Raw genomic sequence first — 42217 nt, 5'->3', positions numbered from 1 at the left:
CTTTTCTCAACGTTGGTCGTGGTGAGAGCGTTGTGGAAAGTGATCTGATCCACGCGTTGACTCAAGAACAATTTGCCTTCGCTTCGCTTGATGTCACTGCTACAGAACCACTAGCACAAGATGATCCACTGTGGACGACCCCAAATTTAATGATCACTCCCCACATCTCTGGATATACGCCGCATTTTGAAACGAAATTTATGGAGATTTTTTTATCCAATCTAGTTGAATTTAAAAAGTCAAAACAGCTAGTAAAAAATCAAGTCGATCTCCAACAAGGATATTAAAATAAGGCTGTGACAACTGTCACAGCCTTTTTTATTTGCTTTCGTTAAAACGATACATTGGTTCATCCAATGATTCATCGTAATCGACAGTCAAATCATAACCTTTAAAGAACCAATCATCGCCCTTATCGATGAAAAATAGATACTCATCGTTTATAACTTGGATCATAGTTTCTTCAGGAGTCGCAACTGAAAGTCCAACAGAGAAGCCTTCATGTACATCTGTTTTCCCATAAACCTTTCCAAAAAATTGAATCCCCATTCCATTTTCTAAAACGATCTCACGCTTAAACCAATCCATTGCCTTGGGTGTAATTGTTAATTTCATCTTTTCACCTGTACTTTCTATTCATTCAATTTACGATCTAGTAGATCCACGTCATCGGCATTTCCGATCACGAGTAAATTATCATTTTCTAAAACGACCTCATCTGCAGCAGGAGAAACAATGATTTTTGCATTTGGACGTCTGATCGCAACGACCGTCAATCCATATTTTTGCCGGAAATTTAATTTTACCAAACTACAATTGAAAAATTTCGGATTGGTTACACGAATTTCTGCTAATGAAAACTCATCGGATAACTCAATAAAGTCCAAAATATTTTTTGAGACTAGATTATGCGCGATCCGTGTTCCCATATCTCGTTCTGGATGGACAACGCGATCAGCACCGACTTTTTCCAACACTCGAGCATGGTATTCATTTTGTGCTTTCGCTACGACATGAGGCACGCCCATTTCTTTGATCATTAGCGTCACTAAAATACTAGCTTGAATATCTTCTCCAATCGCGATAATCACATAGTCGAAATTCCGAATCCCTAATGAGCGCAAGACCGTTTCATCTTGTGCATTGCCCACTACAGCATATGTCGCGATGTTCATATACTCATTCACACGATCTTCGTTGGCATCGATCGCTAATACTTCTTGACCAGCTTCTGCTAATGTGCGGCAGATACTCCCGCCAAAACGTCCTAATCCAATAATGGCATAATTTTGTTTCACTTGACTATCTCCTCTACTCAAGATCCTTGTTTTATTATAACAAAGGTCATACTAACTTCCTACTAAGAAAACTCACACTTATTTTGCATAGCCATGCTTCAATGCATAAATAGCTGCTTGTGTGCGGTCTTCCACTTCTAATTTAGACAAAATGTTGGATACATGCGTTTTCACCGTTTTTAGTGTAATAAACAGTTCATCGGCGATCTCTTGGTTACTCTTACCTTCTGCAATCAATTGTAAGACTTCGCGTTCTCTAGTTGTCAATTCATCATGTAAATGAAAGGTTCGATTGGACAGTGCATTACTTAATTTTTCAGAGACTTCTGCTTCTAAAACCTTTTCTCCACGATTTGCCGCTCTAATTGCATCTGCTATTTCATGAGCAGCCGATGTCTTCAACAAGTACCCACTCGCACCTGCTTCGATTGCGGGATAAACTTTTTCATCATCGATAAAACTCGTTACAATCAAAATTTTGGCACTTGGCCATTGTGCCAGAATCTCTTTGGTTGCGGTGATCCCATCCATCTCTTCCATGACCAGATCCATCAAAATAACATCTGGGCGTAATTGAAGTGCTTTTTCTACTCCAATTGTACCATCTTCTGCTTCCGCAATCACTTCAATATCTTCTTGAATTGATAAGTAAGCCGAAACTCCTAAACGAACCATTTCATGATCATCAACTAACAACACCTGAATCATTTTCTTCCACTCCTTTTGTAAAAATTGGAATTTTAATCTCAACACTCGTTCCTTGATTTTTAAAACTAATAATTTTTAGCGTCCCACCAATGCTATGCACGCGTTCACGGATATTCATCAAGCCATAACTACCACTTTTGACCTCAGAAACATCAAATCCGATCCCATCATCGATAAATCGGAAAAGCAATAACTGATCCACTTGATGCAAATAGACCTCGACTTCTTTTGCTTTGGCATGGCGCAACGTATTTGAAAGCAATTCTTGGACGATGCGAAATACTTGATCTTCAACATTGCTTGCTACACTGACTTCTTGAATTTGCCAAGTAATTTGGATATTGACTTTTGTTTTTAATTCTACTAATAATTGCTCGATTCCTTTTTTTAATGTCTTTCCCTCAAGATTGATCGGACGTAAATGTAAAAGCAATGCACGCATTTCTGATTGTGCTTTATTGATGATATCTGTGATCATCGCGACCTGTTTTTGTTGAGTTTGAGGAACGTCATTCTTTTTTGCGACCTCGTTCATCGCCGAAAGCATCATCATCGCCGCAAAGAGCTCTTGTGAAACTGAATCATGTAACTCTCGCGCTAAGCGATGGCGTTCTGTTTCTAAAATTTCTTCTTTCGTTTGACCGTCTAGATGTAGCGGCTGAGCAGTGAGTCGTTGGATCTCAATTGAGATCGTACGCAATTGTTGTGTGATCGTTTGTAAATCGTAAAAAGGATCTTTTAAATAAGGATAGCGTTCCAAGTGCACTTGCATTCCTTGCTCTTCGATATCTCCACCAGCGACACGATGCAACGCTGTAGCTAGAGGTTTTAATAAGCGTTTTTGCCAATATCCCAAAATAAAAAACAGCATACTACCTCCAATAATGGCAATGATCAGTAAATATAAAATCACAGGCATAAATAAAATACGCCATTGGAAAAAATCAAATAACCATTCTTTTTGCATGCGACTTTGAAAAATACTGTTGGCTAAAAACATTGACATCGTAAACAAAAACAAAGTAAATAAAATCGAAATTAGCCACCTAACTGTACGTAGACTCATATTCGTATCACCTCAAGATCGCCAATCGCACTTTGCGATAAGATTTTGATACGGCGAATTCCTTCGTCATATGCTTTACTGTATGCTCTGTATTCTTCATTATGAAGCTCTACGATTTGATCCTCAAACGATACCGTGCCGAGTAACGCTTGATGTTGCAACATGACTTCGATTCCTGTTGGTACTAAGATGCGCGTCTTGCCAAAAAATTTCCGAACGATAATCACATTGTCTTTTTTAGGAAGTAAGGTATTTCCTAAATCGATGATCGTATCTCCTGAAAAAAGTGACAGTGAGATATCGTCCCATTCATAGATCGTTGTACCGATTCGTTGATCGCCAATAAACGGCTTTTTACTCACTGTTTGATTATGTGCAGTCGGTGGCTGCGTCTCAATAATCTTGATTTCTTTTTTCCCAAACCACTGCTTTGTAAAAAAAGCTGCTTGAGTTAGTTCAAACCCTTTCAACCCTAAAAAAATGACGACAAAAAGCAATAAAAAAACGACTGACGACGTATTGAGTAACCCATTTAGCACAAATAAGCCCCCAATGATCTGCCAAAGCCGTTTGTGTCTGCGTTTACTTCCCATATAGATGAGCGCGCCACCTAATACTAATAACAACAATAGATCCATTCGTTGTACTAACTGCCATAGAGAGGCTATGACTAAAATGGACGACACGATCCAAAAAAATTTCCACGAATTCCTCATGCCTTTTCCTCCTTTAGCTATCGATAGTATTATAGCAAAAAAAAAGACTTTTGCCGTCCTACCTAAGAATGAAAAAAGCAAGCTGTCTATATCGCCATGAGTGACACTTGCGATGATAGCCAACTTGCTTTATCCAAAGGTTTAATTTACTGCAATGGCAGTGATTTTAACGAGCATATCGCCACCAGGTGTTGAGATAGTGACTTCGTCATTGATTTTTTTCCCAATCAACGCTTGTGCGATTGGAGAATCATTTGAGATTTTCCCTGAAAACGGATCTGCTTCAGCACTTCCAACGATCGTGTAAACTTCTTCTTCGCCATCTGGCAATTCGATAAAGGTAACAGTTTTCCCGATCGATACTTCATCATTGTCTACACCGTCATTATCAATGATTTCAGCAAAACGAATCATTGTTTCTAATGTCGTGATTCTACCTTCCATAAATGCTTGTTCATCTTTTGCTGATTCATATTCAGAGTTTTCAGAAAGGTCCCCAAAACTACGAGCAATCTTGATACGCTCAATGATTTCGCCACGTTTGACCGTTTTTAATTCTTCTAATTCTTGTTCTAATTTTGCTTTACCTTCCAAAGTCATTGGATATACTTTTTCTACCATACTCATAGTTCTCCTTTGTGTTATTCTTTTTGATGTTACTGATTATCAACATATTTTGCTTGATTGACTAAATGTTCTTCGTACGTTTCTGCAAAATAAACTTTTCCAGTCGTAATATCAGCGACGAAATAATAATCATTATTCGCGTCAGGATTTAAGACTGCTTGAATCGCTTGTTCACTTGGATTATCAAATGGTCCTGGACCATACCCTTGATTGACATATAAATTGTACGGAGAATCCGTTTTGGTATCCTCGATCGTCACCAACTCTTTATGTTCACCTAATGCATACAAGATCGAAATATCTGACTGTAAAGGCATTCCCGCGTTTAAACGGTTGAAAAAGACTTGCGCAATCTTACGACGATCACTATCCGTCACACCTTCTTTTTCAACTAACGAAGCAAGCGTTAAGACTTCTTGAACAGTTAGATTTTTTTGACTGATCGTATCATAATAGGCAGACATGACTTCATTGGTTTTGGCAACCATATTTGTCACAAGCTCTTCTAGCGTCATCCCCGCATAAAAATCATAAGTCGCTGGGAATAGATACCCTTCTAAACGATAGCGTACGTCTGTAGCTTCTTTGGCACTATTCAATAAATCAGGATATTTTTCAACAAGTGCATCAAAAAATTCTTGATTACTCATCAGTGTTAAAAAGTCTGTTTTTTTGTACGTTGTTTTCTCCGCAATCACATCTCCGATTTGGTCGATATCGTATCCTTCTGGAATTGTTAGCTTGGCATCTGCTTGTTGCCCACTAGCGCCACCATTTTTCAACTCTTTTCCAATTTCTTCTAATGTCATACTTGGTGAAAAATCATACGTTCCTGCTTGAAAGCCAGTCAAGTTATTGAATTTCGTATAATAATTGAATACTGTACCACTTTTGATCACTTTTTTTTCTTCTAAAATTTCACCGATTGATTTATTTGAAGATCCAGTTGGGATCACCACTTCAATTTTTTGGTTACTTTTTTTATCTAACGGCTGCAAGCTCGTTGAGATGTAGCGATAGATGTTATACGTTAAAATCCCGCCTACGACCAATACGATCAACAATACGGTCAACGTGATCTTACGGACGATTTTATCCTCTTTTTTACGAAGTAAACGTTTGTCGTCTCTAGGAGTTGTCGCATTCTCTTCTGATATCAAGTGATTGTCATTGATTTCTTCTAGGTTATCCTTAGGTTTTTTCATTGATTATCTTCCTTATATTATATAGAATTTCTTGTACGCCTTGCTTTGCATGCGTTCTCACTAACTTGTACCATTATACATGAAAATAATTCAAATAAAAACAGCAATCAAGAAAAAGAGAGAAGAAACAAGGAATTCTTCAGATTTGGCACTCCTCTTAGACTTAAAAAAAACAGTGAAAGAGGATAGAATACTCTACCCTCTTTCACTCGATCGATCTTAAAAGATCAATACTTATTTTACTGCGTCTTTTAAAGCTTTACCTGGTTTGAATGCAGGAACTTTGCTTGCAGGAATTTTGATTTCTTCACCAGTTTGTGGGTTACGACCTTTACGTTCTGCACGAGTGCGGACTTCAAAGTTACCAAAACCGATTAATTGAACCTTTTCACCGTTAGCTAAAGCTTCTTGAATAGTAGAGAAGACTGCATCAACAGCTGCTGTTGCATCTTTCTTTGTTAGATCAGTTGCAGCTGCAACTTTTTCGATTAATTCTGCTTTGTTTGCCATGAGAGTTATTTCACCTCCTGAATAGGTTTTCTTTCATTTTTCTTGATCCTTTGAGTGGTCCAAAGAATCAAAATAATATTGACGAATAGGATCAATATTCTGATAATACGTTACCATAAGAATACTGTAATATCAAGGATTTCAGCGATTTTGTCGAAAAAAAGGAAAAAAACATCGAAAAATAAATATTCTTAAAAATTTTCTTTGTAAATTCACTTTTTTTATGCTAAAATCTACTATTTTCGGCGACGAGCAATGATTCTGATAGGTGTTCCTTCAAAAACAAAGGCTTTTCTGATTTGGTTTTCCAAGAAACGTGCATAAGAAAAATGCATCAATTCTTCTTCGTTTACAAAAATCACAAAGGTCGGTGGTTTCACTGCAACTTGTGTCGCATAGAAAATCTTCAATCGTTTGCCTTTATCTGTTGGTGTTGGATTGATCGCTACAGCATCCATAATGATATCGTTTAAGACAGCCGATGGAATACGTAGATTTTGATTCATACTGACTAATTCGATCAATTCTGGTAATTGGTGCAATCGTTGTTTGGTTTTTGCAGATACAAAAACGATCGGCGCATAATCTAAATATTGGAATTCTTCACGAATCTCTTTTTCAAAATCGCGCATCGTGTTGGTTTCTTTTTCAACAAGGTCCCATTTGTTGACGACGATCACTAAGCCTCGGCCTGCTTCATGCGCATACCCAGCTACACGTTTGTCTTGTTCACGAATACCTTCTTCAGCATTCAAGACCATCAAGACGACATCTGAACGTTCGATCGCACGCATCGCACGCATTACACTATATTTTTCAGTAGATTCATAGACTTTCCCACGTTTACGCATACCGGCTGTATCGATCATCGTAAATTCTTGACCAGACTCACTAACAAAGTTTGTATCGATAGCGTCACGTGTCGTTCCTTCGATATCCGATACGATCACACGGTCCTCACCTAAAATCGCATTGATCAAAGAAGATTTTCCAACATTTGGACGGCCAATCAAACTAAATTTAATAATACTATCGTCGACTTCTTCTACTTCAGTACTAAAATGTTTCACGGCTTCATCTAATACATCTCCTAGACCCAAACCATGACTTCCTGAAATCGGATAAGGTTCACCTAGCCCTAAAGCGTAAAATTCATAAATATCATTGCGCATTTCTGGGTTATCGACTTTATTGACCGCTAAAATCACTGGTTTTTTACTACGATATAAAATACGAGCAACCATTTCATCGGCATCCGTCACGCCTTCACGCGCGCTAGCTACTAAAATGATCACATCTGCTTCGTCGATTGCGATCTCTGCTTGATGTTTGATTTGATCCATAAATGGTTCATCACCAAGATCGATCCCACCAGTATCAATAATGCTAAATTCACGACCTAACCATTCGCCAGTCGCATAAATCCGGTCACGTGTCACACCGGGTGTATCTTCCACGATCGAAATACGTTCGCCTGCAATTCGGTTAAATACTGTTGATTTACCGACATTTGGACGACCTACGATCGCTATTGTTGGATTTGCCATATCTAATTTCCTCCATCTCACTTGAATCTTTTCTAGTTTACCCAATGATGCTTGAACTTGCAAGCTTTCTGTTAAGCTACTGAGAAAAAAGAGGATGTGACAGAAGTCTGTCACATCCTCTAAAAATCGAATAAATGGTGTTCCAAAATCAATCAGCTAGTGAATTACCAAAAATGATTGAGCTAATTTTTTGGAGCTGTCCATTTTCGTTACAGCATCGCGCATTAAATTTTTAAGAAACGACGCATTGAAATCACAGAACCGATCGAACCAATCAAAATCCCGATCACTACTACTCCCAGTGCTGCAGGTAAAATAAAACTTCCTGGTGATACAAGTTCGTAATTTGACCGCATCATCACGGGATTGGCAACGTAATAAAATTGTTGATACCCAAAAACGATAATCGCTACCGGTACGATCGCACCTAATAGACCGATCCATCCGCCCTCTAAAAAGAACGGCCAGCGAATGTATCCATTTTTAGCTCCAACTAATCGCATGATTTGAATCTCGCGTTGACGCGAAATGATGGTAATCCGGATCGTATTGGAGATCAAAAACATTGCAATAAATAACAACATCAAAGATCCAATTAACCCCCAAGTTCGTACGCCTTTTGCGATACTAAAGATCTTATCGGAAAGGTCATCTCCGTAACGTGCATCTTGGACATATTTCGTTAAACTTTTTGCCTCATTAGTAATCCCTTTAACGTATTGTGGATCAACGGCGCTGACGATATACACATCATGCAGTGGATTATCTTGTTCAAACAAGTCCCACGCTTTTCCGTAGCTGCCTTTAATTTTGGCTAATTGTTCATCTTTACTAGAAAATGTCACTTTATCTACGTGATCGATCGCATTTAATTCTTTTTCTAATTCTTTACGATCCGCTTCATTTGCTCCAGTAACGACAAAGACAGACACATCTACGTTTTTTTCCATGTCATCAGCTAATTTTACTGCATTCATGATAATCGCAGCAAATACAGCTAAGAGTGCTAACGTGATCGTCACTGCACTGATAGCAGAAATCGACATCCATCCATTACGACGTAAACTCTTGATACTTTCTGTTAAATGACGAAAGAATGTTCTAATCATCGTATCCATATTCTCCTTCCGCTTGATCTCGAATGATCCGACCATTTTCAATCGCGATCACTCGATGGCGAATCGTATTTACGATCGTACTATTATGTGTTGCCATCACAACGGTTGTTCCTTGTGAGTTGATCCGATCTAATAAACGCATGATTTCCCATGAATTTTCAGGATCAAGGTTTCCGGTTGGTTCATCTGCAATCAACACTTTCGGTTTATTGACGATTGCACGTGCAATACTAACCCGTTGTTGCTCTCCCCCAGATAACTCACTTGGAAAAACGCGGACTTTATGCTTTAATCCCACTAAGTCCAACACTTCCATTACCCGTTTTTTGATTTCACGCTGTTTTTTGCCTGTTACTTGCATCGCATAGGCTACATTTTCATAAACAGTTTTTTTCGATAGCAGTTTATAATCTTGAAACACCACGCCGATTTCACGTCGTAGATAAGGAATATCACGATTTTTAATTTTTAATAAATTGTAACCAGCAACAGTCAACATTCCTTTTGTTGCTTTCTCTTCTCGATACATTAATTTGATAAACGTCGATTTACCAGCTCCTGAAGGGCCAACTACGTAAACGAACTCACCTTGATCAATTGTAATCGAAATATTGCGGATGGCGGTTGTACCATTAGAGTACTTTTTTAAAACATCCTTCATTTCAATCATGCTTTTCAATCCTTTCCCATACCGAATCAGTGTATCACAGCAGTATTGCAAGCTATTTGCAGTAAATTACAAATAGATTGCAATTTTATAACTTTTTATTTTTTATTCATTGGTTAGTTTACGTTTTAGATAAGCATCGATGAACCCATCTAGATCGCCATCCATCACAGCTTGAACATTTCCTGTTTCATAGTTGGTACGATGATCTTTTACCATCGAATAGGGATGAAAAACGTACGAACGGATCTGAGAACCCCAACCGATCTCCATTTGTTCACCGCGAAGTGCTGCGGCTTCTTGTTCTTGTTTTTCTACTTCCAACTGATACAACTTTGCTTTTAACATGCTCATCGCTTGTTCTCTATTTTTCAATTGTGAGCGTTGTGCTTGACTAGCCACAACCGTATTCGTAGGAAGATGGGTGATACGAACAGCTGACTCTGTTTTATTGATATGCTGACCTCCAGCACCACTTGCGCGATAGGTATCGATTTTTAGATCATCTGTATTGATCGCAATATCAATCGTAGCATCGAGTTCTGGCATCACATCGACTGAACAAAAAGAAGTATGACGACGACTAGCAGAATCAAATGGTGAAATCCGAACGAGACGATGTACGCCTTTTTCTGATTTCAAATACCCATACGCATTGTGTCCTTTGATCAATAACGTCACACTTTTGATTCCTGCTTCATCGCCAGCTAGATAATCTAAAGTTTCGACTTGGAATCCTTCCTTATCCGCCCAACGTTGATACATGCGCAACAACATACTTCCCCAGTCTTGTGACTCCGTTCCACCTGCACCTGGATGCAATTCCAAAATGGCATGGTTATGGTCATAAGGTTCATCTAGTAGCATCGCTAGTTCGTAAGTATTCATTTTTTCAGTTAATTGATCCAGTCCTGCGATCAATTCTGCCTCGATACTTTCATCTGGCTCTTCTTGTAGCATCTCTAACATCACTTCTAATTCCTCTAAAGCTTCTGCTAGTGCATGGAATTGATCGTATGCTTCTTTATTGACATTGTTCTCATTGATGACTTTTTGTGCGGCCATCGTGTCATCCCAAAATCCAGGTTCAGCCATTCTTTGTTCTGCAATCGAGATCGCTTCTTCTAATTGATCTAAGTCAAAGAGACCCCCTAAAGCTATTGATTTTTGTTTGCATTTCTGCGATTTGATTACGCATTTCACTGATTTCCATGTGGTTCCTCCTTATAAATAAACGAATAAAAAGCTGGTCCTAAATATGCGGCCAGCTTTTTATCTACTATAATCCTTTTCCGTGGCAGTTTTTAAATTTTTTGCCGCTACCGCAAGGGCAAGGATCGTTACGACCAACTTTATCAAAGGCTGTCGGTTGCGCTTCATTGACAGGTTCTGTATCCCCTTGAGCTACTTGTTCACGTTGAACGTTTTGACGAATTTCCGCCTTCATAAACAGACGTGTCACTTCGTATTCTATGGCTCCAACCATCGCTTCAAACATGGAATATCCTTCTGTTTGATATTCGACTAATGGATTGTTTTGACCATAGGCACGTAACCCGATCGACTGACGCAATTGATCCATCGCATCGATATGATCGGTCCATTTTGAATCGACTACGCGTAGAATAACGACTTTCTCAAATTCAAGTAGTTGTTCAGGACTATTCAATTGATCGACTTTTTCATCAAATACCGTTTTCGCACGATCAAATAGATAAGTTTTGATTTCTTCAGCAGATTTTCCTTTTAGATCTTCGATTGCGATCGAATCTTCATGAACCAAAACACTACCAGCAAAATCAACCATACCTTCATAGTTCCACTGTGCTTCTTCTAGTTGCGTGTGGCTATCTACAACGCGCGCAATCGTACGTTTGACCATATTTAGTAATGGTTCAGATAAAGAGACTTCTTCCATAATCACTTGTTGGCGTTGTTTGTAGATGACTTCACGTTGTTCACGCATCACATCATCGTATTGCAAGACATTTTTACGCGTATCATAGTTATTTCCTTCAACACGTTTTTGTGCTGATTCGACTTGTTTTGACAACATTTTACTTTGGATCACAGCATCTTCTTCATCGATTCGTAAACGTTCTAAGAACATTTTGATTCGTTCAGAACCAAAACGTTTCATCAAGTCATCTTCCAAGGATAGATAAAATTGTGAAACACCTGGATCTCCTTGTCGTCCCGCACGTCCACGTAATTGATTATCGATACGACGTGATTCATGACGCTCTGTTCCGATTACAGCTAGTCCGCCAACTTCTTCTACACCTAAACCTAGCTTGATATCGGTCCCACGACCAGCCATATTGGTTGCGATCGTAACCGCACCTTTTTGACCCGCGTTTAAAACGATTTCTGCTTCTTTAAAGTGGTTTTTCGCATTTAAGACTTCATGAGGTACTTTTTCTTTTGTTAGCAATTGCGACAATAACTCAGATGTCTCAACGGCTACGGTTCCGACTAAGACAGGTTGGCCTTTGCGGTAACGTTCTTTGATGTCTTGAACAACTGCTTGAAATTTCGTTTGCAGTGTTGGATAAAGTAGATCCGCACGGTCATCACGAACGACTGGGCGGTTTGTTGGGATTTGGACAACTTGGATATTATAGATTTCTCTAAATTCTTCTTCTTCTGTTTTAGCAGTCCCGGTCATTCCAGATAATTTTTCATACATTCTAAAGAAATTTTGGAATGTGATCGACGCCATTGTTTTGGTCTCATCTTCGATCTCTACGCCTTCTTTGGCCTCGATCGCTTGGTGCAACCCATCTGAATAACGACGACCATCCATGATACGACCTGTAAATTGGTCAACGATCATGACTTTATTCTCTTGTACCACATAATCGATATCTAAAATCATAATGTAATTGGCACGCAATGCTTGGTCTAAATGATGCGTCAACGCTGTGTTTTCTAAATCATATAAATTGTTTAAATTAAAGGCTTTTTCCGCTTTTTCGATCCCTTGCTCTGTGAAGCTGATTGTTTTTGATTGTAAATCGATTTTATAATCTTCTTCTTCTTTCAATCGTTTTACAAAACTATCTGCTCGTGTATAAAGCGCGGTTGATTTTTCTGCTTGTCCAGAAATAATCAACGGTGTTCTTGCTTCATCGATTAAGATTGAATCGACTTCATCTACGATCGCATAGTTTAATGGTCGTTGCACCATTTGATTACGATACACGACCATATTGTCTCGTAAATAATCAAAACCTAGTTCATTATTTGTACTATATGTGATATCACACGCATAAGCGGCGCGTTTTTCTTCTGAAGATTTTGAGTTGATATTTAGCCCAACTGTCATTCCTAAGAAATTGTACAACTCACCCATTTCCGTTGAATCACGTGTTGCTAAATATTCATTTACAGTAACTACATGTACCCCTTTACCAGACAGAGCATTTAAATATACTGGCATCGTAGCAGTCAATGTTTTCCCTTCACCCGTACGCATTTCTGGGATATTTCCATCGTGCAACACGATTCCTCCCATTAACTGTACTTTATAAGGATAAAGACCTAAAACACGTTTTGCTGCTTCACGAACAACAGCAAAAGCTTCAGGTAATAAGTCATCTAAAGTCTCACCTTTTTGATAACGATTGCGAAACTCATCTGTTTTTGCTTGTAACGCTGCATCATCTAGATTTGCCATTTGATCCGCGTAGCTATCGATTTTTTTTGCAATTTGTTCTAAACGTTTGATTTCTTTTTTATCATTTTCAATTAATGTTTTCAAAAAATTTGCCATTCGTATATATATCTCCTTCGCGTCAATTTCATGTAAAACGACAGTCTTCAAGTTATTTTATCATTACTTGCACAGAAAAGGAACATTTTCTACTGATTCTCTACTATTGTTTAACGTTTTATCACAAAAAATACCGAGCAACACTGTTGTAAAAAACAGTGTTGCTCGGTAAATAGGAATTTTCCTATTTTAATCGGTTTCGATTAATCCATATTTTCCATCTTTACGACGGTAGACGATGCTCGTTCCGTTGGTTTCAGCATCTTCAAAAATAAAGAAATTGTGTCCAAGCATGTTCATTTGTAAAACAGCTTCTTCACTATCCATAGGTTTTAATGAAAGACGTTTTGTGCGAACGATGTCTAACTCAGCAATTTCATCATCTAGATCTTTAGTTGCTAAAAAGATGTCTTCTGGAGAGACTTTTTCGCGTGATTTACGGTTAATTTTTGTTTTGAATTTACGAATTTGACGTTCTAGTTTATCCACAACTAGATCGACACTTGCATATAAATCAGGTGATGTTTCTTCTGCACGCAATACTAGATAAGGTAGAGGAATTGTCACCTCAACTTTTGCGGTTTTGTCAGAATATACTTTTAAATTTACATGGGCTGTTGCTTCTGGTGAATCGCTGAAATAACGTTCTAATTTACCAACTTTTTTTTCAACGTATTCTCGAATTGCTTCAGTAACCTCAATATTTTCTCCACGAACATTAAACTTAAACATACAAAGGACCCCTTTCATCTACCGATTAAAAAGAAATATAGGACCACTCTTATTTCTTTTTACAAGTATATTATAACTAAGATTGAGCTAAAAGTAAAAAGAAATCGTTTCCTTCATTTTACTTATCGTGCAAATGAGAAAGTGTGCACTTCCTTAATCGGCATTGTACGCAAACACATTGCTGCATGAAAAAGCGTCCTTCCAGTCGTATAGACATCATCTACAAGTAAAATCGAACGACCTTTCAGTTCATCTGCTGCTATTGGACAACGAAACGGTTGAGGAATCTCAAGTCGTTCATGACGCGTCTGTTTGCTTTGAGGCAATAAATGCAGTTCTTTTTTTAATAACGGATAATGTTTGATGTGGCATTGATCTAGGACAAAACTGACTTGATTGAATCCTCTTTCGCTCAGTCGTTCTGTTGAGATTGGAATCGCACAGATCAACCAATTTTTAAATGGGCGTAATGCGTGGACTAATTCTAAAGAAAACGTAGTTGCTAGTAACGTTTCTCGATTAAATTTGTAGCGTTGTAGCCATTCTTTCATCCCATCTTCATAGCAATAAAGCGCATGATGCTGAAAATCGTAGTCTGGGTAAAGTTGGTGCCACTTTTGACAATCGAAACAAGTACTTGAAATAAGAGGTTTACGACAAGTCGGACAACTAGATGTGGGAATGGGTCGAAACCGTGATCGACAAGAAGCACACAATTCAACGGGTCTATACTGCATTGTCAATATTTCAGTAAACGTAAGATTGCGAATGATCTCTCGTTGACAATAGCTACACTTCATCGTCTTTTGCCAATTGGTTCATTCGTTTAATTTCCGTACATGCCTTTTTGATTGCTGCTGTTTTACGACGATGCAAAAACCATACTTCTCCACACGCAATATTACCTTTGCGATCAACTCTACCAGCAATTTGAACGAGAGCTGATTTTGAGTAAACGCTATGATCTGCTGCCAACACGACAACAGATACTGCATCAAACGTGACACCTCGTTCTAAAATAGTCGTGGTCACTAAAATATGATATGCTTTTTGTCGTGCTTTTGTGACGATTTCTTGACGTAACGATTCATTAGCATGTACCCGTTCAATCTGAAAATTTGGGAGTGCTTGATGCAACACTTGAAAGACTTGCTCTACCAATGCAATACTCGGACAAAATACTAATGTAAATTGTTTTTTGGCTAAATGATCAAGTAATCGGATTAGTTTACGACGTGTCATTCCCTTTATTTGTTGCCAATCACGATCAAAGTACAATCGTGGTACTGGAAGTTTTCTTCCATGGAAACGTCTAGGTAACGTAAGGATCTGTGTTGTTTTAGAAAGTTCACTTAACAATAGTTTGGACGGAGTTGCGCTTAAAAAAATACGAACACCTCCTGGTTTTATCGCTTGCTGTTGTGCAAAAAGTAGCAGTGGATCCCCTTCATATGGAAACGCATCGGCTTCATCTAAAATCAATAAATCAAAGGCATGATAAAAATGGATCAATTGATGGGTCGTACAGATTGTTAAATTCGTATACCGGTATTTTTCTGTCGCTTTTCCATAAAGCAATAAACTATCGGCTTGCGGAAAAGCCGTTGATAGCCGTGGGAATAACTCTAAACAGACATCGATACGAGGCGAAGCGATCACGACTCGCCCTCCTTGGTTTAAACTATACTCAATAATCGGAAACATCATTTCCGTTTTGCCTGCCCCTGTCACTGCCCAAACCAACTGATCTTGCTTTTGCTTTACTCCGATCAAAAGTGCGTCGGCTACTTGCTCTTGAGCCTTTGTCAACGTTCCTTCCCATTGACAAGTTAATGATTGGAATGACTGATCGGATGGTGTAACCATTAATCCATCTTGTATCGTGACTTTGCCATAGCGCGCGCAGTTCGGACAATAAATCATAGGATGGTCTTTGGGAAATTTAAATAGAAAATTGCATCGTTGACAATGAAAGTTCCCTTGAATCTCTTGTAATGCTCGGCGCATTTCACATGCTTTATCAAATGGTACAACGTGTACTTTCCCTTCTTGCATAAGCTTCACCTCAACTAAAGATACGCAAAAAAAAGCAGCTGAATCGCTCAGCTACTTTTTTCTTCAAGAAGTTTACAAGCAGAATCTAAAATCCGTACTTCATCCATCATGCCATATGCGGCCATATTGATAACTTCATATGGAATTTGTTTTGGATTGATTAAACGTTCCACAATTGGTCGCAAATATCGGACTTGCGGACTCAGTAAGATTGCATCAGCAGGATGATGGGTAAATTCTGCCTCCAGTTGCGATGCAGGAACGGCAATCAGCTCCAAAGGTAAGTCTTTTGCAAAAATCAGTTTTTGCATTTTGGCTACTAAAATATTGGTCGTAAGTCCTGTCGTACAAATCAGCAAAATCGTTTTTTTCATGGGTATTGTTCCTCACTTTAATCAGTTATGTAATCTTTAAAATTGAAAAATTGCACAGCAAACACTTTTTTTATATACTTTCATGGGAGGGATAGTTATGTTAGATCGTTACATTACCATCACCAAGGATGATCAAGCCGAATTGGAGATCAAAAAATCACGTTTTATTTGTGCATTGCATCGTATCGATACGGAAGAAGAAGCTAAAGCGCTTATTCAAGCGTATAAAAAAAAACATCCAAAAGCCAATCACCATTGTTCGGCATTTATTTTAGGTAAAAAGGCCGAAATTAAGCGTTCTAGCGATGATGGCGAACCGAGCGGTACTGCTGGAGCCCCTATTTTAGACGTATTGGTTCAAAATCAGGTAGTCAATGTATTGGCAGTGGTGATCCGCTATTTTGGAGGAACAAAACTAGGTGCAGGTGGATTGATCCGTGCTTATTCTAGTGCTACCTCACATGCGTTACAACAAATCGGTCGCGTCGAAGTGAGACAAGAACGACAACTCGTACTCACGATCGACTATCATCAAGTCGACAAATTGACGCACTACCTCGAAACGATCGATCAACCGATCGTAGCGACTGAGTATGCTGATACAGTAAAAATCACTTTATGTACTTCCAAACAAGAAAGTTTGATTGCAGCAATCACTGATTTTTTAAATGGGCAGTTACACATTGAGATCAAAGATATCGTCGAAGCTTCGTATCCACTTCAAGACAATAGCTAGGTTAAAAAAGTAGACACTAGGTGTCTACTTTTTTATTTTTCCAAATAAAATTCAAAACGCGATGCCACATATTGCGTACGCACATATTCAAATGGTCGACCTGTATCTAAAAACGATACTTGTCGTAAACGTAAAATCGCATCCCCTTTTTTTACATCTAAAAAATCTGCTACGTGTTCTGTAGCCACGGTAGCTGAAATCGTTTGATTGGCACGACTAATCGTTTTGCCTTCACTAGATAAAGCAGCATATAATGAACGCGTAATTTCTTCTTTAGATAAATGTTGAAACATATCTAGTGGAATCGTCGCTACTTCAAAACAAATGGGTACTTGATCTGCATAACGAATCCGTTCCATGCGAATGACTTGATCATGCTCTTCTAACTGCAATTGTTCCCGCTCACTAGAAGTCGGATTTGTTGTAAAATAAGCTGTTACTTTACTTGAAGGCACACGACCTTGCGCTTCCATAATTTGGGTAAAACTAGTCGTACCGGTCATTTTTTCTTGAACTTTTTGATTGGCTACATAGGTTCCAGAACCAATTTTACGTTCCAAGATCCCTTCATCTGACAATAACTGGATAGCTTGTCGTAACGTCATCCGGCTTACGTCAAAATATTGGGCTAACTCTCGTTCAGACGGTAAACGATCCCCGATCTGCCATTCATTGCGCTCGATTTTTGCTTTTAAAGCATCATGAATTTTGATATAGATAGGTATCTCTGCCATCTAATTCCTCCTTACATCACCAGTGATCAGTGATTTTTCGCTTTCCATTTGATACGATTTTGTGTTAAACGTTTTCCTTTAGGAGCTTCGCGTTTGACCTCTTCATGCTGTTGCTGTGCTTTCGTCAGATCATATACTTCTAATGCTTTTTCTTCGATTGTTTCTTTTAATTTTTTTGTCCATTTCATGTTCAAATTCCTCCTTTTGATTACAATAAAAAAAGAGTATCGAATGCAATATTCGATACTCTTTGCTAAAAGACTGGGGTAGCTGGATTCGAACCAACGCATGAGGGAGTCAAAGTCCCTTGCCTTACCGCTTGGCTATACCCCAATTAAAATGGAGGAGAGTGGATTCGAACCACTGAACCAAAAGGAACGGATTTACAGTCCGCCGCGTTTAGCCACTTCGCTACTCCTCCAAAAGTTGTCTAGAACAACTCGACCTATTTATAATACACTAGTCTTTTCTTTTATGCAAGTAAGTTATCGAATTTTTTTATTCTTGTAAATTCCATTGACGAATAAATAATTCTACAGCATCGTCCATTGTTTTGGCACTGCCGATATGTTCTTCACGTACAAACACTTGAAATTCTTTTGGTGCATATACTAAAATCTCACCAATTGTTTTTTTTCCTAGCATTAGTGTTGCCACTTCATAAGTGTTTCCTTGAATGACTTTTGTTGATTCTTCCATACGAATTTCAGTTTCTTTATTTTTTTTCATTTCGTCACCTCTATTAGAGTTTAGCATAAAAGTATAAAAAAATATAGAATCTTTAAAGCAAGAAACTGTGGCAAAAGTCTATCGTTCCTTCTTAACTTTCAAGAGACCGATATCCTAGGAATAGTTCTCTTGAAAATAAACCGAACCCTTGCTGAAATAGGTGCACCTATTATCGGCAACGATTCGGTTTATTCCGTTTACTGCTCACTTCTCGCGCAGCCCGTTTGACTATGGTTGCACTAGCACTGCATGTGCCTCATATCCTGCATTAGTCAATAATGTTTCGACTGCTTGTGTGTCTGTCGTATCGACTTGTACTTCAATAATCGTTTTTGTCGTTTGGTGATCGACGACGACGGTCACGATACTTAACTGATGATCCGCTAATAATTGTGCAACTTTCGCGATTATTCCTAATTGATCGTCGACGATGGTGATCGCAACTCTCGTCCCACCTTGAGTATAGCCTGTGATTTTTAAAAAAGCATCGAAAATATCATTATTGGTGATGATCCCTACCAAGGTCGTTTCATCCAAAACTGGTAATACAGCAATATTTTTTTGTCGCATTTTTGCAATTGCTTGTTCTAACAATGCATCAGGTGCAATCGTTTCAACTTGTTTTAACATCACATCCCCTACTTTGGTTTTTGTGATTAAATAATTCAATTCATAAACACTTAATGAGGTTGCCTTTGAAGGTAGCGACTCGTGAATGATTCCTTCTGTAATTAATCCAACCAGTTTTTGTTCTTGCATGACAGGTAAGCGATGGATCTCATGTTGCTTCATTAAATCAATTGCATCAAATACAGGTGTATCCGGTGTTACCGTTACAACTGTTTTCGTCATAAAATCTTGAACACTCATCTCTTATCCTCCTAGATACGCTTTTTTGACTTCTTCACTGCTTAATAATTCCTGACCCGTCCCTTCTAATACGATCTTTCCGGTTTCAAGTACATATCCACGATCGGCAATCGATAAGGCCATATTTGCGTTTTGCTCGATCAACAAGACAGTAGTTCCTTGTGCTTTGATTTCCTCGATGATTGAAAAGATTTCGCGAATAAAAATCGGCGCGAGTCCCATCGAAGGTTCATCTAGTAATAGTAATTTGGGTTTAGACATCAAGGCTCGTCCCATCGCCAGCATTTGTTGTTCCCCACCTGATAAGGTCGCTGCATCTTGGTGCTTTCGTTCTTCTAATACTGGAAATTTGCTAAAGACCTGAGCATAGTCTTCTTTGACTTGTTTGTCCTTACGCAAAAATGCGCCCATCTCTAAATTTTCTTGAACCGTTAACCCTGCAAAAACGTGACGCCCTTCTGGGACTTGTGATAGTCCTGAAGAAACGATTTTTTGTGGAGCCATTTTTTGAATCGACTGGTCCTTAAATGTAATCGATCCATTAGAAGGACGGATCAATCCAGAAATCGTTCTTAAAATGGTTGTCTTCCCAGCTCCATTAGCGCCAATTAAAGAGACGATTTCTCCTTCGTTTACACGAAAAGAGACATCATGAACAGCTTGGATCATTCCATAATGGACCGATAAATTTTCTACGGTTAACATCACAACTCTCCTCCCAAATACGCTTGGATCACACGTGGATTATTTTTGATCTCGACTGGTGTTCCATGCGCGATCACTTGGCCGTACTCCAATACATAGATTCGTTCGCACACGTCCATTACAAGATTCATATCGTGTTCGATCAACACGATCGTTAACCCAAACTCGCGTTGGATCTTACGGATCAATTTTGTTAATTCTGCAGTTTCTTGTGGATTCATGCCCGCTGCTGGCTCATCTAAAAAGAGTACTTTTGGCTTTGTCGCCAAGGCACGTACGATTTCTAATCGACGTTGCTCACCATAAGGCAAGTTTTTTGCTAGCGTATCGATTTTTGATGCCATATCAAAAATATTTAATAATGATAGCACTTCTTCACGCATTCGTGCTTCAGTTTGATAAAATTTAGGCAAGCGAAAGACGCTCGTTAAAAAGCCTTCTTTATTCTTAGCGTTCATGGCGATCAATACATTATCCATTACGGTCAACTCTTTAAATAAGCGAATGTTTTGAAATGTGCGGGACAAACCTAGATCGGCTACTTTGTATGGCTTCATGCCATTTAATCGCTGGTCTTTACCATCAGTATGCAATAACACATCGCCTTCACTTGGCTCATACACACCCGTTAATAAATTGAATAATGTCGTTTTTCCAGCTCCATTTGGTCCGATCAGACCAATCAACTCATTTTCATTTGCTTCAAGGTTGACACGAGAGACCGCCGTCAATCCACCAAAATGTTTGGTTAAATTATTTACCGTTAATAGGGGCATTCGTGTCCTCTCCTTTCTTCGTAAACCGATCAAATATCCGTTTTACTGAAAATTCCCAAGTACCCAAAAGTCCACTTGGTTTAAAGATCATAATAATAATTAAAGCCAATGCATAGATGATCATCCGTAAACTTCCGAAATCTTGTAAGTACATATTGATAATCCCTAAAACCACAGCTGCAACAATGGCACCCGTTGTGCTGCCCAAACCACCGAAGACAACGATGATCAAGATATCAATTGATTTGTTAAAGGTGTAGTCGCTTGGGAATACGGATTGTTGGTAACTTGCATAAAGTGATCCGGCAAGACTTGCAATCATCGCGCCAAAGACAAATGCGATTACTTTAAATTTAGTAGTGTTTACTCCCATCGATTCTGCTGCAATTTCATCTTCACGAACAGCTAAAGTTGCACGACCAGAACCACTATTGATAAAGTTTGACACAAATAAGATACTAATAAATGCAAAGATGAATACAATCTGCCAATTACTAAATTCTGGAATACCAAAGATCCCAGAAGGCCCATTGGTTAACCATCCCATATTAACGATCAAGATACGGATAATTTCAGAGATCCCTAGAGTCGCAATCGCTAAATAGTCTCCTTTTAGTCGTAGCGTAGGAATACCAACTACTAATGCTACAACTCCCGTTACGATCATCCCTACGATCAAGGCAAGTACAAATCCACCAGCTGTAGGCATTTGACTTGTAATGATCGCACTCGCATATGCACCGATCGCCATAAATCCAGCATGTCCTAATGAAAATTGACCAGAAAATCCAATGATCAAATTCAAACTGACAGCTAACATGATATTGATCCCGATATTGACAATGATAGCATCGGTAAAGATATTGATTGCACCACCGTTATACAAGCCGAATAATGCAAAATAGAACACCAAGGCAATCAGCAGCCAAACGAGATTGTATTTTAAATTTTTTTTCATTTAAGCTACCTACACTTTCTCTTTAATATTTTTACCTAAGATACCTGCTGGACGAATCAATAAGATTAAAATCAAGATCGCATATACTAATGCATCTTTATAAGCAGACAATCCTAATGCCGTTGAGATCGTTTCAACTAGCCCAATCACAAATCCACCCACTGCAGCTCCTGGAATCACACCGATTCCACCTAAAACAGCCGCTACGAATGATTTCAATCCAGGCACAACACCCATCATTGGATCGATCGAATTATAATACAATCCAATCAGCATTCCACCAGCCGCAGCAAGTGCTGAACCTAGTGCAAACGTAAATGAGATCGTCCGATTAACATTGATTCCCATCAACTGGGCAGCATCAGGATCGACACTCACTGCACGCATCGCTTTTCCCATGCGTGTTTTTTTGATGATCAATTGAAGCAAGATCATCAAGATCAAGGAAACACCTAAAATCAATAATTGGATATTGCTTACCGATAAAAAGCCGAGATTGTACGTTTGACGTTCAATTGCTTGTGGGAACGAACGTTTATCTGGAGTAAAAAAGTAGATCATCACATTTTGCAATAAATAAGATACTCCAATTGCCGTAATCAAGGCTGAGATACGTGTCGATTTACGTAGCGGACGGTATGCCAAAATTTCAATCATCACACCTAACGCCGCACAGCCGATCATCGATAAAATCATCGCTGGGAAAAAGCCTAACCCTAATTGTTTGATTAAAAAATACCCAATAAAACTTCCGATCATATAGACTTCACCGTGTGCGAAGTTGATCAATTTTATAATTCCATATACCATTGTGTATCCTAGTGCCATTAAGGCATAAATACTTCCTAAAAATAGTCCGTTGACTAATTGTTGGATAAGCATTTCCATATTATCTATCCTTTCTTAAAAAGAAACTGGAACAAAACCATCTGACGATTTTGCTCCAGTCTACCTTTTTATTTATGGTTCAACTGTTACGGCAGAACTTTCTTTACCGTCTTTGTATTCGATCACGACTACTGATTTTTCAGGATTATGATCTTTGTCTACTGTAATATTTCCTGTTACTCCAACAAAATCTTTCAAGTTTGCTAATCCTTTTGTAATAGCTTCAGAATCCGCAGACTTTTCATCTTCGATTGCTTTTTTCACCATGTTCATCGCATCATAGGCTAAAGCATTAAATGTTGAAGGTTCTTTACCATATTTTTCTTTAAAAGCATCGATAAATGGTTGGACTGTATCATTTGCAGGAGCTAACGTAGAAAAGTGGCCGGTATAATACACATTCGTTACGTTTTTTGCTCCAGCTAATTCAATCATTTTCTCATCACCAAAACCATCCGCCCCTAAAATCGGTTGTTCGATCCCCAATTCGCGCGCTTGTTTGATGATCAAACCAGCCTCTTCATAGTAACCTGGGATATATAAAACATCAAAATCCGTATTTTTTAGTTTCGTTAAGACTGCTTGGAAATCTTTATCTCCTTTAGTAAAGTTTTCTTCTAAGACGACATCACCTTTATAAGTTTCTTTAAAGGCTTTTGTTAACCCAATAGCGTAATCACTTGAGTTATCGCCTAAAATCGCAACTTTTTTAGCATCTAGATTTTTTTGTGCAAATTCCGCTAACACTTTCCCTTGGAAACTATCTTGGAAACTAGAACGAAATACGTAAGGTTGTACTTTACCATTAGTCATCGTTACCGAATCATCTGTTCCTGAAGGTGTGATCATTGGTACTTTAGCTTTTGTGATATTTGGTGTGGCTGCTTTGGTTGCTCCAGAAGTTGCTGGCCCAATGATTGCTACCACTTTATCATTCGTTGCTAGGTTTGCCGCAACAGTAGCTGCTTCATTATTATCTGATTTATTGTCTTTGACGATCAATTCGACTTTTTTACCTAAAATTCCACCATCTTTATTGATTTGATCAACGGCTAATTCAATTCCTTCTTTTTCTTGCGTACCGTATCCAGCAACGTCACCAGATAACTCTAAATTAGCCCCGATTTTAATCGTATCACCAGATGGTTTATTGCCACCATCGCTACTATCTTTTCCAGTAGGACCCGCACTACATGCGCTTAACAAAACAAGACCCGCAAACAAAAACGCAAATTTTTTCTTCATTTAGATGTTCCTCCCTTATTTTCCGTTTGAATATGATTCATAATATACCGAAAATTAAAACGAAAGTCAACGAATTTTCAGAATATTTTCTTTATTCTGTCACTATTTGGCAAAGATAATAAAATAACAAAAAAGAAGGAAACGATATTACTCGTTTCCTTCTTTATTTTCGTATTTTGGTTCCACTTTATCTACTCTATTGCGTCCTAGCGAAAACTGTTCTGGCACATAATCTAGTCCACCTTGGACAAATGGATGGCAACGCGCAATTCGAGCGCTTCCCATCGCAACACCTTTGATTGCTCCGTGGACTTCAATTGCTTTGATCATGTAGCTAGAACACGTAGGATAATAACGACAACTCGGTGGAAATAAAGGAGAAATCCCTTTTTGATACCCTCTTACAAGCGTAATCAATGCTTTTTTCATGTATTTACCTTCTTTGTTAAATAAAAAACGTAAAAATATGTTGCCATAACTTATCGCTAAACACACCAAATGGCGACCCGTCACCAAACACACCATAGCCGATCATCAGCCCGATGAAAAAAAGTAAAAAGGCGATGATCATCACGATCAACACTTTGAATAAAGCCAATAAAACTGGTTGTGTCGTTCTCAATGGATTCACACTCCTAAGCGTTTACTGTAGCGTTTACTGCGTTAGTATCTGAAACTCGTTCAACGTCTGCACCTAATCCTTGTAGCTTTTTATGGAACTCATAATAGCCACGATCTAGATATTTCAAATTACGCACACGAGTGATTCCATTGGCACGTAAACCTACTAAGATCAAAGCAGCAGCGGCACGCAAATCTGTTGCGTTTACGATTGCCCCTTGCAAGTCTGCAGTACCTTCGATCAAGGCAACATTACCGTCGATTTTCACATCTAAATTCATACGGCGCATTTCTTCTAAATGTTGGAAACGATTTTCAAATACTGTCTCCGTCACTACACTACGACCGTTTGCTACTGCTTGGATAGCAGTCATTTGTGCTTGCATGTCTGTAGGGAAACCTGGATGTGGCATCGTTTTAACTGTCGTAGCGTTTAATGTTTTAGGTCCAACGATACGGATTCCTTCTTCAGTCTCGATTACTTTTGCACCCATTTCACTCAATTTTGATAGTAATGGACGGTTATGTTCAGCGATCGCATCTTCGATCAATACATCTCCTTGTGTCATCGCAGCGGCTACCATAAAGGTTCCAGCCTCGATACGATCTTGAACGATTGCATGTTTGACTGCGTGTAATGCTGTTACACCTTCGATTCGCATTGTTTCTGTTCCAACACCATAGATTTTTGCGCCCATTTTATTTAAAATATTCGCTAGATCCACAATCTCAGGTTCGCGCGCGACATTGCTGATGATAGTAGTTCCTTTTGCTTTGACAGCAGCCATCATAATGTTTTGTGTTGCCCCAACACTTGGAAAATCTAAGTAGATCTCTGCTCCAGTCAATTCATCTGCAATCGCTTCGATATACCCATCTTTTTGGATGATTTTTGCTCCTAGTGCTTGGAATCCTTTTAAATGTAAATCGATAGGGCGTTTTCCAATCGCACACCCCCCTGGCATCGCCACTTTTGCATGACCGTTACGCGCTAAAAGAGGACCCATCACAACAATTGATGCGCGCATTTGGCTCACATATTCATATGGAGCTTCGATATGTAATTCTTTTGTTGCATCGATGATCACTTCATTTTGCTCTTGATTGAACGTTACACTAGTATTTAACTGGCGAATCACTTCATTCATTGTAAATACATCGGATAAAATCGGTACATTATGTAAAGTTGTAATCCCTTCTTCTGCTAATAACGTTGCTGCTAAAATGGGTAAAACGGCATTTTTTGCACCTTCAATTTTTACCGTTCCCTTTAATTGTTGACCACCTTTAACGATGATTTCTTCCATAGTTGTTCCCTCCAAAGGAATCAAAAACATAGCTTTGATTCTTTTTCCTATTTTTTAAAAACCGACTGTGACTAAATTTTTACTTAAGATGATTATTTCTAAAAAGAATTGGCTTGCTAAATACCCTAAGCCGATTGCCATAAGTAATAGCAAAATTTTAAGTTGAGTGGTTTTTTGTTTTTGAAATAATGTCTCAAAACGTAAGGCTTGCAAACTCCAAAAGGCAAGATAAATAAACGTCAAATGACTACAAAAACGAATGATAATATCGACTCCATAAACTTGCATCTTTCATTGCTCCTTTAACAAAAAACTCATGAGTCCATAATATCACAAAACGAAGGGTAAAAAAATAAATTATGCTTGAAAAAAGAAAGAGCCTCCATTTTGGAGACTCTTACTGGTGTTTAGATACATTGATTCGATTGACGGCACGATGAAGCGCGACCGTTGCGCGTCTTACTTCATCGATATCTTCACGCTGCTTTGCTTCTTCGATCAAACGTTCTGCACGCATTTTCGCACGTTCAGCACGTGAAACATCGATATCGCGTTCACGCTCGGCGCTATCCGCTACGATCGATACTAGATTATCACGCATTTCTAAAATCCCACCGTTGACCGCGATCCAATCCACATGCGTATCCGAGTCCACACGTCTTACTTTCACTTCATCGATCATTAAAGGAGCAATAATCGGTGCATGGCGTGGTAGGATCCCTAGTTCACCGCTGATCGTTTTCGCGACGACCATTGTAGCATGGTGATCATAGACAATCCCATTTGGTGTAACGACATTGACCGTTAATTGTTGTTCCATGAGACACCTCTCCTTTAATAGCCTAGCGTTTTCGCTTTTTCTACAACTTCTTCGATCCGTCCAACACTACGGAAAGCTTCTTCAGGAAGATCATCGTACTTCCCGTCAAGGATTCCTTTAAAGCCATTGATCGTTTCTTGAACCGGAACATAAGACCCTGGTTGGCCCGTAAATTGTTCCGCTACGTGGAAGTTTTGCGATAAGAAGAATTGGATTCTACGTGCACGCGCAACCAAGACTTTTTCATCTTCAGATAGCTCATCCATCCCTAAAATAGCAATGATATCTTGCAATTCCCGGTAACGTTGCAAGGTGTGTTGCACTTCAGTTGCAATATGATAATGCTCTTCACCAACGATTTCCGGTGCTAATGCACTAGAAGAAGACGCTAATGGATCAACTGCGGGATAAATCCCTTGTTCTGTCAACTTACGTTCTAAGTTCGTTGTCGCATCTAAATGGGCGAAAGCTGTTGCAGGAGCCGGGTCAGTATAGTCATCGGCAGGTACATAGATTGCTTGGATCGATGTGATCGATCCTTTTTTCGTCGATGTGATCCGTTCTTGCAATTGACCCATTTCTGTAGCCAATGTTGGCTGATACCCTACTGCTGAAGGCATACGACCTAATAACGCTGATACTTCAGAACCTGCTTGAGTAAAGCGGAAAATATTGTCGATAAACAACAACACATCTTGTCCTTCAACATCGCGGAAATACTCGGCAATCGTTAATCCTGTTAAGGCAACACGCATCCGTGCACCAGGCGGTTCATTCATTTGACCAAATACCATGGCTGTTTTTTCGATAACACCTGAGTCTTTCATTTCATAATATAAGTCATTTCCTTCACGTGTTCGTTCGCCTACCCCTGTGAAGACGGAAATCCCACCATGCTCTTGTGCGATATTGTGGATCAACTCTTGAATCAAGACCGTTTTTCCTACACCGGCTCCACCGAATAATCCAACTTTCCCACCTTTAAGATAAGGCGCTAGTAAATCGATTACCTTGATCCCAGTTTCTAAGATCTCAGTACTTGTACTCAATTCATCAAAATTAGGCGCTTTTTTGTGGATTCCACTACGCGGTGCATCTTTAGGAAAAGGAGTTTCTAAATCGATTGTATCTCCCAACACGTTGAATACACGACCTAGCGTTTCCGTTCCTACAGGTACAGAAATCGATTCGCCCATATCGACAACTTCCATCCCACGTTGCAATCCATCTGTTGATTCCATTGCAATTGCACGAATAATTCCATCGCCTAATTCTAATGCTGCTTCTAAAACGACTTTTGTTTTATTCGCATCATTTTTATAAACAACCAATGCATTGTTGATATCTGGTAGTGAGTGATCTAATGAAAACTCTACGTCAACAACTGGTCCGATAACTTGAACAATTTTGCCTGAACTCATTTATTCTCCTCCATTCACTCAAAAATCATTCGAGCGCAGCTGCACCACCAACAATTTCGGTAATTTCTTGTGTAATGGCACCTTGACGTGCTCGATTGTATGAGATCGTTAAATCATCAATAATATTTTTCGCATTATCTGTAGCAGTTTTCATCGCAGTCATCCCAGCAGCATGTTCTGCTGTTTTCGCATCCACGATGGCACCATAGATTAGGCTTTCTGCATATTGTGGCAATAGTTGCGCCAAGATCTCTTCACGTGACGGTTCAAAAATATACTCTTGTTCGTACGTTTTCGCTTCACTAGGATCAAGATCGACGATCGGCAACATTTTTTCCACCCGAAATTGGCTCGTCAACGAATTGATATGATGGTTATAACATACATATAACTCATCAAATACGCCACTTTGATACATCGATGTCGCCGTATTGACGATTTTTCGAACTTCTTCAAAACTTGGCTGATCAGATAGATTACGCAGTTCATAAGCTAATGTAATGCCTCGTGTCTTGAAAAAGTCAGCACCTGTAGCCCCGATGGAGATCATAACGTACTCATCTGGTGATGTATGGTCTTCATTGATCATCGTCAGCATTTGTTTTAATATCGAACTATTGTAGCCACCTACTAATCCGCCATCTGAAGTGATCACGATATACCCAGTCTTTTTTACTGGACGGCTGATTAGCATACTGCCGTAATTGATGCCCACAGAAGAAGCAGGAACAGTTGCTAAGTCAGTCAACTGTTGTGCTGCTAAGTGGGTTACGATCTCTCTTACTTTTGATGCATAGATTTGAAATTTTCTCGAATGTGCTTCTGACTTGGTTAACTTCGCCGCAGAGACCATTTGCATCGCATTGGTAATTTGGCTCGTTTTTTTCGTTGAAGCGATTCGTTGTTTAATTTCATTTAAAGACGCACCCATCCTTATTCACCTCTTCTTTGCTTGTTACGCTTTCGTTAATGATGCAAGGAATAATTCTTTGCAGCCATTGATTGCTTGATCAAGAATTTTTTCTTCAGGTAAATCTTTTGTAGTGCGAATCGTTTCAAAGATTTCTGGTGCATTATTTTGAATGTAGTCAAACAATTGCGATTCAAAATGTAAGATTTCTTCCACCGGAATACTATCGATAAATCCGTGCGTTAAGGCATATAAGATCACTACTTGTTTTTCAACTGGTAACGGCTCATGTAATTTTTGTTTTAAAATTTCGACAGTACGTCGTCCACGATTTAATTTTGCTTGTGTCGCTGCATCCAAGTCAGAACCAAATTGTGTAAATGCTTCTAATTCACGATAACTCGCTAGGTCTAGACGCAAAGTACCGGCTACTTTTTTCATGGCCTTAATTTGAGCTGAACCACCTACACGAGATACAGAAAGTCCAGCAGCTACTGCAGGACGGATCCCTGAATAGAATAAATCACTTTCTAAAAAGATCTGACCATCTGTAATCGAAATGACGTTCGTTGGGATATAAGCTGAGATATCACCAGCTTGCGTTTCAACAAACGGCAAGGCCGTCATCGACCCACCACCAAGTTCGTCACTCAATTTTGCAGCACGTTCTAATAAACGAGAATGCAAGTAGAACACATCACCTGGATAAGCCTCACGACCTGGAGGACGTCTTAATAGTAAAGACAATTCACGGTATGCGACCGCTTGTTTAGATAAATCATCATATACGATCAACACATGCTTGCCGTTATACATAAATTCTTCACCCATTGCAGCTCCGGCATATGGTGCGATGTAGAGCATTGGTGCTGGTTGTGAAGCTCCGGCTGATACAACGATTGTATAGTCTAATGCGCCGTAACGTCGCAACGTTTCAACTTGTGCACGCACCGTTGAATCTTTTTGTCCGATAGCTACGTAGATACAAATCATATCCTGACCTTTTTGATTGATGATCGCATCGATCGCAATCGAGGTTTTCCCAGTTTTACGGTCACCGATAACAAGTTCACGTTGACCACGACCGATCGGTACTAATGCATCGATGGCTTTTAATCCAGTTTGCATCGGTTCATCTACAGATTTACGTTGCATAACACCAGGAGCTGCCGCCTCAACTGGACGTGTACGCGTAGTTTTAATATCACCTAAACCGTCAATTGGTTGTCCTAATGAATTGACGACACGACCAATCAAAGCGTCTCCTACTGGTACTTCCATGATTTTTCCAGTACGTTTTACTTTATCGCCTTCTCGAATCGATTCGAAATCACCTAAAATGATAATTCCGACATCATTTGACTCTAAATTTTGTGCCATACCAAATGAACCATTCGCAAACTCTAGTAATTCACCGCTCATAGCATTTTCCAATCCATGCGCACGTGCGATTCCATCTCCGACATACGTTACCGTTCCTACTTCTTCAACGGAAAGTTCATGATGATAATTTTTGATTTGTTCTTTAATCAAGGCACTAATTTCTTCTGCTTTAATCGACATTTAGTTCACCTCTCATCAATTATCTACTCTGATAATCTCATTCGTAATTCTTCTAAGCGACTCTTTACACTACCGTCCACAACTTGATGATTGGCTTCAACCACAACACCACCAATAATCGATGGATCAAGTTTTTCTGTAAGTTGAGCCTTTTGATATCCTAATAAAGGCGCAACTTGCGCTTCGATCGCGGATTTTTGTTGGGCTGTCAATTCAACGGCGGTTGTGACTGTACCAATAATCAATCCTTGTTTATCGTCAAAGCGTCGTTCATATTCTTTGATAATCAATAAGAGATCATCCATCCGATTGTATTCAAATACAACCGCTAAAAAGTTTTGGATCAATGGATCAAATGAGGGTGTCAATGCGCTTAAAATGGCTTGTTTCTCAGTCATTTCTAAACGGACATCACTTAAAATCTCTCCAAGATCAGTAACTTCAGTGAACACTTGACGCAGTACGAGTAATTGTTCATAAACCGCTTGTTCTTGATGCACTTCTGTCGCCAATTCAAAAAGTGCCTTAGCATAGCGTTTACCAACTGTAGCTTTATCGAGTTTCATTTGTAGATCCTAATGTATCAATGTATGTTTCAATCAATGCTTCATGCGCATCTTTAGTGAGTTCTTTGCGTAAGATTTGTTCAGCAATTTGCAATGAAATCGCTGCGACATCCTCTTTAACGGCTTGATACGCTGCATCTTTTTCAATGGCGATATCCGATTGCGCTTTTGTTTTCAAACGAGATGCTTCGTCTTTTGCATCTTCTACAATCGTTTGGCGAGTCATCTCTCCATTGTCTTTTGCTTGTTGAATGATCGTCGCTGCTTCAGCACGAGAGTTCAACAACTGAGCTTCCCGTTCTTGTTCTAGAGCAGCGGCTTTTAGTCTTGATTGTTCTGCAGAGTCGATATCATTTGCGATTTTGTCTTCACGTTGTTTCAACATTTCACTTACTGAACCCCAAGCAAAGTGTTTTAGCAACAAGAGCAAAATCAACATCGCGCCACTTACGACAATAATATTGCCCCAAGTCGTGTTTTGGACTTCTGCTACTACCAATTGATTAAGCATCGCGCAACTTCCTTTCGTCGTTTCTCGTTTTAGTTTAGGCTATTTTTTATTGACCAAAAACTAAAATAAAGGCAATTACGACCCCTAAAATCGGCACCGCTTCAACTAAACCAACTCCGATAAACATTGTTGAACGCAATTGACCTGACATTTCTGGTTGACGTGCCATTGATTCGATTGTTTTTGAAATTACCATCCCATTACCTACTCCAGCTCCGATAGCTGCTCCAATAATGATTAAACCCGCTGCGATAAAATTCATGTGTATTTCCTCCTAAGTGTGTTTTAATGTTCTGCTTCGATTTTGTGACTGAGATAAACCATTGATAGTGTAACAAAAACATAAGCTTGGATTGCTCCAATAAATAATGAAAAGGCGATCCAGATCATTTCTAATGGTAATGCGATCGGTAACGACCACCATCCTAAGCTAATGAACATATTCGCAAGCAAGCCTAATAGCACTTCTCCTGCGAAAATATTTCCATATAACCGTAGACCCAAGGTAATAATATTGGTAAATTCTTCGATCAATTTGATTGGCAGCAAGAATCCAACCGGTTTTAAATACGAATTTACTAGATATCCCTTAAACCCAAATTGCTTCACTCCAAAGAAATGCGTCATCGCGATCACCATTAACGCTAGCGTCAATGTAACTGCAGGATTAGCAGTTGGTGATTTCCATAACGTGAGTTCATTTCTTAAAATGATCCGTGTCACTAGTCCAATCTCATTGGCTACAAATACAAATAAAAACAACGTAACCGCGATTAAGTGATACGATTTCACTTCTTTGCTTGGCAAATTATCTGCCACGACTTTACGAACAAAATCAATGACCCATTCAATAAAGTTTTGTTTACCAGTAGGCTTCAATTTCAAGTTCCTTGTGCAGACGAACACAATCAAAAAGACAATTAAACACGACAATAATGTCATCAATAGCACAGTCCCATCAAACCAAATCGGCCCAATATGAAACAATAGAGATTGTTCTTCCAAAACAGCTCACCTCTTTTCAACCAAAACCCCAAAAATGATTTTGTGATTTTTCAATCATTCTAAACAACAACGGTATCATACCACCACTAATGCAAAAATTCAAAGTGTTTTCTTCATTTTTTCAAACAAAATCGTGAATTTGAAAAAAAACGAGCTTCATTACATTTGTAAGCGACATCATACCGTTTTTGTCATACTTGCTTATGTCTAATGCTATCAGAATCGACAGTAAATTCAAAGCAAGTTTTATTGATTTTCGTCAATTTTTTTAATAATTTTTCAACGCTCGACTAATTTGACGATCTTGGTCTTTGCGTTTTAATGTTTCGCGTTTATCATACTCGCGTTTTCCTTTGGCAATCCCAATCAAAACTTTCGCATACCCGTCTTTGATATAGACTTTTAAAGGGACTACGGTGATTCCGGCATTTTTGGTTTCACCAAACAACTTTTGGATTTGTTTTTTATGCAAAAGCAATTTTCGAGTACGTAAAGGATCATGGTTGAATAAATTCCCTTGTTCATAAGGACTGATATGCACGTTGTACAAAAAGGCTTCCCCATTTCGTACACGTACAAATCCATCTTTTAAATTGATTCGACTATTGCGAATCGATTTGATCTCGGTTCCTTGCAAGACGATACCCGCTTCCATCGTATCTAAAATGCTATAATCATGCCGTGCTTTTTTATTTTGAGCAATTAAACGGCCTTCTCCTTTTGGCATAGAGCTACTCCTTTACTTTTTTTTAGGACCTTTCTTTTTCTTTACACCTTTATAAAACGGTTTTTTCTTTCCTTTTTTCGACATTTTCTTTTCTTTAAATCCATTTTTTCCTCCCGCGCGTTGCACCTTTTCTTTAACGGCAGAAGAAGCTTTTCTCTTTTGACGTGATCCACTCTCAATCGGTAACGTTTCGACTTCCTCTGAAGAAAGGAGTTCAAAATCAATCTCACGCGTTTCTGGGTCAGACTTGGTTACGCGGATCAAGACTTTTTGACCGATTTTAAATGTTCGACCTGTACGTTCACCAACTAAAGCGAGATGTGTTTCCACAAAATGATAATAATCGTCTTTTAAAGCATTGATATGGATCAATCCTTCAACTGTATTCGGTAATTCAACAAAGAATCCAAATTTAACGACGGAGCCAATGATTCCTTCAAATTCTTCGCCAACATGATCGGCCATAAATTCGGCTTTCTTCAGCGCATCGACTTCACGTTCTGTTTCGACTGCTCGACGTTCCATTTGTGAACTGTGTAAAGCGATATCTGGCAATTGTTCTTCCCATTTTTTTTGCGTTTTTTCGCTGCGATCTGCTAGATACGTACGGATCAAACGATGTACGATCAAATCAGGATAACGACGGATCGGAGAAGTAAAGTGTGTATAATAATCCGCAGCTAAGCCGTAATGTCCTAGATTTTCTTCTGCGTATTTTGCTTGTTGCATGCTTCTTAACAATACTGTACTGATAACTGGTGCTTCTGGGCGCCCTTCAACTTCTTTTAAAACAGTTTGTAATGCTTTTGGCGTAATCGATCCATTTGTTTGCTTCACCAAAATTCCTAACGCTGCTGCAAAATCAAAGAATCGTTTTAATTTTTCTTCTTTTGGATCTTCATGGATTCGATAAATAAATGGCAACTGCTGAGTAGCAAAATGTTTTGCGACTGTTTCATTCGCAGCCAACATAAAGGATTCGATCATTTTCTCACCGACACCACGTGTACGCACACGAATGTCTAAAGGATGCCCATTTTCATCTACAACAACTTGAGCCTCACGATCTTCAAACGAAACCGCTCCTCTATTTTGGCGCATCGTATCCAATAACGCATGTAAATCTGCCATCTCTTCAAACATTGGAACTAGTTTTTCATAGCGCTGACGTGTTTCTTGATCTTGTTCTTCAATAATTTGATTGATTGCCGTATAAGTCATACGTTCTGTTGTTTGAATGATGCTTGGGAAAATATCGTATTTTATAATCGAACCTTGTGCATCGATCTCCATTTCACAACTCATCGCTAAACGTGGTACGCGAGGATTTAGTGAACAAATCCCATTAGATAAGCGTTGTGGTAACATCGGAATCACACGATCGGTCAAGTAGACACTTGTTCCACGCTCAAATGCTTCACGATCTAGTGGCGATTGTTCCGTCACATAATAGGATACATCGGCAATATGAACTCCTAAAAAATAGTGCCCGTTCGCCAACTTTTTGACAGTGACCGCATCGTCCAAGTCTTTTGCATCTTCCCCATCAATCGTGACTAACAATTGATCTCTTAAGTCTCGACGATCTTTAAAATCATTAGGATCAATCGTATCACTCACTGCATCAGCTTGCGCGATCACATCATCTGGAAATGCCATTGGGATCCCATGTGCTGCGATTACAGATACAATATCCATTCCTGGATCATTTTTATGACCTAGTGTTTGAATCACAAGTCCTTCTGCACTTTTGGCATATCCTTTTTCAGGATAATGTGTCAAAGTTACTTTCACGATAGCACCATCTACCGGTCTTATCCCTTCTGCGGATACAAATACTTTGACACCATTAATCTTTTTATCTTTAGGCGTCACGTAACCATAGAGATCGGTATCTTTGATTTCTGCTTCGTCAAATAAATGAAATTCGCCTACCACTTCTTGAGCCGCGCGCTCACGAATCTCGACAACTTTGCCTTCTGCTCCCTTGTCACTACCTGGTTGCGCTACCTTTGTGATATCGATCGCCACTATGTCGCCATCCATCGCATATCCCGTTGCTTCTTGCGGAATGTATACATCTGCTTCATCCTCTGAGATACTCACAAAACCAAAACCACGTTCGTTGCCACGAAATGTCCCTTCCACTAAAAAGAGCGGTTGTGGCAATTGGATATTGCCTTTTTTATTAAGCATAATCGACCCTTCACGCTCCATTACAGCGATCGTTTGCACTAGTGTTTTAAATTCTGCACTTTTTTCTAAACCTAACCCTTTTGCTAAAGCTTCCATCGTGATACTTTTTTTCTCTTGTTGCGTAAGATACGCTAAAATATTTTCTTTAATTGTTTGTTTCATACTACTCCTCATTCCAAGAAAGTGTTTGTAAAAATGCCACAACATCTTGTTCAAACTGCTTTCTTTCTGGTCCTACCGTAACAACATGTCCGCTGTTTGGGTACCAGTTTAATGTAAATTTTTTATCTTTGACCTGTTGAATCGTATTGAATACTGATTCAGCAGGAATCATTTCATCTTGCGCTGCTTGGACAAATAAAATCGGCTGCGTAATCTTTGCTAATTCATCATACGTCATTTGACTATGTTCTTGAATTCCAGCTAATTGTGTAGCTACTTTTTTCGGTACCGTTTCTAGTTCACGTGCCTTTTCATCTGGACTTAAGTCAGTAAATGTATCTAATACCATATTTGCATACCATAAAAAGCTAGTTGGGACATTTGTTTCTACTGGTGTGATCGGCGAACAAAATGAGCCTCCCCCAATGATTTGTGGAATCTGTTGTTCTAATAATCGCATGGCATACATACCGCCCAATGATAATCCAAAGACGGCGATTTGATCATACCCTTTATCCACTAGTAACGTAACAGCAGCTTTTGCTTCTTCAAACCATTGATTAGGACGGGCAGCTAAAATATCATGTGGATCAACCGTTCCATGTCCTGTAAACATTGGTGTGTATACGGTATAGTGTTCTTGTTCTAATTTACGGGCAAGCATTCGGACATCATTTGGACTTCCTGAATAGGCATGAAACAAGATGACCGCTTTCTTACTTTGCTCGCTAAATATTGGCTTTGGTGTAACAAATTTCTTCTTCACTTTTATTAAACTCCTTTAACTTCCTAAATCTAGAAAAAAAACCTCCCATTTCTGAGAGGCAAAGTTACTATTTTGATGATAAAAATGACAAAAGAAATAGTAAGATAATCCATACAGCTCCTAAGATGGCTGTTGAACGTTGCATCACGGCTTCAAATCCGCGGGCCTTTTGTTTCCCAAACAGTTGGTCAGCACCACCTGTAAAGGCACTTGCTGCGCTATTTTGTTTACTTGGTTGCATCATAATTGTGATCACGATAACGAATGATAAAATAATGACTACCGCTAAAAGAAAATCATACATGTAAAACTTGCCTCCTCTTCAATCAAAAGTCTCTCAAAGTTACTCTATCATACTTAAGGCCAAGTTTCCACTAATATCAAATGAAAGTTTTATCTTTTCCAAACATCTTGATACTTTTCATCTTTTTCGAATTTCGCTTTCACATACGGGCAAATCGGTACGATCTTAATGCCTTCACTACGGGCAAAGTCGACTGCACGGTCGACTAATTGGGCTGCTAATCCTTTTCCTTGATGTGCTGTGTCTACACCAGTATGGTTGATGACCATGGCACCATCCTCTTTAGCCCAAGTAATTTCACCGATTTCTTGTTTTCCTTCAACAATAACGATGCGATTTGCTTCATTTACAAATTCCATTTACTTTTCCTCCTTGATGTTCACTATTGTTACTATTGCCATTGATAACCAAGTTCTTCTAGTACAGAAAGTCTGACTAGGTGCGAATACACCTCACACGTAACAATGGCTGTTCGTTCATTAAATTTAATAATAATTCCTGTAATTTCTTCACCTTGAATATTATTGCATGCTACTGTATCTCCAATTCCAATCATCATAAAGTCCGCCCCCAACATAATGTTTGTTTCTTATACATTATAGTAGTACGTCTGCTTTTTTTTGGAAAGTATAACGCTAGTCATGAAATGAATTTCTCAAAATTTCATCAAAAAAAGCGCTAAACCTTGTCAAAACAAGATCTAGCGCTCCAATTCACATTATATTAATGCTTATTTGTTTTTTAAGTTGTAGAAAGCTTGTAAGCCTTTGTACTCCGCAACTTCACCTAATTGGTCTTCGATACGTAATAATTGGTTGTATTTTGCAATACGGTCAGTACGTGATAAAGAACCAGTTTTGATTTGGCCAGCGTTTGTTGCAACAGCGATATCAGAGATTGTAGAATCTTCTGTTTCACCAGAACGGTGAGATACTACTGCAGTGTATCCAGCTTCTTTAGCCATTTCGATTGCTTCAAATGTTTCAGTTAACGTACCGATTTGGTTCACTTTGATTAAGATTGAGTTCCCAATTCCTTGAGCAATCCCTTTAGATAAGATTTCAGTGTTTGTAACGAATAAATCGTCACCTACTAATTGAACTTTGTCGCCTAAACGTTCAGTTAATAGTTTCCATCCATCCCAGTCATTTTCATCCATACCGTCTTCGATAGTGATGATTGGGTATTTGTTTACTAATTCTTCTAGGTAATCTACTTGCTCAGCAGCAGTACGTTTCGCACCAGTTTCACCTTCGAATTTAGCATAGTTGTATACGCCGTCTTCGTAGAATTCTGAAGATGCACAGTCAAACCCTAGGTATACATCTTTACCTGGTTCTAAACCAGCAGCTTTGATTGCAGCTAAGATTGTTTCTACGCCGTCTTCTGTTCCTTCAAAACGTGGAGCAAATCCACCTTCGTCACCTACAGAAGTTTCTAAACCACGGTCGTGTAAGATTGCTTTTAATGCGTGGAATACTTCAGTACCCCAACGTAAAGCTTCTTTGAATGTTGGTGCGCCAACTGGTAAGATCATGAACTCTTGGAATGCGATTGGAGCATCTGAGTGAGATCCACCATTGATGATGTTCATCATTGGAGTTGGTAATAATTTAGTGTTGAATCCGCCTAAGTAGTGGTATAAAGGCACTTCTAAGTAATCAGCAGCTGCACGAGCAACAGCGATAGAAACACCAAGAATAGCGTTTGCGCCTAATTTACCTTTGTTTGGAGTACCGTCTAAAGCGATCATTGCTTTATCGATAGCCATTTGGTCACGTACATCATAACCAATGATAGCTTCAGCAATCACGTTGTTTACGTTATCTACTGCTTTTGTAACACCTTTTCCGCCGTAACGAGCTTTGTCGCCGTCACGTAATTCAACTGCTTCGTGCTCACCAGTTGAAGCTCCTGAAGGAACCATTCCGCGTCCGAAAGCGCCTGATTCAGTGTATACTTCTACTTCGATTGTTGGGTTACCGCGTGAGTCTAAGACTTCGCGTGCGTAAACATCAGTAATAATTGACATGTTTTGTCTCTCCTTTGAGTTGTGTAATTAATAAGGGGATTCCCTTTAATACTCTTCTATTGTAATGAACTTTTGCTCATACTGCAAATAAAAACTGAAAATGAAAGCGAATTATTTCACTGCATCTAATAATGCTAAGAAAGAATCAGCTTGTAAGCTTGCGCCACCGACTAATGCGCCATCAACGTTTTCTTTTGCCATGTATTCCGCAATGTTTTCAGGTTTCACAGAACCGCCGTATTGGATACGTACCGCTTCAGAAACTTCTTTACCATATAATTTTTCAACGGTTTGACGCACAACGCCACAGATTGTATCTGCAATTGTTGCATCGGCTGATTTACCAGTTCCGATTGCCCAGATTGGTTCGTAAGCGATCACCATTGCGCTAACTTGTTCAGCTGTTAAGCCTTCTAAACCAGCAGTGATTTGCGTTTCGATCCATTCTGCTGTTTGGTTTGCTTCATACGTTTCTAAAGACTCACCACAGCAAAGGATTGGTGTCATGTTGTTTGCAAAAATCGCTTTTGCTTTTTTGTTGATTTCTTGATCTGTTTCGTGGAAATACTCACGACGTTCAGAATGTCCGATAATCACATAATCTACGCCTAGGTCAGCAAGAGCTGCAGGTGAAGTTTCACCAGTGAATGCTCCTTCGTTTTCCCAGTAGCAGTTTTGAGCTGCAATTTTTAATTCTGTTCCTTTAGCTTCAGTCACTAAAGTTTCTAAGAATAATGCAGGTGCTCCGATTACAGAATCCACTGCATCGTTTGATGGAATGGCATTTTTTACCGCTTCAGCAAAAGCTTTTGCTTCAGAAGCTGTTTTGTTCATTTTCCAGTTTCCGGCAATGATTGGTTTACGCATAGATAACTCTCCTTTAATGATCTCGACTTATTTGTCGTTGATTGCTGCTAATCCTGGTAATGTTTTTCCTTCAAGCAATTCTAAACTTGCTCCACCACCTGTAGAGATGTGAGTAAATTTATCTGCAAAACCTAATTGTTCCGCAGCTGCTGCAGAATCACCACCACCGATGATTGTTGTTGCGTCTTTTAATTCCGCAATTGCTTTACATACGCCGATCGTACCTTCAGCAAATTTAGATAATTCAAATACTCCCATTGGTCCGTTCCAGATTACTGTTTTCGCACCTTGTAATTCTTCAGTAAATAATTTCACTGTTTTTGGTCCGATATCTAATCCTTCAAGGTTAGCAGGGATATTTTTTTCGTGAATTTCAATGTGTGCATCATTTGAAAAGTCATCGGCACATACTGTATCGACTGGTAAAATGATTTTTCCATTTGCTTTTTCTAATAAAGATTTCGCAAGATCCACTTTGTCTAATTCACAAATAGACATTCCAACTTCGTATCCTAAAGCTTTGTAGAATGTATACGTCATTCCACCACCGATTAAAATTTTATCTGCAGTGTCAATTAAGTTTTCGATTACGCCAATTTTATCAGAAACTTTCGCTCCACCTAAAATCGCAACCATTGGATGTTCTGGATGTTCCACAACGCCACCAACAAAATTGATTTCTTTTTCCATTACGAAACCTGCAGCAGTTGGAATACCTGTAGAAGCAATTCCGACGTTTGACGCATGCGCACGGTGAGCAGTACCGAATGCATCATTGACAAATACATCACCTAAAGAAGCCCAATATTTTCCTAATTCAGGATCATTTTTGCTTTCTTTTTTGCCATCGATATCTTCAAAACGAGTGTTTTCAAATAATAAAACATCGCCGTCTTTTAAATCGTTGATCGCTGCTTCTAATTTTTCACCGCGTGTTTGATCTACAAAAGTAACATCTTTGCCTAATAATTCAGATAAACGAGTCGCCACTGGAGCTAAAGATTTACCTTCTTTATCTTCTTCAGTTTTTACGCGTCCTAAATGAGAGAATAAAATCGCTTTTCCACCATGATCAATCACGTATTGGATTGTTGGTAATGCTGCTTTGATACGAGTATCGTCAGTGATTTGACCGTCTTTTAACGGCACGTTGAAGTCCACACGTACTAAAACCTTTTTATCTTTCAACTCTAAATCTTGAACTGTCATTTTTGCCATTGAAATTGCCTCCTAGCGCATAATAGTTAACGGATAAATTCCTAAAAAAAAGCGGAGAAGCGCGTCGCTTCCCCGCTTATAACTTGCAAATTAGAATCTACTAAGAAGTGAATCTTATAAATTAGCGAAGTATTCTAAAGTACGTACTAATTGTGCAGTGTATGACATTTCGTTATCGTACCAAGCAACAGTTTTCACTAATTGTTGATCACCCACAGTCATTACACGAGTTTGAGTTGCATCAAATAATGAACCATAAGTAATACCTACGATATCAGAAGATACGATTTCATCAGTTGTGTAACCAAAAGATTCAGTCGCAGCTTTTTCCATAGCAGCATTTACTTCGTCAACTGTAACTTTTTTGTCAAGTACAGTAACTAATTCAGTTAATGAACCAGTCGCAACTGGTACACGTTGAGCAGCTCCATCTAATTTTCCGTTCAATTCTGGGATTACTAAGCCGATTGCTTTAGCAGCACCAGTTGAGTTAGGAACGATGTTTGCAGCAGCAGCGCGTGCACGACGGAAGTCACCTTTAGGATGAGGTCCATCAAGAGTCATTTGGTCACCTGTGTAAGCATGGATAGTTGTCATTAATCCTTCAACAACACCAAAATCGTCGTTTAACGCTTTAGCCATAGGTGCTAAACAGTTAGTTGTACAAGAAGCACCAGAGATAACTGTTTCTTTACCTGTTAAAGTTTCGTGGTTTACGTTGTAAACGATTGTTGGTACATCGTCTCCACCAGGAGCAGAGATAACAACACGTTTCGCACCAGCTTTTAAGTGTAATTCAGCTTTTTCTTTAGAAGTAAAGAAACCAGTACATTCTAAAACGATGTCTACACCTAGTTCGCCCCAAGGTAATTCTTCAGGGTTGCGGTTAGCTAAGATTTTTACTTCTTTTCCGTTTACGTTGAAAGAATCTTCGTGAACTTCAACTGTTCCGTTGAAACGTCCTTGAGTTGTATCGTATTTTAACAAGTGAGCTAACATTTTAGCATCTGTTAAGTCATTGATTGCAACTACTTCGATTCCTGAAACCTCTTGGATACGACGGAATGCTAAGCGTCCGATACGTCCAAATCCATTAATACCTACTTTAACTGTCATTTAAGATTTCCTCCTTATGAAAATCATAAAAAATTTATTTTAAAGGGTTACCCCTTTTAAAATCTC

Annotated in this window: 50 protein-coding genes and 2 tRNA genes; 2 read left to right on the top strand and 50 right to left on the bottom strand. The window is 39.0% G+C overall.

Annotated elements, in window-relative coordinates; genetic code table 11:
• Positions 1 to 287, top strand: a 287-nt coding sequence (locus tag QZ413_RS02350) for an NAD(P)-dependent oxidoreductase (RefSeq protein ID WP_297075896.1), incomplete at its 5' end; no start/stop codon positions are given.
• 31 nt (positions 288 to 318) lie between these two features.
• Here the strand turns inward: QZ413_RS02350 and QZ413_RS02345 are convergent.
• From QZ413_RS02345 to QZ413_RS02265, 17 genes are all read right to left on the bottom strand, one after another.
• Complete coding sequence (locus QZ413_RS02345; RefSeq protein WP_297075893.1) at positions 319 to 615, bottom strand: HesB/YadR/YfhF family protein; 297 nt, start codon at positions 613 to 615, stop codon at positions 319 to 321.
• A 17-nt stretch (positions 616 to 632) separates the two neighbouring features.
• A complete protein-coding gene (locus QZ413_RS02340) occupies positions 633 to 1298 on the bottom strand; it encodes a TrkA family potassium uptake protein (protein ID WP_297075892.1) in 666 nt (221 codons plus the stop codon).
• Positions 1299 to 1376: 78 nt separating this feature from the next.
• Positions 1377 to 2006 (bottom strand): response regulator transcription factor, encoded by a 630-nt coding sequence (locus tag QZ413_RS02335; RefSeq protein WP_297075890.1) that lies wholly within the window; start codon positions 2004 to 2006, stop codon positions 1377 to 1379.
• A complete protein-coding gene (locus QZ413_RS02330; RefSeq protein ID WP_297075888.1) occupies positions 1984 to 3072 on the bottom strand; it encodes a sensor histidine kinase in 1089 nt (362 codons plus the stop codon). The genes QZ413_RS02335 and QZ413_RS02330 overlap by 23 nt, the downstream gene beginning before the upstream one ends.
• Positions 3069 to 3788, bottom strand: coding sequence for a cell wall-active antibiotics response protein LiaF (liaF, locus tag QZ413_RS02325; protein ID WP_297075885.1), 720 nt, complete (start codon positions 3786 to 3788; stop codon positions 3069 to 3071). The genes QZ413_RS02330 and liaF overlap by 4 nt, the downstream gene beginning before the upstream one ends.
• Positions 3789 to 3929: 141 nt before the next feature.
• Positions 3930 to 4409: a transcription elongation factor GreA gene (gene greA, locus QZ413_RS02320; protein ID WP_297075882.1), complete on the bottom strand. Its 480-nt coding sequence runs from the start codon at positions 4407 to 4409 to the stop codon at positions 3930 to 3932.
• 35 nt (positions 4410 to 4444) lie between these two features.
• The gene (mltG, locus tag QZ413_RS02315; protein WP_297075879.1) at positions 4445 to 5620 is read right to left on the bottom strand and encodes an endolytic transglycosylase MltG; all 1176 of its coding nucleotides are present in this window, start codon (positions 5618 to 5620) and stop codon (positions 4445 to 4447) included.
• 234 nt (positions 5621 to 5854) lie between these two features.
• Positions 5855 to 6130, bottom strand: a complete 276-nt coding sequence (locus QZ413_RS02310) for an HU family DNA-binding protein (protein ID WP_016185760.1) — start codon at positions 6128 to 6130, stop codon at positions 5855 to 5857.
• Positions 6131 to 6366: 236 nt separating this feature from the next.
• The gene (der, locus tag QZ413_RS02305) at positions 6367 to 7677 is read right to left on the bottom strand and encodes a ribosome biogenesis GTPase Der (RefSeq protein WP_297075874.1); all 1311 of its coding nucleotides are present in this window, start codon (positions 7675 to 7677) and stop codon (positions 6367 to 6369) included.
• Between the two features lie 224 nt (positions 7678 to 7901).
• Positions 7902 to 8786 (bottom strand): permease-like cell division protein FtsX, encoded by an 885-nt coding sequence (gene ftsX / locus QZ413_RS02300; RefSeq protein ID WP_297075899.1) that lies wholly within the window; start codon positions 8784 to 8786, stop codon positions 7902 to 7904.
• Positions 8779 to 9465, bottom strand: coding sequence for a cell division ATP-binding protein FtsE (gene ftsE / locus QZ413_RS02295; protein WP_297075871.1), 687 nt, complete (start codon positions 9463 to 9465; stop codon positions 8779 to 8781). The genes ftsX and ftsE overlap by 8 nt, the downstream gene beginning before the upstream one ends.
• Positions 9466 to 9567: 102 nt before the next feature.
• Positions 9568 to 10675 (bottom strand): peptide chain release factor 2 gene (gene prfB / locus QZ413_RS02290; protein ID WP_297075869.1). Its coding sequence is split into 2 segments (ribosomal slippage): positions 9568 to 10602 and positions 10604 to 10675, totalling 1107 coding nucleotides; the frame shifts between segments, so codons are not numbered across the junction.
• A gap of 66 nt (positions 10676 to 10741) precedes the next feature.
• Positions 10742 to 13237 (bottom strand): preprotein translocase subunit SecA, encoded by a 2496-nt coding sequence (gene secA, locus QZ413_RS02285; RefSeq protein WP_297075865.1) that lies wholly within the window; start codon positions 13235 to 13237, stop codon positions 10742 to 10744.
• A gap of 189 nt (positions 13238 to 13426) precedes the next feature.
• Positions 13427 to 13969 carry a ribosome hibernation-promoting factor, HPF/YfiA family gene (gene raiA, locus QZ413_RS02280; protein ID WP_297075863.1) on the bottom strand — a complete coding sequence of 181 codons (543 nt, stop codon included), beginning with the start codon at positions 13967 to 13969 and terminating at the stop codon, positions 13427 to 13429.
• Between the two features lie 122 nt (positions 13970 to 14091).
• The gene (locus QZ413_RS02275; RefSeq protein WP_297075861.1) at positions 14092 to 14520 is read right to left on the bottom strand and encodes a ComF family protein; all 429 of its coding nucleotides are present in this window, start codon (positions 14518 to 14520) and stop codon (positions 14092 to 14094) included.
• A gap of 238 nt (positions 14521 to 14758) precedes the next feature.
• A complete protein-coding gene (locus QZ413_RS02270; protein WP_297075859.1) occupies positions 14759 to 16024 on the bottom strand; it encodes a DEAD/DEAH box helicase in 1266 nt (421 codons plus the stop codon).
• A gap of 47 nt (positions 16025 to 16071) precedes the next feature.
• Positions 16072 to 16398, bottom strand: coding sequence for a PTS sugar transporter subunit IIB (locus QZ413_RS02265; RefSeq protein ID WP_297075857.1), 327 nt, complete (start codon positions 16396 to 16398; stop codon positions 16072 to 16074).
• A gap of 97 nt (positions 16399 to 16495) precedes the next feature.
• Between QZ413_RS02265 and QZ413_RS02260 the strand changes: the two genes are divergently transcribed.
• On the top strand, positions 16496 to 17134 hold the full coding sequence (locus QZ413_RS02260; protein ID WP_297075854.1) for a YigZ family protein: 639 nt from the start codon (positions 16496 to 16498) through the stop codon (positions 17132 to 17134).
• Positions 17135 to 17166: 32 nt separating this feature from the next.
• Here the strand turns inward: QZ413_RS02260 and QZ413_RS02255 are convergent, their stop codons facing one another.
• The 33 genes from QZ413_RS02255 to gap all read right to left on the bottom strand — a co-directional run bounded on the left by QZ413_RS02255 (position 17167) and on the right by gap (position 42151).
• Positions 17167 to 17868 (bottom strand): GntR family transcriptional regulator, encoded by a 702-nt coding sequence (locus QZ413_RS02255; RefSeq protein ID WP_297075851.1) that lies wholly within the window; start codon positions 17866 to 17868, stop codon positions 17167 to 17169.
• A gap of 26 nt (positions 17869 to 17894) precedes the next feature.
• Positions 17895 to 18056, bottom strand: coding sequence for a hypothetical protein (locus QZ413_RS02250; protein WP_297075848.1), 162 nt, complete (start codon positions 18054 to 18056; stop codon positions 17895 to 17897).
• 73 nt (positions 18057 to 18129) lie between these two features.
• Positions 18130 to 18201: transfer RNA gene (locus tag QZ413_RS02245), tRNA-Gln, on the bottom strand.
• Between the two features lie 7 nt (positions 18202 to 18208).
• Positions 18209 to 18289, bottom strand: a tRNA-Tyr gene (locus QZ413_RS02240).
• Positions 18290 to 18366: 77 nt separating this feature from the next.
• A complete protein-coding gene (locus QZ413_RS02235) occupies positions 18367 to 18597 on the bottom strand; it encodes a DUF2969 family protein (protein ID WP_297075845.1) in 231 nt (76 codons plus the stop codon).
• Between the two features lie 228 nt (positions 18598 to 18825).
• A complete protein-coding gene (locus tag QZ413_RS02230; RefSeq protein ID WP_297075842.1) occupies positions 18826 to 19467 on the bottom strand; it encodes a CBS and ACT domain-containing protein in 642 nt (213 codons plus the stop codon).
• A gap of 3 nt (positions 19468 to 19470) precedes the next feature.
• Positions 19471 to 20172 carry an ABC transporter ATP-binding protein gene (locus QZ413_RS02225; protein WP_297075839.1) on the bottom strand — a complete coding sequence of 234 codons (702 nt, stop codon included), beginning with the start codon at positions 20170 to 20172 and terminating at the stop codon, positions 19471 to 19473.
• Positions 20172 to 20948, bottom strand: a complete 777-nt coding sequence (locus tag QZ413_RS02220) for an ABC transporter ATP-binding protein (protein ID WP_297075837.1) — start codon at positions 20946 to 20948, stop codon at positions 20172 to 20174. Before QZ413_RS02220 ends, QZ413_RS02225 begins: the two co-directional genes overlap by 1 nt.
• A complete protein-coding gene (locus QZ413_RS02215; RefSeq protein ID WP_297075835.1) occupies positions 20926 to 21906 on the bottom strand; it encodes a branched-chain amino acid ABC transporter permease in 981 nt (326 codons plus the stop codon). Before QZ413_RS02215 ends, QZ413_RS02220 begins: the two co-directional genes overlap by 23 nt.
• A 9-nt stretch (positions 21907 to 21915) precedes the next feature.
• Complete coding sequence (locus tag QZ413_RS02210; protein ID WP_297075833.1) at positions 21916 to 22794, bottom strand: branched-chain amino acid ABC transporter permease; 879 nt, start codon at positions 22792 to 22794, stop codon at positions 21916 to 21918.
• Positions 22795 to 22866: 72 nt separating this feature from the next.
• Positions 22867 to 24039, bottom strand: a complete 1173-nt coding sequence (locus QZ413_RS02205; RefSeq protein ID WP_297075830.1) for an ABC transporter substrate-binding protein — start codon at positions 24037 to 24039, stop codon at positions 22867 to 22869.
• Positions 24040 to 24186: 147 nt separating this feature from the next.
• Positions 24187 to 24468, bottom strand: a complete 282-nt coding sequence (yidD, locus tag QZ413_RS02200; RefSeq protein WP_297075828.1) for a membrane protein insertion efficiency factor YidD — start codon at positions 24466 to 24468, stop codon at positions 24187 to 24189.
• Positions 24469 to 24484: 16 nt separating this feature from the next.
• Positions 24485 to 24661, bottom strand: coding sequence for a DNA-directed RNA polymerase subunit beta (locus tag QZ413_RS02195; RefSeq protein WP_297075826.1), 177 nt, complete (start codon positions 24659 to 24661; stop codon positions 24485 to 24487).
• Positions 24662 to 24674: 13 nt separating this feature from the next.
• Positions 24675 to 25967: a UDP-N-acetylglucosamine 1-carboxyvinyltransferase gene (gene murA / locus QZ413_RS02190; RefSeq protein WP_297075824.1), complete on the bottom strand. Its 1293-nt coding sequence runs from the start codon at positions 25965 to 25967 to the stop codon at positions 24675 to 24677.
• 54 nt (positions 25968 to 26021) lie between these two features.
• Positions 26022 to 26255: a DUF1146 family protein gene (locus QZ413_RS02185; RefSeq protein ID WP_297075821.1), complete on the bottom strand. Its 234-nt coding sequence runs from the start codon at positions 26253 to 26255 to the stop codon at positions 26022 to 26024.
• A gap of 109 nt (positions 26256 to 26364) precedes the next feature.
• On the bottom strand, positions 26365 to 26787 hold the full coding sequence (locus tag QZ413_RS02180) for a F0F1 ATP synthase subunit epsilon (RefSeq protein WP_297075819.1): 423 nt from the start codon (positions 26785 to 26787) through the stop codon (positions 26365 to 26367).
• 14 nt (positions 26788 to 26801) lie between these two features.
• A complete protein-coding gene (gene atpD, locus QZ413_RS02175) occupies positions 26802 to 28208 on the bottom strand; it encodes a F0F1 ATP synthase subunit beta (RefSeq protein ID WP_297075817.1) in 1407 nt (468 codons plus the stop codon).
• Between the two features lie 25 nt (positions 28209 to 28233).
• Positions 28234 to 29139: a F0F1 ATP synthase subunit gamma gene (locus tag QZ413_RS02170; RefSeq protein WP_297075816.1), complete on the bottom strand. Its 906-nt coding sequence runs from the start codon at positions 29137 to 29139 to the stop codon at positions 28234 to 28236.
• A 24-nt stretch (positions 29140 to 29163) separates the two neighbouring features.
• Positions 29164 to 30681 carry a F0F1 ATP synthase subunit alpha gene (gene atpA / locus QZ413_RS02165; protein WP_297075814.1) on the bottom strand — a complete coding sequence of 506 codons (1518 nt, stop codon included), beginning with the start codon at positions 30679 to 30681 and terminating at the stop codon, positions 29164 to 29166.
• Between the two features lie 23 nt (positions 30682 to 30704).
• Positions 30705 to 31247, bottom strand: a complete 543-nt coding sequence (locus QZ413_RS02160; RefSeq protein ID WP_297075812.1) for a F0F1 ATP synthase subunit delta — start codon at positions 31245 to 31247, stop codon at positions 30705 to 30707.
• Entirely contained in the window at positions 31234 to 31758 is a 525-nt protein-coding gene (gene atpF / locus QZ413_RS02155) for a F0F1 ATP synthase subunit B (RefSeq protein WP_297075809.1), read from the bottom strand. Before atpF ends, QZ413_RS02160 begins: the two co-directional genes overlap by 14 nt.
• A gap of 46 nt (positions 31759 to 31804) precedes the next feature.
• The gene (atpE, locus tag QZ413_RS02150) at positions 31805 to 32020 is read right to left on the bottom strand and encodes an ATP synthase F0 subunit C (protein WP_016185790.1); all 216 of its coding nucleotides are present in this window, start codon (positions 32018 to 32020) and stop codon (positions 31805 to 31807) included.
• A gap of 23 nt (positions 32021 to 32043) precedes the next feature.
• Positions 32044 to 32763 carry a F0F1 ATP synthase subunit A gene (gene atpB, locus QZ413_RS02145; protein WP_297075806.1) on the bottom strand — a complete coding sequence of 240 codons (720 nt, stop codon included), beginning with the start codon at positions 32761 to 32763 and terminating at the stop codon, positions 32044 to 32046.
• 268 nt (positions 32764 to 33031) lie between these two features.
• On the bottom strand, positions 33032 to 33490 hold the full coding sequence (smpB, locus tag QZ413_RS02140) for an SsrA-binding protein SmpB (protein WP_297075803.1): 459 nt from the start codon (positions 33488 to 33490) through the stop codon (positions 33032 to 33034).
• A gap of 12 nt (positions 33491 to 33502) precedes the next feature.
• Positions 33503 to 35848: a ribonuclease R gene (gene rnr / locus QZ413_RS02135; protein ID WP_297075800.1), complete on the bottom strand. Its 2346-nt coding sequence runs from the start codon at positions 35846 to 35848 to the stop codon at positions 33503 to 33505.
• A gap of 1 nt (position 35849) precedes the next feature.
• Complete coding sequence (locus tag QZ413_RS02130; protein WP_297075795.1) at positions 35850 to 36614, bottom strand: carboxylesterase; 765 nt, start codon at positions 36612 to 36614, stop codon at positions 35850 to 35852.
• A gap of 67 nt (positions 36615 to 36681) precedes the next feature.
• Positions 36682 to 36918 (bottom strand): preprotein translocase subunit SecG, encoded by a 237-nt coding sequence (gene secG / locus QZ413_RS02125; RefSeq protein WP_016185795.1) that lies wholly within the window; start codon positions 36916 to 36918, stop codon positions 36682 to 36684.
• Between the two features lie 89 nt (positions 36919 to 37007).
• Positions 37008 to 37277: a GNAT family N-acetyltransferase gene (locus QZ413_RS02120; protein WP_297075788.1), complete on the bottom strand. Its 270-nt coding sequence runs from the start codon at positions 37275 to 37277 to the stop codon at positions 37008 to 37010.
• Positions 37278 to 37309: 32 nt separating this feature from the next.
• Entirely contained in the window at positions 37310 to 37477 is a 168-nt protein-coding gene (locus QZ413_RS02115; protein WP_297075784.1) for a hypothetical protein, read from the bottom strand.
• 171 nt (positions 37478 to 37648) lie between these two features.
• Entirely contained in the window at positions 37649 to 38950 is a 1302-nt protein-coding gene (gene eno / locus QZ413_RS02110; RefSeq protein WP_297075783.1) for a surface-displayed alpha-enolase, read from the bottom strand.
• A 111-nt stretch (positions 38951 to 39061) separates the two neighbouring features.
• Positions 39062 to 39817 carry a triose-phosphate isomerase gene (tpiA, locus tag QZ413_RS02105; RefSeq protein ID WP_297075781.1) on the bottom strand — a complete coding sequence of 252 codons (756 nt, stop codon included), beginning with the start codon at positions 39815 to 39817 and terminating at the stop codon, positions 39062 to 39064.
• Between the two features lie 27 nt (positions 39818 to 39844).
• Positions 39845 to 41035, bottom strand: coding sequence for a phosphoglycerate kinase (gene pgk / locus QZ413_RS02100; RefSeq protein WP_297075778.1), 1191 nt, complete (start codon positions 41033 to 41035; stop codon positions 39845 to 39847).
• 114 nt (positions 41036 to 41149) lie between these two features.
• Entirely contained in the window at positions 41150 to 42151 is a 1002-nt protein-coding gene (gap, locus tag QZ413_RS02095; protein ID WP_297075776.1) for a type I glyceraldehyde-3-phosphate dehydrogenase, read from the bottom strand.
• Positions 42152 to 42217 lie beyond the last annotated feature (66 nt).

The organism is uncultured Enterococcus sp. (assembly GCF_913775425.1).
Taxonomy (GTDB): domain Bacteria; phylum Bacillota; class Bacilli; order Lactobacillales; family Enterococcaceae; genus Enterococcus_G.
This window is presented reverse-complemented; position numbering and strand designations above follow the sequence as displayed.

Bases quoted from the DNA above. Each gene is read 5' to 3' on its own strand.
- murA (WP_297075824.1), bottom strand. From the start codon at position 25,967: ATGGAAGAAATCATCGTTAAAGGTGGTCAACAATTAAAGGGAACGGTA.
- QZ413_RS02250 (WP_297075848.1), bottom strand. From the start codon at position 18,056: ATGAAATGGACAAAAAAATTAAAAGAAACAATCGAAGAAAAAGCATTA.
- greA (WP_297075882.1), bottom strand. From the start codon at position 4,409: ATGGTAGAAAAAGTATATCCAATGACTTTGGAAGGTAAAGCAAAATTA.
- QZ413_RS02345 (WP_297075893.1), bottom strand. From the start codon at position 615: ATGAAATTAACAATTACACCCAAGGCAATGGATTGGTTTAAGCGTGAG.
- atpF (WP_297075809.1), bottom strand. From the start codon at position 31,758: ATGCTTAATCAATTGGTAGTAGCAGAAGTCCAAAACACGACTTGGGGC.
- QZ413_RS02160 (WP_297075812.1), bottom strand. From the start codon at position 31,247: ATGAAACTCGATAAAGCTACAGTTGGTAAACGCTATGCTAAGGCACTT.
- mltG (WP_297075879.1), bottom strand. From the start codon at position 5,620: ATGAAAAAACCTAAGGATAACCTAGAAGAAATCAATGACAATCACTTG.
- QZ413_RS02210 (WP_297075833.1), bottom strand. From the start codon at position 22,794: ATGGAAATGCTTATCCAACAATTAGTCAACGGACTATTTTTAGGAAGT.
- QZ413_RS02225 (WP_297075839.1), bottom strand. From the start codon at position 20,172: ATGTTAACCGTAGAAAATTTATCGGTCCATTATGGAATGATCCAAGCT.
- secG (WP_016185795.1), bottom strand. From the start codon at position 36,918: ATGTATGATTTTCTTTTAGCGGTAGTCATTATTTTATCATTCGTTATC.
- QZ413_RS02260 (WP_297075854.1), top strand. From the start codon at position 16,496: ATGTTAGATCGTTACATTACCATCACCAAGGATGATCAAGCCGAATTG.
- QZ413_RS02185 (WP_297075821.1), bottom strand. From the start codon at position 26,255: ATGCAAGTTTATGGAGTCGATATTATCATTCGTTTTTGTAGTCATTTG.
- QZ413_RS02310 (WP_016185760.1), bottom strand. From the start codon at position 6,130: ATGGCAAACAAAGCAGAATTAATCGAAAAAGTTGCAGCTGCAACTGAT.
- der (WP_297075874.1), bottom strand. From the start codon at position 7,677: ATGGCAAATCCAACAATAGCGATCGTAGGTCGTCCAAATGTCGGTAAA.
- liaF (WP_297075885.1), bottom strand. From the start codon at position 3,788: ATGAGGAATTCGTGGAAATTTTTTTGGATCGTGTCGTCCATTTTAGTC.
- QZ413_RS02255 (WP_297075851.1), bottom strand. From the start codon at position 17,868: ATGGCAGAGATACCTATCTATATCAAAATTCATGATGCTTTAAAAGCA.
- yidD (WP_297075828.1), bottom strand. From the start codon at position 24,468: ATGAAAAAAGCATTGATTACGCTTGTAAGAGGGTATCAAAAAGGGATT.
- QZ413_RS02330 (WP_297075888.1), bottom strand. From the start codon at position 3,072: ATGAGTCTACGTACAGTTAGGTGGCTAATTTCGATTTTATTTACTTTG.
- QZ413_RS02335 (WP_297075890.1), bottom strand. From the start codon at position 2,006: ATGATTCAGGTGTTGTTAGTTGATGATCATGAAATGGTTCGTTTAGGA.
- QZ413_RS02265 (WP_297075857.1), bottom strand. From the start codon at position 16,398: ATGAAAAAAACGATTTTGCTGATTTGTACGACAGGACTTACGACCAAT.
- tpiA (WP_297075781.1), bottom strand. From the start codon at position 39,817: ATGCGTAAACCAATCATTGCCGGAAACTGGAAAATGAACAAAACAGCT.
- atpD (WP_297075817.1), bottom strand. From the start codon at position 28,208: ATGAGTTCAGGCAAAATTGTTCAAGTTATCGGACCAGTTGTTGACGTA.
- QZ413_RS02235 (WP_297075845.1), bottom strand. From the start codon at position 18,597: ATGAAAAAAAATAAAGAAACTGAAATTCGTATGGAAGAATCAACAAAA.
- smpB (WP_297075803.1), bottom strand. From the start codon at position 33,490: ATGCCAAAAGGAGAAGGCCGTTTAATTGCTCAAAATAAAAAAGCACGG.
- QZ413_RS02115 (WP_297075784.1), bottom strand. From the start codon at position 37,477: ATGATGATTGGAATTGGAGATACAGTAGCATGCAATAATATTCAAGGT.
- ftsX (WP_297075899.1), bottom strand. From the start codon at position 8,786: ATGATTAGAACATTCTTTCGTCATTTAACAGAAAGTATCAAGAGTTTA.
- QZ413_RS02170 (WP_297075816.1), bottom strand. From the start codon at position 29,139: ATGGGTGCGTCTTTAAATGAAATTAAACAACGAATCGCTTCAACGAAA.
- QZ413_RS02270 (WP_297075859.1), bottom strand. From the start codon at position 16,024: ATGCAAGAAGGGAAAGTACACGTTGTACCATTTGATAAAGCATGTGAA.
- QZ413_RS02230 (WP_297075842.1), bottom strand. From the start codon at position 19,467: ATGAGTGTTCAAGATTTTATGACGAAAACAGTTGTAACGGTAACACCG.
- raiA (WP_297075863.1), bottom strand. From the start codon at position 13,969: ATGTTTAAGTTTAATGTTCGTGGAGAAAATATTGAGGTTACTGAAGCA.
- secA (WP_297075865.1), bottom strand. From the start codon at position 13,237: ATGGCAAATTTTTTGAAAACATTAATTGAAAATGATAAAAAAGAAATC.
- QZ413_RS02205 (WP_297075830.1), bottom strand. From the start codon at position 24,039: ATGAAGAAAAAATTTGCGTTTTTGTTTGCGGGTCTTGTTTTGTTAAGC.
- QZ413_RS02215 (WP_297075835.1), bottom strand. From the start codon at position 21,906: ATGAAAAAAAATTTAAAATACAATCTCGTTTGGCTGCTGATTGCCTTG.
- atpA (WP_297075814.1), bottom strand. From the start codon at position 30,681: ATGTCGATTAAAGCAGAAGAAATTAGTGCCTTGATTAAAGAACAAATC.
- atpE (WP_016185790.1), bottom strand. From the start codon at position 32,020: ATGAATTTTATCGCAGCGGGTTTAATCATTATTGGAGCAGCTATCGGA.
- QZ413_RS02275 (WP_297075861.1), bottom strand. From the start codon at position 14,520: ATGAAAGAATGGCTACAACGCTACAAATTTAATCGAGAAACGTTACTA.
- ftsE (WP_297075871.1), bottom strand. From the start codon at position 9,465: ATGATTGAAATGAAGGATGTTTTAAAAAAGTACTCTAATGGTACAACC.
- QZ413_RS02120 (WP_297075788.1), bottom strand. From the start codon at position 37,277: ATGGAATTTGTAAATGAAGCAAATCGCATCGTTATTGTTGAAGGAAAA.
- QZ413_RS02220 (WP_297075837.1), bottom strand. From the start codon at position 20,948: ATGCCCCTATTAACGGTAAATAATTTAACCAAACATTTTGGTGGATTG.
- rnr (WP_297075800.1), bottom strand. From the start codon at position 35,848: ATGAAACAAACAATTAAAGAAAATATTTTAGCGTATCTTACGCAACAA.
- gap (WP_297075776.1), bottom strand. From the start codon at position 42,151: ATGACAGTTAAAGTAGGTATTAATGGATTTGGACGTATCGGACGCTTA.
- pgk (WP_297075778.1), bottom strand. From the start codon at position 41,035: ATGGCAAAAATGACAGTTCAAGATTTAGAGTTGAAAGATAAAAAGGTT.
- eno (WP_297075783.1), bottom strand. From the start codon at position 38,950: ATGTCAATTATTACTGATGTTTACGCACGCGAAGTCTTAGACTCACGC.
- QZ413_RS02180 (WP_297075819.1), bottom strand. From the start codon at position 26,787: ATGGAACAACAATTAACGGTCAATGTCGTTACACCAAATGGGATTGTC.